The sequence below is a fragment of the Capnocytophaga canis genome (assembly GCF_000827555.1).
Classification (GTDB): Bacteria; Bacteroidota; Bacteroidia; order Flavobacteriales; family Flavobacteriaceae; genus Capnocytophaga; species Capnocytophaga canis.
Genome location: NZ_CDOI01000155.1, coordinates 1 through 57,671 on the forward strand (window position 1 = coordinate 1; position 57,671 = coordinate 57,671).

Here is a 57,671-nt window from a genome sequence, read left to right on the forward strand (position 1 = left end):
TCCGTTGGGTTTACAATCCAATATTCTTCCACACCCGATTCTTGGTAAAGCTCAAACTTGTTTTTCATTTCTTTTTTCGAATTTCCCGGCGAAAGAATTTCGATAATAAGGTCAGGAGCTCCAATACAGCCACGTTCATCCAATTTGCTTTCATCACAAATTATACATAAATCAGGTTGAACTACCGTGTGAATATTATCACCTTTTTCTTCCTTTTTAGGCAAACGTACATCAAACGGAGCTGAAAACAATTGACATTTCTTTCCTCTGAGAAATTGCCATAGTAATCCACTCAAATTCATAGAAATTTTCTGATGTTTCAAACTGGGTGCAGGTGACATCTTGAAAATCTTTCCTTTGAGAAGCTCCACACGCTCTTCAAATTTCCAAAGAAGGTAGTCAGCATAAGTGTAAACACCATTTTCTACATCTAATTGATTGATATTTAGTACATTTTTCATAATTAAGGATTTCTAGTTAATAAAATTTAAAGCAGAATTACCCCTCGTATCGGTCAATTTCACGCTCGTAAAATTCATATGACTGCTGAATAAGGTTTTCAGCCTCTATTTCAAGTTCCTTAGTGTCTTCTTCATCGAAATCTTCCAACCATTCAACCTCATCGGTTTCTAAATTAAGTACAAAGCGAGGGTATTCGGTATGGATGACGAAAATAGCATCTGGAAAATCACTATTGTCACCTAATAAAAATTTGGGAAAGTTACTCATTTTTCTGTGTTTTAAATTTATTTGTAATTATTTAGAGCAAATATACAACTTTTTTATCTTTTAGTTTATTGCTAATCGCCAAAAATGCTCAATTCTTCCTTATAGATAGGACTCTCTACGTCCAAAAATTTCAAAACGCTGTGGAACACATGGTGTTGTGTAACGTCTTTAAGAGATTTTATAGACTTAGAATCTGCTGATTTCCAGACAATAAAAGGGATTTCATATTGTTCTTTTGGAGCAATACTCATCGGTAACCCATGCATATACAGATTTTTTTCTCCTAAGGATTCGCCATGATCTGAAACGTAGAGCATGGCAGTTTTGTAATCCTCCAATTCTTTCAAATCTCCGATTATTTTGTGCAACATGTAATCCGTGTAAACAATCGTATTGTCATAAGCGTTTATGAGTTCCTCATGAGAGCAATTCCCTAACTCCACGCTATTACATACGGGTTTAAATACCTCAAATTCAGCAGGATATTTTTTATTATATGTAGGTCCATGACTGGTAGAAGTATGTAAAATAATTAATATTTTATCCTTATCACTTTTCGAAATCTGTTCTTTTAACCCTGATAAAAGCACCTCGTCATAATCACAATTTTTCTCTTCACAATTTTGACGTAATGCACTTCCTGTGAAGTACTTATCAATATGAACAGGAGGCTCACCAGAATTGGTCGTTCTCCAAACCACCTCAACACCACTACGATTTAGATAGTTTGGCAAAATTTCATATAAATCTCCTGTATCCTGATGCTCTAAAATGCATTTTACAGCGGCAGTGGTATAAGTTGCACACGAATTAGCCTTAAAATGGAAAACATTTTCTGTTTTTGAAAGCAACGGATTCGTATTTTTTTTGTAACCATAAAGCGAAAAATTTTCACTACGAGCCGACTCCCCAATGACCAACACCATCACCGATTTTTCCTTATTTTTTATCGTGGCATCGGGTAGCAAAATCTCTTGCCTATTTTCTTGTGCTTTGTGAACGTAGTAAAGAATCGTATTCACCGAATATGACCATGGCATAGCCAATCCTCCCAAATATTTTGAATTTTTGTCAATCCAAAGAATATTTTTTGCATTTATGACTACTAAAATTAAAATAACCAATAAAATAGCTCCTAAATTTTTAAAGAATTTTTTTACAGAAGGATATGTAACTCTTGCTTTTAAAATATAAATACTTGGAATAATCCCCAAAACGAGTAGATACAAAACTAACTTCACAGAAAAAAAGCTACTTGATTCTTCGTAATTGGTATTTAATAGATTACCAATCATACTTTCATCAACAATAATACTATATGTATTGATAAAATACACAGCTATTGCACTTAGAATGAAGATGATAGCTAACAAAAACTTACCTATAGTTCGAAGTAAAAACAAAATCAGGTAAAAAGCAAAGAAATTAGCTACTACCATCAGTATAAACAAACTAATAACAAGTAAAATTCCATTAAAACTATGGTAATCAATATTTTGAAAAACAAAACTGAAGAATCCGTAATGGAAGAAAATAAAGTTTAAAATGCTGATAATTAGCACAAAACGATATAAAATAATATTATTTATTATTTTTTTTAACATATGCTTTTATGATAGTGTATAGTGAAACAATTAAACTAGATAAAGAAAGGTAATATACAAAAATATTTTCTTCTAAAATTCTGTAAATCAAAAATATAACGGAACCTAAGAATAGCACCATAAAAATAGGTAAGTATTTTTTATTGGAAATCCATGTCCATGCGTTATATTTTTGGTTAATAAGAATTCCCAAAAAAGCTGATATAGAACCTATTGCACATCCTGAAATCACATCCAGTGGATGATGAGCCCCCACGCCTACACGAGTGAAAGCTAAAATGAGTCCCAAAAAAACAAGTATAACAACATATAAAACCTTTTTAATCAATGATTTAGGTAAAAAAGCAATCAGCAGTACACATAACGTTGTAAAAACGGTTATCGAATGACCTGACGGAAAACTTGAAAATCCGACTGCTTTTTCTCCAACAATCGTAAAGGAATCTATAGGATGTATGGTAGCAGGACGAGGAACATCAAAAAATTCCTTTAAACCCCTTGAAAAAAAGAGCGATAGCAACGAAGCAGACAGCAGATTTTCCCATATCTTCGGAGTATAAAAAAAGAAAACCGAAAGCATACACAACACGATGAAAGCATCTCCAAATTGGGTTAAATTATATTGTAAATAAGGAAATTGCGATAATTTTTTATTCAAATAAAAAAAACATTCTTGTTGAATAAAAACGTATTTTTCAGGTTCTAAAGCGTTGTTTACAAACAAAAAGCAGAAAACACTCGCCATCACTAATAATGGAAAAATTAAGAAATAGGGTTTCACTTTTTCAAAATTAGCTGTTATAGTCTGATTCATTGTTAATTTTTAAATAAATAATATTTTTTAGTTATTCTTTTGGTAATCTAAAAATAATTTACATCTCTTTTTTGTCATATTTTCCATTCGTTAACGGTAAAATCCTTTGAATTAGTACCCTCTACGAAGCATCCCAATGACGTATTTAGACGTGAATTTTTCGACTTTTGCAAATATACATAAAAATATGAAAATCAAAATTCATATCTATCCAAAAAAATAGTTTTTGTTATTAACGGTTTTCTATTTATATTTGTACCCTCGAAAGAGTAAAGATTATGTCTTCAATATCCACATTTTCAAAGTTTTTACCTCAAGAGGAGTGTTTAGCTGTGTCAAATCAACAAGTGTCGCTAAAAATAGGTTTACCTAAGGAGCATACCTTTCAAGAGCGACGTATTTGTTTGGCTCCTGACGATGTTGCCGTTTTGGTAGCAAATGGTCATCAAATCCTAATAGAAACGGGAGCAGGGGAGGAGGCAAATTTTTCTGACCGCGATTATAGCGAAGCAGGAGCTCAGATTGTTTATGACTCTGAACAGGTGTTCTCATGTCCGATTGTTTTAAAGGTTGAACCTCCTACAAAAGCTGAAATTGAGCATTTGAAACCCAAATCTGTACTTCTTTCTGCCTTACAGATAAAAACCCAAGACAAAGACTATTTCACATCTTTAGCTAAGAAACAAATAACTGCGTTGGCATTTGAATACATTCAAGATGATGAATATAATCACCCTGTAGTTCAGTCGATTAGTGAAATTATAGGAGTGGCATCCGTATTAGTAGCATCTGAACTTATCGGAAATACATCTTATGGAGGAGGAGGTATTCTTTTTGGAAATATTACTGGAGTTCCCCCCATTGAAGTCGTTTTCCTTGGAGCTAATGAAGTTACTCAAGCTGCAGTGAAGTCTGCCATTGGATTAGGAGCCAAAGTGAAAGTTTTTGATAATTCTTTGGCTAATTTGCGAAAACTGAAACAGGCCGTAAATGAAAATGTTTTTACCTCAACCTTGCAGCCTAAGGTGTTGAAAAAAGCATTGATGAGATGTAACGTGGTTATCGGTGCGATGCGTGGGGAGAATCGTTCCCCTGTGGTAGTGAATGAAGATATGGTAAAAATTATGAAAAGAGGGGCGGTAATCGTAGATGTGAGTATCGACACCGGAGGATGTGTAGAAACCAGTCGAATTACGACATTTGCAGAACCTACATTCATGGAACATAATGTGATACACTATTGTGTTCCGAATATCGCTTCACGATATGCTCGAACAGCATCCTTTTCGTTGAGTAATATTTTAACTCCTTATCTGTTGAAAATAGGTGAGGAGGGAGGCATTGAAAACGTGTTACATATCGATAAGGGATTGAGAAATGGGCTCTATTTCTACCATGGAGTATTAACAGATAACACGATTTCACAGTGGTTTGGTATCCCTTATAAACCCATAAATCTTTTATTCATATAAAATATGTCAATTTTAAAACGCTTCGGATATTATTCTATTGGACTTGGAATTGGTATCGTTTTCGTAGCTTTCTTCTTCAAGAAAAAAGATACAGAACCTTTTTGCTATTTTCCCAATTGTAGAGTATTGAAAGACATACGTTCAAAAACAATAGAAGTAGATATCCAAACTTCTCTAACAAAGGATGATTTTATGGAATTATTTACCCATGGAGATGTGCTGTTTTCTAAAAGCGACACCAAAGCGACTCCCTGTAAAATATACGTAATTGAAGGAGTAATTGCTGAGAAGGAAATAGAAGTAACTCTGGAAAATTGTTCGGACAAAGTGGTGATAAAAAAAATAAATGATAAATAAATTAAATATGGCAGGAATTTTAGACTTTCTAGGCGAAAATAATTTTCAACAAATTGTAAATGGCGTAAGCAAAGAAACGGGTGTTTCTCCTTCAAAAGCTTCGTCTGTGATTGAAATGGCAACTCCTTTGCTATTGGGAGCAATGCAAAACAAAAGTGATAATGAACAGGCGGCAACAAGTTTGCTCAGTGCTTTAACCAGTGACAAACATAACGGAAATTTATTGAATAACTTAGGAAGTTTGTTTGAAAACAAAGGAGATAATCCCTTAACCAATGAAGGATCAGGTATTTTAGGACATCTTTTAGGTGGTAAAGAATCTACTTTATCCGATGCAATTAGCTCAAAGACAGGAGTTTCTTCATCGAATGTGTTACAAATTTTAAAAATTTTAGCTCCTGTGCTGATGAGTTTTATTGCTAAGAAAATGTCAGAAAACAACGTTTCATCGGCAAGTGGATTGGGAGGTTTACTTTCAACATTAACAGGAAATAGTAGTGGTGGAAATCTATTAACCTCATTGTTAGACGCTAACGGAGATGGAAATATTTTAGATGATGTTGTAGGAAAGTTAGGAAATTCCAGCACTTCATCAAAAAACGGAGGCTTAGGCGATGTTTTAGGTGGATTTTTTGGAGGAAAATAAGAAAATCCAACAAATTAGAATAATAAAAAAGTAGTTTGATTTTGTCTTAATAGAAAACAAAATCAAACTATTTTAGTCCTTGGGACAATCCTAAAAATTATACATTTATTTAATATTACTAAGAATCAATACATTAAATTATGGATGATTTTTATTTTATGCGAAGAGCCTTAGAACAGGCAGAGAAAGCTTTCGATAAGAATGAAATTCCTGTAGGGGCAATCATAACTATTCAAGGACAAATTATAGCCCAAGCTCACAATTTGACTGAATTACTCACAGACGTAACGGCACATGCCGAAATGCAAGCTATCACTGTGGCTTCCAATTACTTAGGGGGTAAATACTTGAAAGATTGTACACTTTATGTGACCTTAGAACCATGTACCATGTGTGCAGGAGCCTTATATTGGAGCCAAATTTCAAAAGTTGTTTTTGGTGCATCCGATCCTAAACGAGGCTTTCAAACAACCGGAGTGAAATTACATCCAAAAACACAAATTATTGGTGGAGTATTAGCCGATGAGTCATCAAAACTATTAGTAGATTTTTTTGAAAAAAGAAGATAATAAATGAAAAAATTATGTCTATATCTATCTCTTTTGCTTGTAGGATTACAAAATGTGACCTCTCAAGTGATTGACTCTTTGGATATGGTACAAATAGATTCATTAAAAACACAAAGAGATGATAAATTCTACAAAGATGCTGGAGAATATCTCAAAAAAAGAAAACTTACACAGAAAATTTACGATTTTTTATTCACAAAGCCCAAGGTAACTACTCCACAAACGGGTAAAGTAACTGATGAAATAAACTTCAAACCATATCAAGGAAAAATTATTCGAAATATTGAAATCATTACCTTAGACCCTTTTGGATATAGCGAAAAAGATTTATCCAAAAAACCAGGAAAAAAATTAGAAATTTATGGTAATTCCTTGCATAATAAAACTAAGCGAGGAACAGTAAAAAAGCAATTGTTGTTTTCAAAAAATGATCGATTGGATTCACTACTGGTACAGGAATCGGAACGTATTTTACGAGATCAGAACTATATTCGTAGAGTGGTGATTCGTCCAATACCAATAACACCTGTATCAGATTCTATTGATATTCAAGTGGTTGCTTTAGATAGTTGGACTATGTTTTTCGATTCAGACTGGACAGACAAACGAGGATGGATACGCGTCAGTGAATACAATCTTTTTGGGATAGGACACCAACTATCGTTGACCTATCGTCAGTACTTCAAGAAATTTAGTGAAAATGGAAAAGGTATTTACTACCGAGCTCGAAATATCGAAAACACACACATTGACGGTATCGCTTCCTATTACCAAGATTTGGAAGAGTATTCGGGGCGTTTGGTACTAGATCGTCCTTTATTTTCGCCTTACGCTCGGTGGACAGGTAGAATAGCTTTTTACGAAAATCGACAAGCAGAACGTATGTTTGTCAATGATTCTTTGTTATATCCTTATATAAAGTATCGAATATATGATACTTATGGAGGCTACGCTATTCCATTGAAAAACAGTGATGATAAAAGTATCCATAGAGCTATTATTTCGGCACGTTACAAGCAAACTAAATTTCTTGAAACTCCAGTAGACTCACTCAATGTAGGAAATTTCTATTCTGACGAAGAGTTATTTTTAAGTAAGTTAAGTTTAAATAGCACCCGTTTTGTACAAGACAGATACATTTTTAGGCATGGTGATATTGAGGATGTTAGCATTGGTCATTCGTTTTTTGGTACTTCGGGGGTATCGAAAAAGAATCTCAATTATTATCCGTATTTAGGAATAGGAGCTTCGTGGGCAAATTATACGGATAAAGGATATTTCTCTATAGATACCGAAGCAGGTGGATTTCTGTCCAATGGTAGAGCTCATCGGGTGGCAATCAAAGGGGAATTAAGCTTTTTTTCAAATTTGTTCACTTTAGGGAATTGGTATTTTCGAGAATTTGCCAAAGCCCAATTTGTGATGGGATTCAATCGTGCTACCCATATTAATGATAAGATAACGATTAACGAAAAAGAAGGAATGAAGGATTTCGATAGTAATATCTATGATGGCACACGTAAGCTATTGTTAGTCTCTCAAACCCAATTGTACAGCCCTTTCCATTGGTATGGTTTCCGAATTAGTCCTTTTTTAAATGTAGAATTAGGGATTATCGGTCGTGAGCATACGTCTTTTTTCAACGTAGGGATGTACCCAAAATTTGCTATAGGTTTTTACATTTCCAATGATTATCTTCTTTTTCATAACTTCCAATTTTCCTTCTGTTACTTCCCTGAGATACCCGGAGTGGGAAATAACATCTACGAAATCACCAATTCAAGAAACGATGATTTTAGACTGCCAAGTTTCGGACATAATGCTCCAGGTACGATACTTTTCAAATAATATTGTTTACAGGAATAGGAGTAATCAGTTAACAATCAACTTCAAAAAGTATATTTTTTTCAATTCAACATCTCGTTAAGTGAGATAAATAACTGTCCATCAGAAATTTGCATTCCTTGTTGAATAAGGTTAAAAATTTCCATGTTCCGTTCGGTGGTGTATGTCTTTTCTCCTGTAAAGAGTTGAACATCATCTGATAACATATTTTTTTTCAACCATAGGAAACCTTCAGGTTCTGTCAAATCAATATTGCCATCCGACACTTGAACTGAAATCATTTTAGCATTAGTATCCTGAAAATGAAAACAATGGATTGATTTTTTATCTATTCGTTCTAAAAAAGATACTTTTTGTAAGCTTTTTTCCCACACCAAATCACTAAAAATATCTATTTCTTCTTCAGCAATATGTTTTTTCTCTTTTTTAAGTTGCTCCCACTCGTCAGCCGTAATTTGTTGAGTAGCCAAAAACACAGCGAAATCGTGGTGCAACGCTTCTAATTGTTCTTTAGTTAATCGAGTGTATTTCATTTATTTATAACTCTTTACATCAATAATTATAACTCCGTAGTTCCATACAAATGCTACCTATAAAATCCCATTTCGTCAATATATTTCCATACTTTAGCATCCAACAGGGGGCGTACATTGCGTTGAGCTTTAATTTCCTCACGAATGAAAGTTGCAGATAGTTCTATAATGGGTGCATCTACATGAATAATATTACCTTGATTTTCAATCTCTTTTGGTACTTCCCCCTCTGAAATACGTGGATAAACATATATAGGATAATTCGCTAAAATGTGTTCATAGTTTTTCCATTTATGGAAACTTTTCAGATTGTCTTCTCCCATAATCAAAGCGAAATTTACGGTAGGGTATTTTTCTTCTAAGTAACTGAGAGTGTGTGTAGTATAATTTGGTACAGGCAAATGAAATTCAATGTCAGAGGGTTGTAGCTTTTCGTAACTTTCCACAGCCCGATGTACCATTTCGAGTCGGTCATAATTATTCAATAATGTCCGTTTTTGCTTAAACGGATTTTGAGGTGTAACTACAAACCAAACCTCGCTCAAATCACTATGCTCAACTAAATGATTAGCAATAATGATATGACCAATGTGTATGGGATTGAATGAACCAAAAAACAAGCCTATTTGTCTTTTTTTCATAAAAATAGCTACTTTCGTGTTTGATAGACACCAAAAATAAATTCAGAATCTACTACTTTGTTGCCTTCTGCGTTGAGAATTACCAAATCGCTAATCGTGATTTGATGATCATAGCGTTCTACTTGATTTGTCATTGTATTCACTATAGGCTTCGTATCTATGGTAATGGAGCCACCTGTCGCTTCAAACTGAGACTGAACCAAAGGGTTTGCGGGAGGATAATTGGCACAGAAATAATTTGTTGAAACGTTTTCAGAAAAACTTCGATAGTATAACTTATAGTTACTCGCTACTTTCCCTTTAGTGTTATTCTCACTGTTTTTTAGTACCCCTTGAGGTAATTCTAAAATCATAGCTTGTTTGCCGTTGTACTTAAACAAAAACGTAGCCGTAGTGTCAGCAGTACAGGATAGCACTTCATTGTTTTCGAAGGAAATAGTTTCTACTTCCAAATCTCCATCGTTACAAGCAAAAATTAAGGAAGAAACAATTCCAAACAAGTATACGTATTTTCTCATTTTATTCTATAATTTAATAATTATGGGATATTCAAATATTTATGCGTTTGTAAAGATACTTTCCATTTTGGATTTTTCATCACAAAATCAACAATCTCAGGAATTACCTTATCGCGACGACTCCATTCGGGTTGGAGATATAAAATACAATCATCCGATACTTTACTTGCCATTTCTTCAGCGAAAATAAAATCATGACTATTGTAGATAATAATCTTTAGTTCATTTGCTTTCTGATAAATTTCAGAAGTTGGCAAACGTAACTTCTTAGGAGACAAGCATATCCAATCCCAAATACCTGTTAATGAGTGGGAACCAGAAGTTTCGATATGGGTTTTCATTCCTTTTTCTTTTAACTTTTGGGTCAGAGGAAACATATTCCACATCAATGGCTCTCCCCCTGTAACTACAATAGTTTTCGAATACTTAAGTGATTGATTTACGATATCTTCTATGTGTGTTGGTGGATGTTTTTCTGCATCCCAACTTTCTTTTACATCACACCAATGACACCCTACGTCACAGCCTCCCACGCGAATGAAATAAGCCGCCGTTCCTTTGTAGAATCCTTCTCCTTGAATTGTGTAAAATGCTTCCATTAGAGGAAGCATTTCTCCTTTATCAACCGCTTTTTGCGTTTCTTTATCTAACATTCTTCTGATTATTGGGGTGCAAAAATACGAATATAATTGAAAAAGAAATTATCTTAGGTTCATTTTACAAATAATTTTCTACGTCTAAAATCCAAGGATCGGCGATTTTCCCTTCATTCTTAATTTCTTCTACTCGCTTGAGTGCTTGTTCATAGGAATCGTATTTTTCTAAATAAACGTAGTTCAAAACTTGTTCTTTGTAGTGGAACGTATCGGCTTTGTATCCATGACTTTGCATTTCTTGAATACGTTTTTTCACGTTCTTTTGATTTAAAAATACTCCTACCACAATATAGTATCCTTTATTAACATCTTCAGCACTGATTTTGGTCACACGTGTGCTACTATGTAAACGCGTTATAGCATCTGGATTATTTTCGATTTCCAAGGCAGTAAAGAACAAATAATACCTGTCCAAACTTTTGGAATAAGTCAAATCCAGCGAAGAGGCATCATTTGGAATCAATTCTTGATTCACATTAGGAATGTCCATTTTGAAAATGTCAAAACCTAAGGTGTTTTGGCTTGCAGGATTTCTTTCCCTTACAAACTCGTCATTCCATGTAATAGCACTGTTGAAGAAATTTCGTTGTGGGCGAATTTTACTCTCTAAAGTCAATGATTTTCCACTTGCAGGGACTGAGACTGTTACCTGATCACCTCCCATACTGAAGTCACCTTCGAGGGTGATTCCCATGATACGAGTTTGAAATGCATCTTTTGCTGGAGTAGTGAATCCACTGAAAGAAAATGTTTTAGGCTCGTTACTGATACTTTCAAATCCATCATAAGTAATGATTTTTTTTATGTTGCTATCCTCATTTTCATAGACTAAAACCAATGCCCAACCTGCAGCAGAGCCTCCTGCAATATGCCCAGTTGCTGCACGTATATTAGCAACCGTATATTCTCCTTCAGATGCAGTATTTGTTAATAAATAACTGATATTCACATAATAAACATAAGGGGAAATTCCTTTTAAAGAGTGTTCTTTAGAACCGTCGTAAATCAACTCTCCTTGCAAATGTACATAATCTTTGCGAGAAGGCGTTTTTATCATCACACTTTGAGAATTTTCGCGAGTACCATCCTTAATCCCGTAGTTGGTGCCTTTGAGAGTTCCTGATGTGTAAGGATAGGTAGCTGTCCAATAAAGTCCTGCGTAAATCACTTTGGCTTTTTGTTTTCCTTCAAACGAAAAACTGGCACTACTGGAAGAAAATGTTGTCGGATCATCATCCACATCAATGTATTGCATATTCAACTCATCATTGAGTTTTGCTCCACGACTGCGATCATCAAAAGGAATATTAGAATTGTTACGACGATCTTCTCGATTGACGATGTTGTTCCCTATGATTTTAATATCTCCTTTAACAAAAGCCTCATAACGGATTTTAAATTCCGTCTTTATACTTTGTGCCTTTATTGAGAAGCATAGAAAACAAAATATAATACAAATTATATACGTAATATGTTTCATTTCGTTGAAATTGTTTTTGAATTGTCTTTTAGGTTAAAAACAAAAGACAGTGTAGAGCAAATATACAATAAAAAAATGAATATATTATCCTTAGTAAACTAATTTTATGTTAAAAAGAATTTTTTGTTTTTATAAGAAATGTATGTATCTTAAAATGAACATTTTAACTTTAAACAATGTTTGAGAATACAGCCTTATGCTAATTCTATTTTCGATAAAAGTTCTATTATCAGAAGTATATGGAAAGAAAAATTTTTTAGGTATTAATCCTATTAGTATTAGAATTTACCATCGAAAATAATTAGAGTAGGAGAGAAGTAATCATTAAAAAAAGTAGAGACGCTATAGGATGCGTCTCTACCAAAATTAAAGGTTTATCCTTCTAATTTCATATCTTTTACGATATTTTTAATTCGCTCATCCAAGGTTTTTTCAGCCTTTTTGAAATTTTCAATACTGTCTAAAGGTGTATTTACGCTAAAATAAAACTTAATTTTAGGCTCTGTTCCACTCGGACGTGCAGCGATTTTCGTTCCTTTTTCTGTGTAGTATATTAATACATTCGATTTTGGAATATCAATATCTTCCACCTCACCCGTTAAAAGATTATGTGCTTTGGAGGTCTGATAGTCTTCTACCATTGTTACCTTTTCATTATAAATTTCTTTCAATGGATTTTGACGCAGATCTTTCATCATCTGGCTAATTTCTTCGGAACCTGAAATGCCTTTTTTCACTAAAGAAATTAAATACTCTTTGTAGAAACCATAATCCACATAGGCTCGTACCAATTCTTTATAGAATGAACTTCCTGAGGCTTTGGCTGTTGCCGCGATTTCACACGCTAATAATGTGGCTGTTACTGCATCTTTATCACGTACAAAATCACCAACCATATATCCAAAACTTTCCTCACCACCACCAACGAAGGTTTGTTCTGGAAAGTCTTTTATCATCTTAGCAATCCATTTGAAACCTGTCAAACCAACTTTGCATTCAACCCCAAATGCAGTAGCAATATCATTCATCATTGGTGTAGAAACAATAGTTGAGCCTATAAACTCATTACCTTTAAATCCTTTTTCTTTATGTTTTTGAAGTAGGAACAAAGTCATCATAACCATTGTTTGATTTCCGTTGAGTAGAGTCATTTTTCCGTCCAAATCACGTACGGCAACTCCTACACGGTCACAGTCAGGATCAGTTCCTATAACGATATCGGCACCTATTTCTTCAGCCTTTTTCAAAGCCATTGTCAAAGCTTCTGGCTCTTCAGGATTGGGTGATTTTACGGTAGGGAAATTCCCGTCAGGAGTAGCTTGTTCCTCAACAATATGCACATTGGTGTATCCGGCTCTTTTCAATACTTCAGGAACCATAGTAATCGAAGTTCCATGCAAGGAAGTGAACACCACTTTAAGATTTTCTTTCTGCGGAGCATTAAAACTTCCATTTTTGATAGAAGCTTCGGCAAAAGCATTATCTAATTCAGAATCAATCCATTGTAATAAATTTTCATTAGCATTGAAATTAATATCTTTAAAATCAATGGTATCGATAGATTTCATAATTTCACCATCTTGCGGAGGAACCAACTGCCCACCATCTTGCCAATAAACCTTGTAACCGTTGTACTCAGGAGGGTTGTGCGAAGCCGTCAAAACGATACCGCATTGACACCCCAGATGACGTACGGCAAACGAAAGCTCAGGAGTTGGGCGTAAGTCCGAAAATAAAAACACTTTAATTCCATTAGCCGTAAACACGTCAGCTACCACCTTCGCTAAGTTTTTTGAATTATTACGACAATCATGAGCTATAGCCACTTTGATTTCACCGTTAGGGAATGATTTTTTAAGGTAGTTACTAAGTCCTTGTGTGTTTTTCCCAAGGGTATATTTATTAATTCGGTTCGTTCCGATACCCATAATACCACGCATTCCTCCCGTTCCAAATTCTAAATTTTTATAGAACGATTCCTTCAATTCATCTAAATTTCCGTCTAAGAGTTCTTGTACTTTTTTACGCGTTTCTGCATCGAAAGCATCTGAAAGCCAAGTTTTTGCTGTTTCAATACTTTTTTCTAACATAAAATGTAAATATTTTTTAAAATGTGATTTTTTTTAGATATTTAAGTCAAGCAAAGGTAATAAATTATTTAGTATATTCCTTAAAAATCAAAATATTTTTTGCATTTACTTTAGAGAATTTTTATAAACAACAGCACAACTTGTATTCAGGAAAGCCCCTATAATCTCTATAATTCACTTGTTCACTCAATGAGATTGTTTATAAATAGAAGATAATTCATTTTTTGAGTTCATTATTTCATTCATTGTTCTTTTCCTTAGATGAAAAATAACCAAAAGTGCGAGCCACACGGGCATTAAAAAATAAGCAGTCGGTTTCCGACAAATTTTCCAAACTTGCTTCCCGCGGTCGATTTGAACAGTGGAAAATTTTCACGCTTTATTCACTGATTTTCTTAATGCCAAATCTCCAATGCCAATAAAAAGCGGTCAAAATGCTGAAAAATCAGTGTTGAATCATTGAAAATATACGCAATTAAGTACTGAGCTTAAAACTTTTTTAATAAAGTTCTCATAAACAGTTGTTTGAGTTATATACTAAAAATATTTTGAAAAAAAAAAGATAAAAAATTTGGAAGTTTAAAAAAAACACGTAATTTTGCACCCGAATTAATAACAACTGCGGCCTCGTAGCTCAACTGAATAGAGCACTTGATTACGGCTCAAGAGGTTTCAGGTTTGAATCCTGACGAGGTCACCGAGCATTTTTGCAGAAAAAAAGAAACACCGTATGAATCAAAATGGTTTATCGGTGTTTTTTGTTTCTATTTCGCACCAAAATACAAAACACAGTTTTATCCACCATTGTCTACTTCCTCTTTGTAGTATGATTCAATTTTTTAGGGAGTCTTTAATGTGTTTACATGTCTTTGCTACATTTTGTGGCACAACAATTGTTGTACTACCATCAGTTGTTCCTTTGACTAAGGTGTAACTATTTTATTTATAGTATTATATATTATTTTTGAATCATATTTTTTTGTCGGAAGAACATAAATTCACGACAAAATGACATATTATATACCATTTATGAAAATGAAATTAAGCAATTTTGACAGTTTTTCATCTGAAACCATCGATACAGATGCAGAGTTTATTCCTCTATTAACAGCTGAAGATGAAGAAGAAATACAAAAGGAATCCTTACCTACCGTTTTACCGATTCTTCCGTTGCGAAATATGGTGCTGTTTCCCGGGGTAGTGATTCCCATCACAGCAGGGCGTGATGCTTCGGTGCGATTGATAAACGATGCTAACGAAGGGTCAAAAACTATTGGAGTTGTGGCTCAAATTGATGAAAATGTCGAAATACCTACGGGAAAAGATATTTATCATTTGGGAACTGTAGCACGTATTCTGAAAGTACTCAAAATGCCCGATGGGAATATTACCATTATCATCCAAGGAAAGAAACGCTTTGAAATTGATACTATTTTGGAGGAAAAACCATATATCACAGCCACTATCAAAGAGGTAGAGGAAACACGTCCTCCAAAAAATGATAAGGAATTTGGCGTAGTTATTGAGTCTATTAAGGATTTGGCTACGCGAATCATACGTGAAAATCCAAATTTACCTTCTGAAGCTACGTTTGCCATAAAAAACATAGAAAGTGGGGCATTTTTAGTGAATTTCGTGTCATCTAACATGAACGCTCTCGTAAAAGAGAAACAAGAAATATTAGAGACAAACGATTTGAAAGATCGTGCGTTGTGTGCGTTAAAATACTTAGATTTGGAACTGCAAAAACTTACACTTCGTAATGATATTCAGTCCAGAGTACGTTTTGATATTGACAAGCAACAACGTGAATATTTCCTACATCAGCAAATAAAAACTATCCAAGAGGAGTTGGGAGGCGTTTCCTATGAAGAGGAAATTGAGGAGATGAAAAAAGTAGCCAAAACTAAAAAATGGGATGATAAAATCAAGGAACATTTTGAGAAAGAATTGGGAAAACTACAACGGATGAACCCTCAAGTAGCCGAGTATTCAGTACAAAGAAACTATTTGGATACGTTATTGGAACTGCCTTGGAATGAGTTCTCAAAGGATAATTTTGATTTGAAACGGGCTCAAAAAGTACTTGACCAAGACCATTACGGTTTAGAAGAAGTTAAGCGACGCATTATTGAGCATTTGGCTGTGTTGAAACTTCGCAACGATATGAAATCACCTATTTTGTGTTTTTATGGGCCTCCTGGCGTAGGGAAAACCTCTTTAGGGAAATCAATAGCTAAAGCGTTGAATCGTGAATATGTCCGTATGTCGTTAGGAGGGTTACGTGACGAAGCTGAAATTCGTGGACATCGCAAAACGTACATTGGTGCAATGCCTGGGAGAATTCTCCAGTTATTGAAAAAAGCTAAAACCTCTAACCCTGTATTTGTATTGGACGAAATCGACAAGTTGAGTCATTCGCACAATGGGGATCCTTCTTCTGCTATGTTAGAAGTTCTTGATCCTGAGCAAAATAGTGAATTTTATGACAATTTTTTAGAAGTAGGATATGATCTGTCCAAGGTCATGTTCATAGCTACAGCTAATGAACTTTCAACCATCCAACCAGCACTTCGTGATCGTATGGAAATCATTAATGTAACGGGATATACCATTGAAGAAAAGGTTGAAATTGCTAAGAAATATTTATTACCCAAGCAACTGGAAGAACATGGACTTAAAAGTCGTGACCTTTCTTTGGGTAAAAAGGAAATTGAACGTGTTGTTGAAGGATATACACGCGAATCCGGAGTACGTGGTTTGGAAAAACAAATAGCTAAGTTGGTGCGTTTTTGTGCCAAGTCGGTTGCCATGGAAGAGCCATATGAGTCAAAATTATCATTGGAGGAAATAACCAAAATCTTAGGCCCTGCTAGAATGGAACGCGACCGTTATGAAGATAATGATATAGCAGGGGTTGTTACTGGTTTAGCATGGACAAGCGTTGGAGGTGATATTTTGTTCATTGAATCGGCATTGTCTAAAGGGAAAGGAACACTTAATATCACGGGGAACTTAGGCACAGTCATGAAGGAATCGGCAACCATTGCATTGGAATATATCAAGGCTAATGCCGAACGATTTGGTATTGAACCGACATTATTTTCCGACAACAATATTCATATTCACGTTCCTGAAGGAGCAACTCCGAAAGATGGTCCCAGTGCAGGAATCACCATGCTGACCTCGTTGATGTCGCTTTTCACTCAGAAACGAGTAAAAAAACATCTGGCGATGACGGGAGAAATTACCCTACGAGGTAAGGTGCTTCCAGTAGGAGGAATCAAAGAAAAGATTTTGGCAGGAAAGAGAGCAGGTATCAAAGAAATCATACTCTGCAAAGAAAATGAAAAAGATGTATTGGAAATTCGTGAGGATTATCTGAAAGGACTCACTTTTCATTATGTAACTGAAATGGAAGAAGTTATTAAAATAGCAATTACCAATCAGGATGTGAAAAATAAGAAACAATTTTAGCAATACACAAAAACGCCATTACCAAAACGGTAATGGCGTTTTTAGCTTTATGAAGTAAATTAATATTCTCGATATTTTTTAGAAAAGAGTCCTCCTTTTTAATACTCTTTATTTAACAAATCAGGACGTCTATTTTTGGTGTGTTCATAGGCTTTTTCTTCCCGCCACTGTTCAATTTCAGGGAAATTTCCACTCATCAACACCTCTGGGACATCCCAACCTTTGTAAGAAGCGGGACGCGTATAAACAGGTGGTGCAAGTAAATTATCTTGGAAAGAATCTGTTAAAGCAGAAGTTTCATCGTTCAGTACCCCTGGAATCAGGCGGATGATAGCGTCACACAGAACGGCAGCACCCAATTCTCCTCCCGAAAGTACATAATCTCCGATAGAAATTTCTTTCGTAATAAATTGATCTCTAACACGTTGATCAACTCCTTTATAGTGTCCACAAAGAATAATGATATTTTCATAAAGTGATAACCGATTTGCTATCTTTTGATTTAGTGTTTCACCATCAGGAGTCATATAAATGATCTCATCGTACGAACGTTCAGCTTTCAAGGCCGATATGCATTTGTCGATAGGCTCAATCATAAGTACCATTCCAGCTCCGCCACCAAATTGGTAGTCATCTACTTGTTTATAACTCCCTGTGCTATAATCTCTTAAATTATGGAAATAGACCTCAACAAGTCCTTTTTTTACAGCACGTTGCATGATCGAAGCATTAAATGGACTTTCTATCAATTCAGGAATAACTGAAATAATATCAATACGCATTTTATCTGTGTTTGTTAATTTCGTCCTGTAACTGACGACGTACTTTTTGCTCTCTTTCGATTGCCGATTTTCTGTAATTTTCGTATTCCTCTTGTAAATCGTTTAAATCTTGCATTGATTTTTTGGCTATGACATTGCTATTGGAGTAGCGGTAGATATAAAAAACAAGCATAGCTATCAACAATAAAACGATGCTCCACATAATCAGTGAATATGTAGATTTTGGTAGTAAAATACCCAGAAGACTAACACTATCTTTTTCATTACGTGTCTCTTCAAGTGTATTTTCCAATGAAAGAATATTGTTATTCAATTTCTTTATTTCATTTTCGTGGGCATCGACAACCTGCTGTTGAGCTTTAATTTTTGATTTTACGCTTTCCAAACTATCCATCACGTTGCGTTGATAAACAGTTAGGCTACCTTTGTCGATAACTTTATAATTTTGCCACGAATTAGACTGAGAAATTAGATTTTCAAATTGGCTGTTAAGCGTATTCTCTTTTTTCTGATTTTTTGTGTTTTGGATACGCGTACCTTCCTGTGCATTAACAATTGGACAAGTAAAAAGTATTGTGAATGCTCCAATTAATAATTGTTTTTTCATTTTTTGTAACTATTCCTTTTTAGGAAACAAATATAGATAGATAATTGCACAAAATAAAAAAATATTCAAAAAAATATAATTTTTACCATAAAATAATTTTTATATGGGCGAGTTAGATAAATGTTCTCAGATTTATTTTATTGAAAATAAATGTATTAATGTTTTTTTTACTTCTGTAGTTTTATAAAATCAAAAATAATAACATGTTTTGCTTCAAAAAAATATTTATAAGTAACTTAAAATTAATAGGATATAAAATATTTTCAAAAAAAATAAAAAAAATAAGCTATAAAATTTGCAGGAATAAAAAAAAGTCGTACTTTTGCAACCGCATAAGTGAGATAACAAGTGCAATTGGAGAGATGGCAGAGCGGTCGAATGCGGCGGTCTTGAAAACCGTTGAGGGTAACACCTCCGGGGGTTCGAATCCCTCTCTCTCCGCAGTAAAGGGTGTAAATCGAGTAACTACTTGGTTTACACTTTTTTTATGTTTTTCAAGTTTTTTTTCTCTTAAATATTAATTTTCTTTGTAACATTTAATCTAAATACGAAAAAAAACGCGTGAAGTCGTTTTATGTGCAAAATTACGACAGACATTTTTTTGTTTGCTATGAACTTTAGAAAAATAGATGTAAATTTGTCAGCGATTGTAATTTAAAAGAAATGGTAACAAGCGATTTTATAATCCATGATAGGGAATCAATCCCTTTCGAGGATATTTTTCTGTCCGATGAAAATAAAACGGCATTGCAACAACTTATCAAAGAACACGAACATATTGCCGAATTAATGAAATATGGCCTACAAGCTGATAACAAAATTTTATTTTATGGAGCTTCTGGTTGTGGAAAAACAACCACCGCAAAATCAATCGCTAATCGGTTGGGAAAATCTATTTTCATATTGAATTTGAGTAATTTAGTAAATTCTCGTATCGGAGAAACTTCAAAAAATTTAAAAGCAGTTTTTGATAAAGCTCAGCGCGAAAAGGCTGTTTTATTTTTAGATGAATTTGACCAAATCGGTAAAACTCGTACTGACGACGAACGAGATGTGGGTGAAATGCGTCGTTTAGTGAATACGATTATCCAATTATTTGATTATTTTCCAAAAGAAGGTGTGTTAATTTGTGCTACTAACCATATTGATTTTATTGATTTTGCTCTTCTACGGCGTTTTCAATTGAAATTAGATTATGAAATGCCGTCAAGAGAGCGTTTAGATGCCTATTATGATAAAATTTTAGCTGATTTTCCCGAAAAATTTACAAATATCGACCGGAAATATGATATTTCCTACGCTGAAGTAAAGGATTATATTCATACACAAATGAAAAAAGCAATTATTTATTCATTAGAAAATTCGTATTGATTTTCTTAAAATGACCTTAGTCTATCCGTGCTTTTTGGCATAATTATTGCACAATATGAAATGACTTTGTTAAAAATATAATATTAAAATAATTGATTAAAATTTAAACCGTATGAAGAATTATGCAAGTATTGTATCGGCTGCTTTTTTAGGCGGTATACTATCGTTAGGGGGGTATAAATTGTTTCTTGACAAAACAGATTCCGTTGCACAACCCGTGATAACTGAAAAACCAAATTTTGTACAAACCAATAACCATGTTGGCGGAACTCGTTTTGAATTGAATGAAAACAGTTTTGTTGAGGCAGCAAATAAAACTGTCAATAGTGTGGTACACATCAAAAATGTAGCTACTAAACAAGGTGGAGGAAATTCCGTTTTTGATTTATTTTATGGTGGAGGAAGCCAAACTCAAGTTGGAACAGGCTCAGGAGTAATTATCACTCCCGATGGGTATATCGTGACCAACAACCATGTCATAGCTGATGCTACTACTTTGGAAGTTACCCTCAACAACAACAAAACTTACACGGCTAAGTTGATAGGCACTGATGTTTCATCAGATATAGCATTGCTTAAAATTGAGGCCGAAGAACAACTGCCTTTTTTAACCTTTGCTGATTCTGATAACACTCAAATAGGGGAGTGGGTGTTAGCTGTAGGGAATCCTTTTAATTTGAACTCAACCGTAACAGCAGGGATTATCAGTGCTAAAGCACGTAATATTAGTGAACGAAGTAATGATAAAGTAGAATCGTTTATTCAAACTGATGCTGTTGTAAATCGAGGTAACAGCGGAGGTGCTTTGGTAAATCTAAAAGGTGATTTAATAGGCATAAATACAGCTATTACTTCAACAACAGGTACTTATATGGGATATTCGTTTGCTGTTCCGAGTAATATAGCCAAAAAGGTGATTGAAGATTTGATTGAATACGGCAACGTACAACGCGGTGTATTGGGGGTTCGAGGAACCGAATTAAACTCTATCAATGCAGAAAGATTAGGCATAAAACAAACCGAAGGTTTCTATGTGGATTCAGTAGATGAGGAATCAGGAGCAGGGGCTGCAGGTATTAAAAAAGGAGATATAATCAAGCAAATTGATAATGTTCGTATTCACAAGTACTCCGACTTGAGTGGTTATATTGCTTCTAAGCGTCCAGGTGATCAGCTTAAAGTGATATACGACCGAGAAGGAAAAGAACGTAATACGACAGTTAACTTAAAGAAAAATACTACTTATGTGGTTAACACTTTGGGCTTGGAGGTTAAAAACCTTTCGGAAGTTGACCAAAAGAAATTTAAAACCAAAACAGGAGTTAAAGTTACGGGAGCTTCCCAATTTTATGAATACAACAATGTTTCGGTGGTAGGAAAGGTGTTAGTTGCAGTAAATTCAAAACCTATTAAAGATATTGATGAATTGAAAAATATCGTAGCAAGTCTTTCATCAAGAAACCGAAATTCATTGGAGTTAATCAATGAAAAAGGAGAAAGAGAACGACTTTTCTTCTAAAAAGAATAATCTTTTTTATGAGACTATCCAAAGGGATTGAAGTTTTTATCGGTATCCCATAAAACAATTTTCTTGGATAGTCTCATTTATTTTCAAATTGTACTCCAACCTGTAACTCAGAATTTTTTATTGAAGCCTATTGTAGTCGGTGAAAAATAAAAATTAGGGGAGCCGTTGCTTTTCTTTAATATATATTCTAAAAAGTAAGAAATGAATATCAAACTAATTACAATAGGGAAAACTGATAATTCAAATTTGCAACAACTTATTTCAGATTATGAAAAACGATTGTTGCACTACATAAATTTTGAATTGGTAACCATTCCCGACCTTAAGAATAGTAAATCGTTGAGTGAAGAACAGCAAAAAACGAAAGAAGGAGAGTTGATTTTGAAGCAAATAGAGCTTTCGCACGAACTAATCCTTTTAGATGAAAGAGGAAAAGAATATACTTCTGTTGGTTTTTCAGAATACATTCAAAAAAAACTGAATACAGGCATCAAACAGCTTACGTTTGTGATTGGAGGACCTTATGGATTTTCTCAAGAGGTGTATGCACGAGCCAATGGAATGCTTTCTTTGTCGAAATTGACGTTTTCGCATCAGATGATTCGATTATTTTTTGTTGAGCAAGTTTATCGAGCATTTACTATTCTCAAGAATGAACCTTATCATCATAGATAGTCGCCTTTTTCGATAAATTGGAATGATAACTTGGATAGAGGTTAATTGTTTGATTTTAAAGCAAAAATTAAACACACAAAACAGAATTCCTCACATAGTCTCTCTCTGTTAAAAAAGTCGGATAAAGATGCATTTAAAGTGAGTGAATTCGTTTTGTGTGTTTTTCTTAAAAATTATTTCTTAGAGGACAAATTTTTGAATGATTTCGTCTATTTTTTCTTTGGTTTTGTAATTTTCTTCGTCGAAAAGATACTCAAAAAGGGTTTTTCCGTCTACTTTTGTTTCAAAACGTAGTGTTGCGTTTTTAGCATATATTTCATTCCATTTTGCTCGTACTAATCCCCATTTTTCGTTGTGTTTTTTCCAAAAATCTTTAGCAGCTTTACATTTTTCATCATCTACTTTCTTGTAGGTATTATATCCTTTCTCTTGGGCAATTACTAAATCATCTTTTCCATCACGTCGGAGAATTTTATCATTGTCTTGTTCATGTAACCAACCATAATTGGTGATTTCATGTCGATTTCTTCGGAACATCACATTGTAATCGCTTCTCACTTCTTCTTCGCGACGAGGTAGAGGAGAAACAACCTCACTTTCCCAAAAACTTTTTCCGTCAACGTGTACCCATGTAGCTGTTTGTTCGTAACGAGGACTATCGTCTACTTGGAACACTTTTTGTGTCCATTGACCTTTTACGTCACTTTTCGGTTTTTGTGAGAAAAGCCACTGATCCCCAAGTTCATAGGTGTAAAAATTTCTGTTTTGATATTCCCAATCTTGTCTCCAATGTTTGATGATACGTTCGTTACCTTTCTTTCCAACAATTAATAAATGCTGTAATACAATTTTATCCTTTTTGTCTTCAACAGCTTCTACCCATTCCAATGCTTTTGAACGGCTGGGCTTTGATGGAACATAGGTGGAATCAGCTCCATATCGAAAAGTTTCAGCATATCGAAAAGTTACCTCATAGCAACCACACATGTTTTTTATGGCAGCAATGTCTTTTTTGTTTTGTGCATATCCATTGATAAATAGACTGAGTGTTAAAATTAAAATGTTTACTTTTTTCATTTTATTTATGTTTAGATTAATTCTCGGCAAAGATATAAAAGTTTATTAAGAATTAAAATAAATAAAGATATTTTTAATTTTCTAAAAGAAGCATCTCAAATCTACTAAGGTTTCGGATAATCTTCTTTGATTGTGTTATTTAGCAATTAAATTAATTCCTTTTGTGTAATAACAATAGTCCGAAAAAAGTTAAAATTCCATTAACAGCAATGCTTACAAAACCGAAATCAAACTTGAAATGATTTTTTAAGTAAATACTTAAAGCATAAGTAAGTAGGGGAGAGGCTATACATACCAGCCATACCCATTTGTCATGGATTTTCATATTTGTAAACATTCCGAAGATAAACAAGCCTAATAAAGGTCCATAGGTGTATCCAGCAATGTTGAAAATCAGAGAGATAACGTCGCCCTTACTTTGAGAAAATATCATTATGATACAAAAAATAACAATCGAAAAACCGAACAAAGCTAAATTTTTGTAACGTTTTTTCTGTTGAGATGTTTTTTTCGACATATCCAAAAAATCATACGTAAAGGATGTCGTCAATGCCGTTAATGCTGAATCAATACTTGAGAAAGATGCTGCAATGATGCCCAATAAAAAACACATTCCTGCGACAATACCCAAATAATTTAAAGCCAGATTAGGGAACAAATTGTCGGTATTTAATACCAAACCCTTAGGGTCAATTTCCAATATAATTCCCATGTTTTCAGCATAGATATACAATAAAACTCCTAAGCATAAAAACAAAATTTGTGTACCTGCCAACACAAGACTATAAGTGAGCATATTTTTCTGAGCATCCCAAATATTTCTGCAAGTTAGTGTTTTTTGCATCATATTTTGATCTAATCCAATCATAGCCACCGATACAAAAAAACCTGCAATAAACTGTTTGAAAAAATTATTCCCAGATTTAGTGTCCCAATTGAAAAAGTCAAAATATTTATGGTTGTAAATCTGCTGTGCAGTTTCAGAAAAAGACATATCTAGCGTATCCGAGATTCCTATTCCAATGGCTACAATACTTATAATCAGGAAAAAAGTTTGTAATGTGTCTGTCCAAACGATAGTTTTTATCCCCGATTTAAAGGTATAAAGCCAAACAAAAACAATGATGATAATTACTGTTAAGTAAAAAGGAATACCAATTCTGTCAAAAAATGCTAATTGGAGTATTTTAGTAGCCAACATCAATCGTAATGCAGCACCAAACGATTGTGAAACCAAGAAAATAAGCGACCCCGATTTGTAAGATACTTTACCAAAACGTTCTTTCAAATAACCGTAAATAGACACCAATTGCAAGCGGTAGTACAAGGGAGTTAGTACAAATGCGATGAACATATATCCTACTACATTTCCCATCACAAATTGAGAAAAATACAGATGATTATTAGCCACAGATCCAGGCAATGATACAAAGGTAACTCCCGATAAAGCACTACCTACCATTCCGAAAGCCACTAAAAACCAAGCGGATTTGCGATCACCCGTAAAAAAGGTTTCATCACCTGTTTTGCGTGATGTGAAATAAGAGATAGAGATCAGTATACCGAAATACAGTAGAATTACAAATAGAATCAATTGTACGTTCATATAAAAAAATCATTTTTGAAGAAAAAGAGGATAAAAATGAGTTATGTTCATCTTTATCCTCAGCAAAAGTACATTTTTTTAGAAAACTAAAAAATTATTTTTTTTCAGCTACAATCGCTACTGCGTTTAGATTATTTTCATACGTGCGGAATACTTTTCGCATCGCTCGAATGCGTTTCCGTGCATCGGGATTGGTAAGAATATTAAATCCTATTTTTAGAGTTCTGAAAAAACCTTCATCTTGGATCATACGTTTTTTTTCAAGTAGATGCATTGGATTTGTTTCCACTTTTATTGTTTTAAAACCTTCGCTTTCAATTATTTCACTCCATTCAATCACTGTCAAAGGTCGTGCATTAACCCTTATAACTTGAGCGAGTTCCCGTTGAATGGTAGCTTTGGCCTCAGGGTCAATATCATTGGGTGTCAATCCAAGCTCATGAACGGCATATAGCCCTCCTGGTTTTAAAATGCGATGTGCCTCACGGATGATTTCCCTTTTGCGGTGATCGGCTTGCATCGTCAGCATAGCTTCACCATACACCTTATTGGCTACTTGCTCAGGTAATTCGGTTTCGGCAGCGTTTTTGTTGATGATTTGCACATTTTTTCTCGCAAATTTTTTCCGTAACTTTTCAGCGGCTTCTTGATCAAGTTCTATACCTATGTAATTTTCCGGATTTTTTGCCAATGTTATTTCCGCAGTTAATCCCAATCCTGGAGCAAATTCCACTACCACATCATCATTGTTAACAACCAAGTTATCAATCATTTTAAGGGTAAGTTCTTTTCCTCCTGGTCGTAATACTTTTTTCCCCATTTTGGCTAAAAGCCAGTGTCCTTGTTGTTTGTTCATTACTTATTAATAGTCGGTTATAATTATTTCTTAGACTTTTCAATCTCTTGAGTTTCATATTTAGAAAGAGACAGACGAACAACACTGTTTTCAAGAGCTTTTAGCTCATGTACGATAGTGGCTTTGAGTGTAATGAAATCACCTTTGTTTAGTTGGTAAATAGTTTCTCCTACTTCGAAATTAATTTTTCCTTCAAGAACCTGTACTACGATGGCACGAGGAGCTTTGTGGCGTTTCATTATTTGCCCCTCTTTGAAGGTTATCCGAACTTCTTTAGTGAACTCAGTTTCTAAAATAACCTCCACATTAGGTTTGTCGTCCTTGTAGGTGACGTCTTTCAACATTGAAGCTGTCATCACATCAGTAATGACATTTTCTTCTTTTTCAATAATTTGTTTCATCTGAGCTTGTAAACCAAGCGGTAATAAAACGAGCAATAATGGATATTTTTGCATAATATATTTTATTTAGTCTTAATAGTTTAACACTGCAAATATAGTCAAAATAAATTAATAAAAGAATTTTTAGTCTTTTATTTTTTCAAATTAATTTTGTCTGTATATTTTATAGTGTTGAAAATCAGTATTTTTAATAAAGAGTGTTTTAATGAATGAATAAATTGTATTCGTAAATTTTTAAAACATCACAAAATTGGATAGCTTTGCCAAAAAAATAGAACAATGAGTGAAGTGACAATATCCATACAACCAACCAGTAATCCGGAAATTATTAAACTGGAAGCATCAAAAATTTTGGTCAAAGGTAGCTACGAATTTAATAACATTGATGAGGCTAAAAATTCACCTTTAGCACAACAGCTTTTCTATCTGCCTTTTATCAAAACAGTATATATTTCCAGTAATTTTATTGCTTTGAAACGCTATCCGATTGTAGAATGGGCGGATGTTCAAGAAGAGTTGGCTGAACAGATTTCGGTATATATAAATTCCGGTAATGAGTTGATTACTACAGAACAGCCACTAAAAAAATTACCTATAACGGTTTATGCAGAGAGTACACCCAACCCCACGGTAATGAAGTTTGTGGTTAATAAACAAATTGTACCTGTGGTTTTGGAATACAAGAATGTAACGCAAACACAAAATGCGCCATTAGCAAAGGCATTGTTTGATTTTCCTTTTGTTAAAGAAGTTTTTTTTGATGAAAATTACATTTCAATAACCAAGGATGAATCGGTAAAATGGTTTGAAATCACTATGGAATTACGCGAGTTTATTCGTACCTACTTGGCAGATGGAAATAAAGTTGTTTTAGATAAAGAGACTAAAAAAGAACAAGTTACGAATGAAAAACAAATAGAAAAATCACCATTAGTAACAGACATTACTTCGCAAAAAATCGTAGCCTTATTGGATGAATATGTAAAACCTGCCGTAGCATCCGATGGGGGAAACATTCAATTTGTGTCGTACAATAAAGAAACTCATCAGGTCGAGGTGATTTTACAAGGAGCCTGTAGCGGTTGTCCATCTTCAACAATGACTTTAAAAAATGGCATTGAGAATTTGTTGCAAGATCAATTGCAAAACTCTGAAATTCGAGTGATAGCCATTAACGGATAAAACCTTTCAAAATCATCATAAATTGAATATCAATCGTAAAATAAAAAGCTTAAATACGGCAGAGCAGATAGCTATTGTCAACATTTTGTTATTCATTGTTGGATATTCGGTAGTTTCTTTAGGTTTAATTTCGCAAGAACAACTCAATCAATGGGTAGGTATGCCTCAAAAGTGGGATGTTTTTCTAACAAAACCTTGGACTATTTTTACGTATGCCTTCTTCCATGCACGTTGGCAACATCTGTTTTGGAATATGCTTTTTTTGTATTTGGTAGGGCAAATATTTTTTAATTTATTCAATAATAAGCAATTTCTAAAGGTTTATCTTTCGGGAATATTTTTCGGAGGAATCTGTTTTTTATCAGTATATTTTTTGCCTTCTGTTTTTTTTGAAAATACCATCCTTTTAGGTGCGTCGGGAGCTATTATAGCAATGCTCTTTTTTGTTTGTGTTATGGCTCCTACCTATGTGGTCAATGTTTTTTTCTCCATTCGTATGCGTTTGTGGTATGTCGCGTTGCTTTTATTAGCTTTTGACATAATTCAATTTGCTTCCGATCCTGGAGGAAAAATTGTTCACATAGGTGGAGCTTTTATAGGATGTTTTTTAGCTTTATTAGGTAAATATCCATTGCAACTGAAACGAAACAATTATGAAAAATTAACAAAAAAACAAATTTCCTCAAAAGCTATAAAGCCCTCAGAATCACGATCGAAATTGAGTGAATCTCAAAAGATAAAACAACATAAGGTTAATGTTATCTTAGAGAAAATTAGCTCCAGTGGCTATACAAGTTTAACTGAGGAAGAGAAAAAATTTCTATTTGAAGCCAGTAAGGAAATGAATCTTTAAGATTTCATTTTCTGCTGTATTGCAGCTAAAATCCTTTGAGGACAGCGTACTGGTCGCCACGTGTTTACATCTACGAAAACTAAAGTAGTATTTGCTGTAGATATTACCTCGCCTTTTTCGTTAATTATCTGATAATCAAATGTTATTTTTGAGCTTGGGAGTTCTTTTAGTTGAGTTCTGATGGTAATGAGTTCGTCGTAAAATGCTGGTTTTTTGTAGTCTATATGCAAAGAAACCACAGGTAACATCACGCCTTCTTTTTCCATTTCTTTGTACGAAATTCCCAGTGAGCGCAACCATTCCACCCGCCCAAGTTCTAAGTATTGAGGATAATTACCATAGTAAATAACTCCCATTTGGTCAGTTTCACCATAGCGGGTTCTAAGTACATAATCGAAGTACAAATTTTCCATAGAATTGAAAAGTATATAATTAACAAGTATTAACATTTAACTCTTGCGAAAAAAAAATGAGAAAAACAATAGTAAAATGATTTTTTTTATTCATTTTTTATTCACAACTTTGCTGTCTCAATTCACAGAGATACTACTACATCTGTTTTTGAAGTTCCAAATATAACCTTTTTTATTTAATAATGAAAGATTTAGCCGAAAAAGCGTGGGGGAGATGTCTTGATTTCATCAGAGACAATATTGAAGAGCAACCATTTAACACTTGGTTCGCTCCGATTGTGCCTATTAGTTTGGAAAATAATTCTTTAAAAATAGGTGTTCCTACTAAATTTTTCTATGAGTACTTAGAGCAAAATTATATTTCTCTTTTGAAGTCTGCCATGACTTTTTCTCTTGGAGAAAAAGCCCGTTTGACTTATGTAATCAACTCTCTAACCAGAGAACAATTGCCAAGTACTAACCGTCCAGAATTAGCAAGGCAATCACTTACTTTACCTATCCAAAATAAAGATCCTGAACTTCGAAATCCGTTTGTAATTCCGGGTATTCGCGAAATTACTATAGACCCACAGCTCAATTTGAACCAAAATTTTGATAATTTTGTTGAGGGAAATTCGAACCGATTGGCACGTTCAGCTGGGATGGCAGTAGCCAATAAGCCTGGAGGAACGGCGTTTAATCCACTGTTTATTTTTGGTGGAGTAGGGTTGGGAAAAACACATTTAGCACACGCTATTGGGGTGGATATCAAGGAAAAACATCCTAAAAAGAAAGTGCTTTATGTGTCAGCAGAAAAATTTACGCAACAGTTCGTAAACGCTACCATGTCAAAAGATAAGGACAAAACATCACTTAATGATTTCATTCATTTCTATCAACTCATTGATGTGTTGATTGTCGATGATGTTCAGTTTTTATCATCTAAATTAAAGACACAAGATGCGTTTTTCCACATATTCAATCATTTACAACAAAACAATAAGCAAATTATTTTGACATCGGACAAAGCTCCAGTTGACATGCAGGACATTGAACAACGTTTATTGTCGCGTTTCAAATGGGGGCTGTCTGCTGAGTTACAAACTCCAGACTATGAGACTCGCTATAAAATTTTAAAAAATAAATTCTACACGGACGGTGCAGAAGTAGAAGATGAAATTATTTCATATCTAGCTGAAAATGTTAGAACTAATGTGCGAGAATTGGAAGGTGTAAGTAATTCACTTATTGCTCAAGCAGCCTTTAATCGCAAGGAATTTTCGATTGAATTAGCACAAAGCATCATCGAACGCTCCATACGAAATCACCGAAAGGAAATTACCATCGACCACATACAACAAATCGTTTCCGATTATTTTAATGTGGGTTTGGAGGAATTGCAATCAAAAACTCGTAAACGAAACGTAGTACAAGCACGTCAGTTGGCGATGTTTTTCGCAAAAAAATATACAAAAAATTCATTGACAGCTATCGGTTCACAAATTGGGCAACGTGACCATGCAACCGTATTGCATGCTTGTAAAACGGTTGAAAATCTAACGGAAACAGACCGTGAATTCAAGCGATATGTTGAAGAATTAACCTCAAAATTTTCAAACTAATTCATTGATATTGAATTAGTTTTTTCTTTTTATATATTATTATCCTAAGGAAATGAAAACAAGAATATTAATGGTATGCTTAGGCAACATTTGTCGTTCTCCGTTGGCGGAGGGAGTTTTACGAGCTAAGTTGGATCCTGCAAAATTTGAAGTGGATTCGGCAGGAACATCAAACTACCATGTTGGGGATGCTCCTGATTCTCGTTCGATAGAAGTAGCTCGAAAAAATGGTATTGACATTGCAAATCTCAAAGGACGACAATTCAAAAAAACAGATTTTGAAGACTTTGACTATATTTTTGTAATGGATAGAAGTAATTATACAAATGTGTGTAACATAGCTGAAAATGAGAAATATAAAGAAAAAGTGTCATTTTTATTAGATGTGTTAGACTCCATGAAAAAGAAAGAAGTCCCTGATCCTTACTATGGAGATAAAAATGGATTTAGAACCGTTTTTACGATGATTGACGAGGCTTGTGAGGTGATTGCTGAAAAGTTAAATTCAAAGCATCCGTAATGAGTAACTTAGGAAACGTTTATCTCATTCCTAATTTGTTGGGAGATAGCTTAATAGGTAATGTATTACCTCCGATGATAACAAATATAGTTAAGGAGTTGACTCATTTTATTGTAGAAAATGAAAAATCGGCTCGTAAATTTATCAAACAAATTGCACCTGAGAAGCCACAGCAGGAATTGGTGCTGTTTACCATTGATAAGCATACCTTCGAAAATGATATTTATTCTTTTATAAATCCTTGTATGTCAGGTTTTTCTGTTGGTGTTATTTCCGAAGCTGGTTGCCCAGGTATTGCTGATCCTGGTGCTGAGATTGTGAAATTAGCACACCAAAAGAACATACGAGTGATTCCTTTGGTAGGTCCATCATCGATTTTATTAGCCATGATGTCAAGCGGTTTGAATGGGCAAAATTTTGCATTTAATGGTTATCTGCCCATAGAAAAATCTGAACGAAGACGAACAATCAAGGCATTGGAACGAAAAGTTAAGGAATATAAACAAACACAAATTTTTATTGAAACTCCTTATCGGAATGATAAAATGTTATCCGATTTGGTAGAAACTTTGCAAAATGATACGATGTTGTGCATAGCAACTGAAATCACATTACCGACCGAATATATCAAAACACAGACCGTCACGCAATGGAAAAAGATGAATATTTCTTTGCAAAAACGTCCGACAATCTTCATCATAGGAAGTTAGAAATTGTTTGAATCTTAATAAATTCGTTATTATGTAGTGATTAAATATACATTAGTTTTCATTTTTATTTATATATTTGCCATATCAAAATACGGATTTATTTTTTTTTTGCGGATAATCAATTCAAATTTTTAATAATCAACACATTATAAATATGTTTCACAAAGAAGGTTTTAAAATTATTTTAGGAACATTTATAGTAACTGCAGGAATCGCTTTACTGGCACATTATTTCGTAGATATTTTTTGGTTACAGAAACTCATTCAAGGTATTGCACTTATTTTTTTGATTTTGGTATTACAATTTTTTAGAAATCCAAAGCGAAATACGCAAAGAAATGAAAGTCACATCATCGCTCCCGTTGATGGAAAAGTGGTAGTTATTGAAAAAGTATTCGAAAAAGAATATTTCAAAGATGAACGTTTACAAGTATCAATTTTTATGTCGCCAATAAATGTGCATGTAACTCGCTATGCTATAGGCGGAGAGGTTGTGTTTAGCAAATACCATCCTGGAAAATATTTAGTTGCTTGGCATCCGAAGGCATCCGAAGAAAACGAAAGAACAACCGTTGTTGTTGAAAATCATACTTTTGGGAAAATATTATATCGTCAAATTGCAGGAGCTTTGGCGAAGCGTATTGTAAACTATGCTAAAGAGGGCGATATAGCTATTCAAGGAGCTGATGCTGGATTTATTAAATTCGGTTCACGTGTGGATTTATATCTACCGTTAGATACTCAAATCAATGTCCAATTGGGACAAACAGTTAAAGGCGGTATTGATATTGTGGCAAAAAAAGATTAATTTTAATAACATATTTATATTTAAAATATAAACATAAAGTAAAGAATATCAATTATTTATGGGAAGAGCATTTGAATTCAGAAAAGCTAGAAAATTTAAGCGTTGGGCAGCAATGGCAAAAACTTTCACACGCATAGGTAAGGACATCGTAATGGCTGTGAAAGAAGGAGGGCCTCATCCTGAGTCTAACTCTCGGTTAAGAGCCGTAATCCAGAATGCCAAAGCAGCAAATATGCCGAAAGAAAACGTGGAACGTGCCATCAAAAAAGCCTCTGAAAAAGATACTGCAAACTATAAAGAAGTTATTTTTGAGGGGTACGCACCTCATGGAATCGCTATTCTAATTGAAACTGCCACAGATAATAATAACCGAACAGTGGCAAACATCCGAAGTTATTTCAATAAATGTAATGGAGCTTTAGGAACATCTGGCTCTGTAGAGTTTATGTTTGACCATACTTGTAATTTCCGAATCAATGCTGAAGGCTTAGATGTAGAAGAACTTGAACTTGAGATGATTGATTTCGGAGCTGAGGAAGTTTTTCAAGATGAAGAAGGGATTCATATTTATGCTCCTTTTGAGAGTTTCGGGGCTATTCAAAAAGAGTTGGAAGGACGTGGTATTGAGATTCTATCCTCAGGTTTTGAACGTATTCCGCAGGTAACCAAAGAGCTCACTCCTGAAGAACAAGCTGATGTGGAAAAACTTCTTGAAAAAATCGAAGAAGATGAAGACGTTCAAAATGTTTACCACACTATGAAAGAAGCAGAATCATAATCTCCGCATAATAGAAAATAGTAAAAAGACTGTATGGAAAGATTTCATACAGTCTTATTTTTGTATAAATCTTTATCTTAGAAGTTGAATAGATTATAATGTGAATATTTCCTGATTCTTCTCATTATCAATAGTTATAAATTTTACTTATGATAATATAAAAAATATCGCAAAAGCTATTGCTTTTTGCATGTTTTATAATTATACTTTTGCATCATAAACAGTAAAAACTAATAAAGATGAACAATAAACTGACAACTACAACGGGAGCTCCCGTAGCCAATAATCAAGATACAATGACTGCGGGTAAGAGAGGTCCTGCTCTTTTGCAAGACATCTGGTTTTTAGAAAAATTGGCTCATTTTGACCGCCAAGTAATTCCTGAGCGTGTAATGCACGCCAAAGGTTCAGGAGCTTACGGAACTTTTAGAGTAACTCACGACATTACCAAGTACACAAAAGCATCTATTTTTGCTGAAATCGGGAAAGAAACACCAATGTTCGTACGTTTTTCTACCGTTGCTGGAGAGCGTGGAGCAGCTGATGCTGAACGTGATATCCGTGGTTTTGCAATGAAATTCTATACTGACCAAGGAAACTGGGATTTGGTAGGGAATAACACACCTGTATTCTTCTTCCGTGACCCTTTGAAATTCCCTGACTTAAATCACGCCGTAAAACGTGACCCACGTACCAATATGCGTTCTGCTGACAATAACTGGGATTTCTGGACGCTTCTTCCTGAGGCTCTTCACCAAGTAACTATCGTTATGAGTGACCGTGGTATTCCAAAATCGTACAGAACAATGCACGGATTTGGTAGTCACACGTTTTCTTTCATCAATAAAGAGGGTGTACGTCATTGGGTGAAATTCCACTTGATTTCACAACAAGGCATCGAAAACCTAACCGATGAAGAAGCTGCTAAATTGGTGGGAATGGACAGAGAGTCACATCAAAAAGATTTGTACGAAGCCATCGAAAATGGAAACTTTCCGAAATGGAAAATGTTTGTACAAATTATGACCGAAGAACAAGCTCGTAATTTGGATTACAACCCATTCGATTTGACCAAAGTTTGGTACAAGAAAGATTTCCCTTTAATCCCTGTTGGAGAGTTTGAACTTAACAGAAATCCTGAAAATTACTTTGCCGAAGTAGAGCAATCTGCTTTCAGTCCTGCCAATGTGGTTCCTGGAATTGGTTTCTCTCCTGATAGAATGTTGCAAGGTCGCTTGTTCTCTTACGGAGACTCACATCGCTATCGTTTGGGAGTGAATCATAACCAAATTCCAGTAAACGCTCCTAAATGTCCTGTACACGGATATCACAGAGATGGAGCTATGCGAGTAGACGGAAATTATGGTTCTACAAAACATTACGAGCCGAATAGCTTTGGTGTGTGGCAAGAGCAAAAAGAGTTCCAAGAACCTGCATTGAGAATTGATGGAGATGCGTACAATTACGATTTCCGTGAAGATGACGATGATTACTTCACACAACCACGCAAATTATTCCAATTGATGAATGATGAGCAGAAAAAAGCCTTATTTGAAAATACGGCAAGAGCCATCGGCCCTGCTCAAAAATTCATTCAAATAAGACACATCCGAAATTGCTATCACGCTGACCCAGCTTACGCAAAAGGAGTGGCTGATGCACTTGGTCTTACAATGGAAGAAGTATTGAAATACGAACATCCAGCATTGAATTTAGGTCCTGTGGCTCATAAGAAAATGGAATGCCCTTTCGGACACAAATAAAATTAAGAAAGTAAAGAAAGAAGGAGATTGTCCAAAAAAGGCAGTCTCCTTTTCTTATTTATTATTATACCGACAATTTTAGGTAATGTACTGAAAAATAGTTGGTGTTTTTTTTACAAATTAATTATTATATTACGCTTGTTAGTCCGAAGAGGAAAAAACTCTGGTGGAGATCAACTTTTCAGCAATAGGATTAATGTGTAAAACGATAGTTTTAGAAGCTTTCCGAAAAGGGGAGCTTTTTCTGCCTAAACCTATGGTAGACTATGTTTCAAAAGCTTTCACCAACTATTTTTCAGTATTATGCTATAATTGAAAATATTGTTATGACCATTAGTTTTTCAATGTTTCATCTAACCATCTGAAAAAATTACGTTGCCAAAAGATTCCATTCTGAGGTCGTAAAACCCAGTGAGTTTCGTCGGGAAAATACAGTAATTCACTTTTGATTCCTAATAGTTGAGCTGCCGTAAAGGCTTGAAAACCTTGCTCTTTTGGAACTCTATAATCTTTACCTCCATGGATAATCAAAATAGGAGTGTCCCAATTGGCTACTTTTTCAATAGGATTAAATTCGGTATAAGATTTTTGTACTTTTGGATTGTCTTTTTCCCAATATGCTCCGCCTAATTCGTTATTAGTAAAGAAAATTTCTTCGGTAGTACCGTACATACTTTGTAAATTAAATACTCCACAATGAGCGATAAACGATTTGAAACGTTTGTTATGAATACCTGCCAAATAGAATACCGAATATCCACCATAGCTTGCTCCAATAGCTCCTAAGCGATTGTTATCCACATATTTTTCTTTAGCAACATCGTCGATTGCTGAAAGGTAATCACGCATCACTTGTCCACCCCAATCACCACTGATTTGAGCATTCCACTCTACGCCATGTCCAGGCATTCCACGGCGATTTGGTGCTACGACAATGTACCCCTGAGATGCCATCAATTGAAAGTTCCAACGAAAACTATAGAACTGACTAAGAGCTGATTGTGGTCCTCCTTGGCAGTAAAGTAAAGTTGGGTATTTTTTATTTGGGTCAAAATTAGGAGGATAGATTACCCATGTAAGCATGTCTTTACCATCAGTAGTTTTTACAATGCGTTCTTTCACCTCACATTTGGCAATTTGTTTGTAAGCATCGTCGTTTACGTGGGTCAATTGATTAACTTCTAAGAAATTTTTTATATTTTTTTTCTTTTTATTCACTTGTAAATCAATAGTATATATCTCTGCAGCACGATTCATGTCGGTACGAGTAACTACCAATAAGTTAGCTGACTGACCTACGATTCCTGTGATGTCGAACATGCCTTTGGTGAGTTGTTTAGGCATCGGATGCTTCTCAAACGGATTGATTTCAAATAATTGTGTAGTCCCTTTTACTACAGCTGTAAAATATATTTTTTTGCCATCATTACTCCATATGTAATCTGCTACCGTATTGTCCCAGTGAGCTGTGATGTTACGTTTTTGTCCATTTTCAAGAATGACCAAATCATTTTTGTCAGCTTCGTTGCCTTCGTTTTTCATACTCAACCAAGCTAAAACATCCTTTGAGCTGTATAATGGATGTGTGTCATACCCCATCATCCCTTCGCTCAAGTTTTTTGTTTTTTGTGTAGCAAGATCATATTCGTAAATATCTGTGTTAGTGCTTACTACATAGTCTGTACCTACTTTAGCCTTAGTTACATAAAGTACTTTCTTTCCATCGTTGCTCCAAATGTAGTCACTCGTTCCTCCAAAAGGTTCTTGCGGACAATAGTAGGGTAGCCCTTCCATAATGTCGACTTGTTTTCCATCAGTCATATTCTCAATGAAAACATGGTTGTATGCCCCGTCCATCCATTTGTCCCAATGACGATGATCTAAACTTTTATAATTCTGTCCAGTTGATTTGTCTAAATCATTATAAAAATCGGAAGCAAATACTTTATTGATTTTTACGGGTTTATGAACTAACTTTTTGTCTTTAGTTGCATTAAATTTCGTAGTTTCACGTTTGAGTTCCTCCTCTGAAATAGGAATCGGAACACCTCCTTTGACCGACAATTTGAACAATTCACGACGAAACGAATTTTCCTTAACATTAGGGTATGCAACACTAAAAAGCACAAAACTTTTGTCTTGAGTTAATCCCATCGTTCCCACACGTCCTAATTCCCATAGTTTTTCAGGTGTTAGCGGTTGTTGTGCATCCATAGTATTAGCTATAAGCCCTGCAACAAGCATAATTAATCTTTTTTTCATTTGATTTTTCTATTTTTCTTTAAAACTTACACAAATTAGATTCTAAAAATATTGAAATTTTACCACAAATAAATCATTCTTAAAGTTTTTGATACATATTTTACTATTTAAAATGATATTTCCCCAAAAAGTGATCTAAATATCAATTTTCTCTCTTTAAGAATATATTTTTTATGCTATTACAAGTTAAAATCAAAGGAAATATTCTATTCTTAAACAGAATGTTCAATCAATTTTATTCCAAAGCAATATTATGTTTGCAAATCTATGAAAAAAAGCAATGTTGTCAAATGAAAAACAGTATTTTCAGTTGATTTATCTCTCTTTTATTCTTATTTTTGCACGACAAAAAAAGTAAATAAGCATGAAAAACGTAATCGTCACAGGCACAAGTAGAGGAATCGGCTTAGAGATAGCCAAACAAATGGCAGATCAAGGGCATCAGGTGTTGGCATTATCTCGAAATACACTTCCTTTGCTGAAATTGAATCATAAAAACATTCATTTTTTTCCTTTTGATATTACATTGGAGGAAGATTTAGAAAAAGTGGTTGATTTTGTTCGAGAGGAATGGGGAAAAGTAGATATTTTAATCAATAATGCTGGAAAATTAATCAAAAAACCTTTCGAAGAGCTTACTACTACTGATTTTATGGAGGTGTATAAAGTAAATGTTTTTGGTGTGGCGATGCTCATCCAAAAGATAATTCCTTTTATGGTGAAAAAAGCTCATATTGTGAATATCAGTAGCATGGGAGGAGTACAAGGAAGTATGAAATTTGCAGAACTATCAGCCTATTCCTCATCGAAAGGAGCTTTAATAACCTTATCCGAACTTTTAGCAGAGGAATATAAGGAAAAAGAAATCATTTTCAACGTATTAGCATTGGGAGCAGTGCAAACAGAAATGTTAGCAGAGGCCTTTCCTAATTATAAAGCAAACGTTACAGCCGAAGAGATGGCAGTTTATATCAGTGAATTTGCTTTACAGGGATATACGTTTTTTAATGGAAAAATAATACAAGTTTCTAATTCTACGCCTTAAAAAAAATATTTTATTATAAACAATTATATTTCAACTCAATAAAGACTCAACTTAATTAAAATTATATGATGATGAAAACAAAAATTCTTTTTTTAGCATGTCTGTTGCTATCCGTAACGCAAATGAGTGCTAATGACTCACTCCTGAATCCAATACCCAAGAAAATGATTTTTACAGGAAAGAAAATTTCTACTAAAAAATCCATTCCTTTCCGAATTATTCTCAGTGAAAAAGACGATAAAACGTTTAAAAAACATGCTCATAAAGCACCCAATAAGAAAGAAGGTTACTACCTGCGTATTGAGAAAAATAAAGTGTACATCGTAGGGAATGACCCACGAGGAGTCTACTATGGTCTCCGTACCTTTCAACAGCTTAGTAAAAACTCGGAGATTCCTTTGGGAGAAATTATTGACTATCCTGATTTGGAATATCGTGGGGTAGTTGAAGGATTCTATGGAACTCCTTGGAGTCACGAAAAACGATTGCGCCAAATAGAATTTTACGGTGAGAATAAACTTAACACCTATATCTATGGCCCGAAGGACGATCCATATCACAGCTCACCCAACTGGCGAAAACCTTATCCTACAAAAGAAGCTGAACAATTGCAAGAGCTGGTACAGGAAGCTAATAAAAACTACGTGGATTTCGTATGGGCTATACACCCAGGTAAGGACATCCAATGGAATGATACTGACCGCCAACATCTTTTGCGTAAATTTGAGGATATGTATCAGTTAGGTGTACGAGCTTTTGCAGTTTTTTTTGATGATATTTCAGGTGAAGGTACAAATCCACAGAAACAAGCCGAATTGTTAAACTTTTTACATACCGAGTTTGTAGAAAAGAAAAAAGACGTTAATCCTTTAATAATGTGTCCTACTGAATATAACAAAGGTTGGTCAAATCCTGAGAAAAGATATTTAGAAACTTTAGGAGAAGTACTACATCCATCTATTCACATAATGTGGACAGGTAACACAGTCGTTGCAGATATCGACAAAGCCACCATGGAATGGATAAATGCTAAAATAAAACGTAAAGCCTACATTTGGTGGAATTTTCCTGTGTCAGACTATGTGCGAAATCACATGCTTTTAGGAGCTGCCTATGGAAATACGAATGATATCAAAGACGATATGTCAGGTTTTGTATCCAATCCGATGGAACATCCTGAGGCTTCGATGATTGCAATTTATGGCGTAGCTGATTACACCTGGAACGTAGCAACCTACGATTCTGAACGAGCTTGGCATAAAGCTATGGCAAGATTAATGCCTCAAAACAAAAAAGCTTTACTTACGTTTGCTAAGCATAGTTCCGATTTAGGAGTTAACGGACATCAGTATAGAAGAGTAGAATCTGTTGAATTTGCTCCATTTGCTAAACAATTTTTACAAAATCTAACAAAGGAACAAAATCCACAATTAAAACGTGTACAAAAAGAGTTTGACAATATCATTTCGGCAGCAAAACAATTATTAAATACAAAAGAAAATCCTCTTTTAATAGAAGAACTACGCCCATGGTTACTACAACTGGAGGTTGTGGGACAACAAGGAAAACAAGCTATAGAATTATATGAAGCTTTACATCAAAAAGATCATACAAAATTCAAGGCAGGATATGTAAAATTACAAAAATTACAGAAACAACAATTTGACATTGATCAAACTTATAATCAGAATCCATACCAACCTGGGGTGCGTGTGGCGACTTTGGTTGTAGAGCCTTTGATTGCTGAAATATTGAAATATTCAGTAGGAAAATATAATCAAGAAACTGGGGAACAACTGGCTTTGACTTTAAATTTCAATCCAAATAAACTCATAACTAATATTCAACAGATAGAATATCAACCATTACTTCAAAAGGGTGGGGGAGTACGCATTTCTCCAGCATTGGAGTATATTTCAGTGAAAAAAGATGATTTTTTAGGTATTGAACTAGAAAAAGTAGCTTCAGTTAAAACTATTTCAGTAGATCTTGGAGATGCTAAGCATTTTGAGAAAGGAAGAATACAGATTTCTACTAATGGAATTGATTGGAAAGATATTTCAGGAAGCCTCCGCAATAGTCGTTGGAATAGTTCAGAAAATGTCCACAATGTGAAATACGTTCGTTTTATTAATAACGCTGATACTCCTTTTCAAATCCGGTTAAAACATTTTGAAATTGTAACAGAGTAATTATTATAGTTTATGAGCAAAATAAAAAGAAGTTGCCCTGAAATTCAAAATTTACGAATCGGGTAGCTTCTTTTTTCTTTCAGATATTTTCGGAAAATCTATAAACTTCTCCATGTCAATAGAATATTTTTCATTTTTACTACAAACAGACTCAAAATTTAGGATAAAATCTGAAAACCATATTTTCTGTACAAAAAAGTTAAATTGCAATTATATAAAGTTTTTAGGGGTAACAAGCGATTTTTTTACTTTTTATTGAAGAAAGTTTTAAAATTTTCAAAAGAGCGATTTTTCTAAAGTAATTGCGTCACAGAAACTCATATATTCTCCTTGGCTAAAGAAAATAACCGAATAAGAAAAAAAACTGAAAGGCGTTTTGAGGTATATACAGAAAGGTCAGATTAGAGAGAAAATCTATTTTAGAAAAACTTTTTTACATTTTATTTTACTCATCAATAAAGCAATATTATGAAATAAAAATCAACTTATTTTGAAAAAAGTTAAATAACTTCTTACATAATCTAAAAATAGTTACTTTCTTTATCTTTCTAAAAATTTCGTTTTTTGCTAATTCATATAAAAACACTTATCTTTTTTTTGGATAATTCAATTTTAGTACATACTTTTACGCTCATTTTTATTATAAATATAAAAAATATGAGTAACGAAACAGAAAAGAAAAGAACAGGAATGTATGAAAACGTGATGCACGAGTTCAACAAAGCCGCTGATAAAATGAATTTGGATCCTGGGGTTCGCAAGATTTTAGCTTCTACCCAAAATGAAATCGTAGTTCACTTTCCTGTGAAGATGGACGATGGTTCTATAGAAGTTTTTACAGGTTATCGCGTACAGCACAATAATGCATTGGGGCCTTACAAAGGAGGGTTGCGCTATCATCCAACCGTGGATATTGATGCAGCTAAGGCTCTGGCAACTTGGATGACTTGGAAATCTGCAATTGCTGGACTTCCGTACGGAGGTGGAAAAGGAGGGATTCAGATTGACCCTTCAAAATATTCAAAAGGTGAGTTAGAGCGTATTACACGTCGTTTTACTTATGCTTTAGGTGATAATATTGGTCCTGATTATGATATTCCAGCTCCAGACGTAAATACTAATGCTCAGATAATGGCTTGGATTTCAGATACCTATGCCTCAGCAAAATCACCTGCAAATCGATCTGTAAATCTACACGTGGTTACAGGAAAACCTGTAGTTTCAGGTGGTTTAGCAGGAAGAGATCGTGCTACTGGATTTGGAGTTGTAACGGCTATTAAAAAGTGGGCTAAGAAAAACAACGTTGATTTGAATGGCAAGACCTATATTGTTCAAGGTTTTGGTAACGTAGGATATTGGGCGGCTCATTTCTTGCATAAAGAAGGTGCTAAATTGATTGCAGTACAAGACCATACAGGTTCTATTGCTAACGCAAATGGTATTGATCCCGAGGAATTGTCGGCATACGCAAAAACTAACAAAGGAGGCGTTGGAGGTTTCGAAAAAGCTCAAAAAATTGAGAATGCCGAGTTCTGGAAAACACCTTGTGATATTTTGATTCCTGCAGCATTAGGAAATCAAATCACAGTAGATAATGCCAATGAAATCAAAGCTACGCTTATTGCTGAGGGAGCCAATGGACCAACAGATGCTGCAGCTGAAGAAATTATTTTGAAAAAGGGTATCCACATAATTCCTGACATCCTTTGTAATAGTGGAGGAGTTATTGGTTCTTACTTTGAGTGGTTACAAAACAAACGGGCTGAGATTTGGAAAATCGAAGAAGTTTTGGAAAAACTTAACGATAAAATTGAAACAGCATTTGACAACGTAGTTTCTTGTGCAGAAAGATATAAAACCGACTACAGAACGGCAGCCTATATAGTAGCATTAGAAAAATTAGAACAGGTGTACAAAGAAAGAGGTGTATTCCCATAGTAGTGCTATCAAATTTGTATTTTTTAGAAAACCTACAAACTGTTGTATTATCAGATAAATGTTTTGAATATCTGCTATAAACAAGCCCCGAAATTCGGCAAAAAGCTGAAAATCGGGGTTTTGTTTTAAAAACTGAATTCTAATGTAAATATTTTCCTGTTTCTACCCTTAAAAACTATTGTGAGAATTTAAGAGTGAGCTGCCTTTATTTCATTATCTCTCTTTCTGATTGGGCATGTGTCTCAGGGGTTATTTTATTAAAAAACTCTTTTTCAGACATTACTTTTCCAAAAAGTTTTTGTTTCCAATCTTTCAGATTCCAGCCATATTTTTTTGAAAACATGTAGAAACAAAGTAAAATAAAAACTCCCAAAAACAATAACTGATAATAAGCTCCATCCGTTGGGTCAGCCGTATTAACAAACAGAGCAGGGAGCCTAAAAACTCCCCAATTGGTAGTTACTAATAATCCCGTAATGAGGTTATTAGCTATATGGAATCCTAATGCCAACTCCAATCCCTCATCAAATAAGGTTATCATACCTAAAAATAATCCTATTCCTATATAGTAGAAAATAAATCCATAACCTAATTTTTCAATTTCTGGATTTGCGCTGTGCATTAGTCCGAACAAAATAGAAGTTACCAATAGCGGTATCCAGCGGTTTTTAACAGCAATACCTATCCCTTGCATCAAATACCCTCTGAAAAAATACTCTTCAAAACCAGCTTGAATAGGAATTAATAAAACCGATAATAACAATAGTATAAAAAATTTATCTGCTTGAAAATTCCACACATAATCCTGTGGGTTCATCCAATAATCAATAAAAGTAGTCAATACCAAGATACCGCCCCAAAGAGTAAAAGCAAAGAAAAATCGCTTCCAATCCACACGAGGCCGTGAGGTATGAAATGCGCGTAAAGGTTGCCTATGAACGTAGCGTACCCAAACTAATAATGCTACTAAAAACAACACAAAACCTGACATCAAATCTTCGGCAAAGTAACGCAACTCGCCTTTTTTCTCAATTTGATTTTGCATCAACGTTTGATAGTCAAAAAAAAGCAATACTAAAAAATTCAGTCCCATAAACCCAAGGAAACCTAAGGAATAAATGAGATAAAGCCATTTAGGGCTTTTTCCGTGGTAAGCATTTTCTATATACATAATTCATTAGAAATAAAAATTGACTTATTTAAAGTTTTATTGTCATTAAATAAGTCAATTTGTTTGATAAATAAATTTAAGATTAGAACTTATACGTGATTCCTAATTTTCCTCCCGAAACAGTGCCTCCTCCTAATTCAAGGTTTACACCAAAATTGTTGGTAAAGAAATAACGTCCTCCCAATTGAAGTGCAAATCCAAATCCTGATGTGTAGTGATGATTGAAGCCCTCCACTTTGTAATTATTTGTCCAAGAATAATATCCCAAACTTCCTCCTGCATATAAATCAAATTGTGAAGGTAATTGGAACAAACGATTAAAATGATAATTAACATTACCAACCACACCTACATTGGTATACTTAACATTTCTATCTGCAACCCCGTAGTTGGTTGAGCGATAGGAAATCTCACCTCCTACAGTCCAATCTTCTGCAACTCCATAATCAACCCCTAAATAAACAGGAGTCCCCCAACTTGAAAGCCCAAATCCCGCGTTCAGTTGTAAGTTGCCAACTCCTAAATCGTTCTGTGCAGAAGCAACTGTAAACGAGGCTAATAGCCCCAAAAGTAAAAACATTTTTTTCATATTAGTTGTTATTTTTTAAAAAAAGTTAATTGGGCAAAGGTAATGTTTTTTTGTTATAATCCAAATTTCAAAGTTTTTTTCGCCGATAAAACGCATGAAATAGTACTTTTAGAGCTATTGTATGTTTTTGTGTGGTTTGGAACTTAATTTACGGGAGCTTTATGTTTTTTACTAACGTTTCAAGATTAAAAAATGGTTCAAATAAACGAATTATGAGGTTATAAATTTCGTTTTTTTTATGTAAGCTGTTAATTATAAAATGTTTAATAGTAAAGAATAACCTTATTTTTTCTTTTAGACGAAAAGAGCTTATCTTTGCACAAATTTTTAGTTTTAGATTACAAATGAGAATCATTTCAGGAAAAAACAAAGGCAAACGATTGGTGGCTCCGCAAAAACTCCCCGTTCGTCCAACTACTGACTTTGCTAAAGAAGCTTTGTTCAACATACTCAATAATTTATATTATTTTAATGAAATATCTGTGTTGGATTTGTTTTCAGGAACAGGAAATATCAGCTACGAATTTGCCAGTAGAGGATGTGAACACCTTATTTCGGTGGACAGTCACAGCGGTTGTATACAGTTTATTAATAAAATAAGTGATGAATTAAAATTTGGTATAAATGCTATAAAATCAGACGTTTACACTTTTTTGCAAAAAACAACTCAAACTTTTGACGTAATTTTTGCCGATCCTCCGTATGATTTTCAACAAGATAAGTTTAACGAAATTATACAGCTTGTTTTTAACAAAAATCTCTTAAATGAAAATGGGATTCTCATCATCGAACACTCCAAACACGTAGAATTGGAAACCTTACCCAATTTTTCATATGACAAAAAATATGGTGGTAGTGTGTTCAGTTTTTTTGAGAACACCGAAGAAGATACGAACTAATCTTATTTATTGTTTCAAAAAAAATCATATCTTTGCACTTTAACTATAAAACAAACAATGGACAAAATTCAATTAAACACAATAGAAGAAGCTATTGAAGACATAAAAAAAGGGAAAGTCATCATCGTTGTGGATGATGAAAATCGTGAAAATGAAGGAGATTTTATCGCAGCAGCTGAAAAAGCAACACCGGAGATGATTAATTTTATGGTCACTCATGGACGTGGATTGGTATGTGCTCCACTTACCGAAAAACGTTGTGAGGAATTGGATCTACCAATGATGGTACAAAATAACACCGTACTCCACCAAACTCAATTTACTGTATCGGTCGATTTAAAAGGACATGGTTGTACCACAGGTATTTCAACACACGACAGAGCCAAAACAATTTTGTCACTCGTCAATCCTGAAACAAGACCATTTGATTTGGGACGACCAGGACATATTTTCCCACTTCGAGCTAAGGAAGGAGGCGTACTTCGCAGAACGGGACACACGGAAGCTGCTATTGATTTGGCTCGGTTAGCAGGAATGCAACCTGCTGGGATTTTGGTAGAAATCCTCAATGAGGATGGAACGATGGCACGATTGCCTCAATTGGCAGAAGTAGCTAAAAAATTTGATTTGAAACTCATTTCTATTGAAGATTTGATAGCGTATCGTATGCGAAAAGATACCTTAATTGTGAAAAAAGAGGATTTTCACCTCCAAACACCTTATGGTGAATTTCGTTTACGTGCTTACGAACAAACAACAAACAAACAAATTCATTTAGCATTTACCAAAGGTACTTGGGAATCGGATGAAGCTATTTTGACTCGAGTACACGCCTCATTCATTAGTAATGATATTTTGGAAGTACTAGCTTCTGAAAAAGAGAATCCCTTAGAACGAATTTTCAAGAAAATCAACGAAGAAGGGAAAGGTGCAGTGATTGTTATCAACAAAGAAGGTTATTCACAGAATTTACTGAAACGTATCACTGAAATTAAAGAAAAACAGAGTGGTAGCTATGCTCCTGTAACATCTGCAGATACTAAAGACATTGGTATGGGATCACAAATTCTGCACGATTTAAATATTCGTAAACTTCGTTTATTGACAAATTCAAAACAATCTCATTATGTTGGAATGTCAGGATATGGACTTGAAATAGTTGAACAGATATCCTATTAGTCATAAGCATGAAGTTTCACTTGTAGCATAGGTTTCTCAACAGTTCAATCATGAGAAGGAAAAGATCGTGTGATTAGAATCATATCTGATAATCATTTATTTAAGATTTTTTCATTTATACATATTATTATCAATGCTTCTTAAGATAATAAAGAGACCTTCTTTTTTAGGAAGGTCTTTTTTATGGTATTTTCATTTTTAGATTTTTAAAATAAGGAAATAATTCAGTGAAATTAGAATATCGCTAAAATTGTTATCGGAGTTTTTTTGCTTCAGCACGGTTTGTTTTTCTTAGATGAAAAAACGTTTTACGATAATATTTTTCAAAAAAAAAATAGAAACTGCTTGTAATTTCTTAAAAAATTGTATTTTCGTGGCTTGAATAAAAAAGGAAACAACATGAATCCCAAAAAAATAGTCATATTCATACTAGGAGTGCTTATGACACTCTTTGTGATTACTTTTTTTAGTGAACGCTATTTGACGTTACAAGGGTCTGTAAAAGAAGGAATTGTGTTAGGAAATACAATGATTAAATATCCCACGTCAGATATTTTAATTCGCAACAATCGTAGTGATAATAGCAAAGCCAAGGATATTATTGAGAGCGTTGTTTCTGTTGAAGATACAGAAGTCCTTGCGGTGAAAACCAAAACTACGAGTGATTTGACTACTCCGAAAAAAGAGAAGCCAGAACTCATTACTAATGTTGAAGGCAAGATGTATTATCCTGATAATGTCACTGATTTTATTACACTACTACGCGAAAAATTAAATAAATCCAGCTGTCGGATTATACATTATGGTGATTCACAGATTGAAGGTGATCGTATTACTAAATACGTTCGCAATCGATTTCAAAATGCTTTTGGTGGAGGAGGGCCGGGTTTTATTCCAATTAAGGTTGTTTACTCACAAACCAGTGTAAACATAAGTACGAGTGAAAATTGGTTGCGCTTTGCCTCGTTTGACCGAAATCGAAAATCAAAAGTACCCCACGAAAAATATGGTTTGTTTGCTACTTTTTCAAGATTTACAAGTTATGATGCAGACACCACCAGCGTCAAAAAAGCACACTTTGTGGTCAAACCTTTTGGAAATGTGTACAAACGCTTACAAACTTACACTAAGTTTGGTTTACATTACGGAAACAATACCCACGAAGTTAAGATTACTGTCTATGAAAATGGGAAACTGTTGAAGGAGGATTTTCTCAAAACAGATGGAAAATATCATAATTTTCAACTGAATTTTGCGAATACTCCAAAGGAAATCAGAGTGGAGTTAGAAGGCAAGTTTAGTCCTGATTTTTATGGAATTACTTTGGATAGGGATACAGGTGTTAGTATGGACAATGTCGCTATGCGTGGCGAAGCTGGACGTGTGTTTACTCGATTGAACCGAGAGAATTTCGAACAAATGTCAGCCGACCGAAAAGCGGATATATTCATCTTTCAATATGGAGGAAACACTATTCCATATATTCGTAAAGATAAACAGGTTACGGACTATGCACACTCTCTTATTCAAAATATAAAATGGGTGAAACGCAGTAATCCGGATGCTATTTTTATAGTTATAGGGCCCAGTGATATGTCTACTTCCGAAAATGGGAAAATGGTGACTTATCCGTTTTTACCAAAGTTGAATGAGGAAATGAAGAAAAAGTGCTTAGAAAATGGCGTTGCCTTTTGGAGTATTTACGAGGCTATGGGAGGTGAAAACTCAATGCCGATTTGGGTATCAGAAAATTTGGCATCGTCCGACTATGTACATTTGAAACCTAAGGGAACGCAACGCATCTCTGAATTATTCTTCAACTCTTTGTATGAGAATATTTTAGCAATTGAATAGATTTTAGTATGGATTTTATTCAAAATATATTTACATTTGATGAAAATCATCCGTTAAATTTTGTCCGAATTGATTTTTGGATATTTTTTGCTATTGTCTATGCTATTTTCACTGTGATTTACCGCCGAAGGCGAATGAGAAATCTGTTTTTGCTCTTCGCAAGTATGTATTTCTACTTCAAAGCCAGTGGTTTATTTGTTCTGTTGTTGGTTTTTAGTACCATAACTGATTTTTATTTAGGAAATTATATCTATCAGCAGAAAGAAGAACGCAAACGAAAAATAGCTGTTACCATCAGTATAATCTTGAATTTATTCGTTTTATCTTACTTCAAGTATGCATATTTCTTAACCGATACTCATAATACACTTTTCAATACTCAATATGAGGTGTTTAACTATCTGGCATATTGGGCAAATGGCTTTGATTCAGAGGGTTACTTCCGTGTCAGTACCATTATTTTGCCTGTCGGAATTTCGTTTTATACCTTTCAGACAATTAGTTATACCGTTGATATTTACCGAAAGAAAATAGCTCCGTTAAAATACATTCTTGATTTTGGCTTGTATGTCAGTTTTTTTCCACAATTAGTAGCTGGGCCAATCGTGAGAGCTGAAAATTTTGTACCTCAAATTACAAAGAAAACAGTTATCACCAATGAAGCGTTCAACAGAGGGATTTATTTGATTCTCAAAGGTCTTGTTAAAAAAATGATTTTTGCCGATTTCATAGCTTTGCATTTTTTGGATCAGGTTTTTGACAATCCAACCATGTATTCAGGCTTTACGAATATAATGGCAATTATAGGTTATTCTCTCCAAATTTATGGTGACTTTTCGGGTTATACGGACATAGCCATAGGAGTAGCATTGCTTATGGGTTTCCAGCTTCCGGTAAACTTTAATTCGCCTTACAAGGCTATTAACTGTGGAGATTTCTGGAAACGTTGGCACATTTCATTGTCCACATGGTTGCGTGATTATTTGTATATTCCTTTAGGAGGAAACCGAAAAAGTTCCGTAGGAACGTTTATCATCTCCTTAATTTTCATTGTGGGAGTGGTGGTTGCCATGAATAGCTTTTGGTTTTCAATCATTATGGGAGTCTTGCTTATAGGAGGCTCCTTATTGTCCTTTTACAGTAAGAGTTTTGAACGACACGTAATTACAAACATCAACATAATGCTCACAATGCTCATCGGGGGGTTGTGGCACGGAGCTTCGTGGAAGTACGTAATTTGGGGAGGTTTGAATGGATTGGGTGTAGTGGCATACAAATATTGGAGAAAGGTAAGTCCGTACGAGCAATCTACCCATTGGTTAGCAACTGTTTGGAAAATAGGATTTACTTTTGCTTTTATTACTTTCACACGGGTTTTCTTTCGTGGGAAGGATATGCAATCTATTGGAGAATGGTTTAGCCAAGTAGCTAATGATATGCAATGGGGAATGGCTTTTGACGTACTGTGGCATTATAAATCCGTGTTTACGGTTATGCTTATAGGCTATATAGTTCATTGGTTACCAAATCGTTGGAAGGATGAAATAGAGCATATTTTTTCTGAGAGTCATATCGTTGTGAAAGCTGGGATTGCTGTTGTAACAGTGATTATGTGTTATCAGGCATACTCTTCGGATTTTCAGCCTTTTATCTATTTTCAGTTTTAGCATTCTAATTTGGTTTTTGACGAAAAAAGGGGTTATTTGAATTGGAATTTTATTCAATTTAAATGTTTTTATGTAAATAATGGAATAGAAAACAAGGTGTGCTAAAACAGCGTTTAGATAAGAAAAGTATATGTACATCTTGAAATACTCATAATTCTTTAAAATTTTAAAAATCTCTCAATACACAATGATGGACAAAGACTATCAAATATTTGGCATTCGTGCCGTGATTGAAGCTATTACAGCAGGAAAAACCGTTGATAAGGTTTTCGTACAGAAGGGTTTAAAAGGTAGTTTGTTTCAAGAGTTGCAAGTTTTATTGCAGAAGGAACAGATTATGATTTCGTATGTTCCCGTAGAAAAACTAAATCGTTTGACGAAAAAAAATCACCAAGGAGTGGTAGCTAATGTGTCACCTGTGGAATATCACGATTTTGAGAATTTAGTTATTAATACCATTGAAAGTGGAGTAACACCATTATTTTTGATATTAGACCATCTGTCTGATGTCCGTAATTTTGGAGCTATTATCCGAACTGCTGAATGTACAGGGGTTTCAGGGATTATCATTCCTAAGAGAGGAAGCGTTTCTGTTACGGCGGATACGGTCAAAACTTCTGCAGGAGCAGTATTCAAAGTGCCTATATGTAAGGTTGATAACCTCCGTGATGCGATTTATTACCTACAAGGAAGTGGTATTAAAACAGTTGTAGCTACTGAGAAAACAGATCAGCAAATCTATGATGTCACAATGACCGAGCCTTTAGCAATCATTATGGGAGCAGAAGATGTAGGAGTATCACCAGCATTGTTAAAATTGTCAGATGAAAAGGCAAAACTTCCCATGTTGGGCGATATAAGTTCGTTGAATGTATCAGTGGCTTGTGGAGTATTTTTGTATGAAGTGGTACGACAACGATTGACAAAATAGAGGATTATGGTAAAAATTGGCAATATAGAGTTAGGCGAATTTCCGTTGTTGTTAGCTCCAATGGAGGATGTTAGTGATCCACCATTCCGTAGGTTATGTAAAATTCACGGAGCAGATATGCTTTACAGCGAATTCATTTCTTCTGAAGGATTGATTCGTGATGCGATTAAAAGCAGACAAAAATTGGATATTTTTGACTATGAGCGTCCCGTAGGTATTCAAATTTTTGGAGGTGACGAAGAGGCGATGGCTCTTTCTGCTAAAATTGTAGAAGCTGTTGAACCCGATGTGTTGGATATCAACTTCGGTTGCCCTGTGAAAAAAGTTGTTTCAAAAGGAGCAGGAGCAGGGGTTTTGAAGGATATTGACCTGATGGTACGTCTTACAAAAGCGGTTGTTAATAGTACAAAATTGCCTGTGACGGTGAAAACTCGTTTGGGGTGGGATGAAGCCTCTATCAACATAGATGAAGTTGTGGAACGATTGCAAGATGTTGGAGTTCAGGCAATTTCAATTCATGCTCGTACACGTTCACAACTCTACAAAGGACACTCCGATTGGACTCATATTGCTCGAATTAAAGAAAATCCACGAGTAAAGATTCCTATTTTTGGAAATGGAGATATCGACAGCCCCGAAAAAGCACTCGAGTACCGCCAAAAATTTGGAGTTGATGGCATCATGATAGGTCGTGCAGCAATCGGTTATCCTTGGATTTTCAATGAGATAAAGCATTATTTTAGTACAGGCGAAAATTTGTCAGCTCCTACTATTATTGATCGAGTACAAGCTGTAAAGAAACATCTTACATGGGCATCCGAATGGAAAGGTGAGCGACAAGGCGTATTAGAAATGAGACGCCATTATGCTAATTACTTCCGTGGAATTCCTAATTTCAAAGAATACCGTCAAAAGATGGTAACTTTGGATTCTCTTTCGGAGATTTTGGCTGTATTGGAGGAAGTTGCAGAAAAAATGGGATAGCGTTAGAAAATGCTATTTTGGATTAACAACTACGCTGCTAGGTACTAAAACGGTGTAATCTCCATTGTTCCGAATCACATCCCGAACTATAGATGATGAAATGTAGGACGTGCTTGAAGCTGTAAGTAGAAAAACGGTTTCGATTTTCGATAACTTACGATTAGTATGAGCTATAGCTTTTTCAAATTCAAAGTCAGCTGGATTTCTCAGCCCTCGCAAAATGAACGAAGCTCCAATTTCTTTACAATAATCTACCGTAAGTCCTTGATAAGTAGTTACTTTAACCTTAGGTTTGTCAGCAAAGGCTTTTTCGATAAAGGTTTTACGTTCCTCTATTGAGAACATATAATTTTTATCGTTATTCACTCCAATAGCAACGACAATCTCATCAAATAGATCCAACGCACGGCAAACAATGTCGTAATGCCCTAAGGTGATCGGGTCAAATGATCCAGGGAATAATGCTCTTTTCATATTCTTCTATATGTTATGGTTTTATGTCTTTTTTGGGGTACGAAGGAAAAATATTGTTCTGTTAATCAATTACTTAATGCAGAATTAATCTCTGAATCTAATAAGTCTGAAAAATTTAATCCTTTGTGAGCTACCTGCTGTGGGAAAATACTTTGTGGTGATAGTCCAGGGTTGGTGTTTATTTCAATAAAATGAGGAATATTATCCATGATAATATAATCAATCCGAGAGAACCCTTTCATATTCAGAATATCATATATTTTTATAGTCAGTCCATCAATGCGTTCTATAAGTTCATCACTCAGTAAAGCAGGGGTAATTTCCTTTGATTTTCCAAGATATTTCGCCTCATAATCAAAGAAATCATTTTCAGAGATAATTTCGGTATGTCCCATAACGGTGGTTTTTCCATTTAGACGCATAACACCTACAGATATTTCGCGTCCACTAAGAAAAGATTCAATCAAGATTTCATCATCTACCTGAAAAGCATTGAGTAAAGCCTCTTCAAATTCAGCGGAGGTACGCACTTTGGAAACCCCTAAACTGCTCCCTGATCGATTTGCTTTTACAAATAAAGGTAGTCCTAATTCCTTAGAAATCAGATTGAAATCTAATTTATCTTTTTTCGATGCATAGATTGATTTTGCTTTCGGGATGTTGAATTTAGCCAAAACGGAGAGAGTATCGCGTTTGTTGAATGTCAATGCCGATTGATAAAAATCGCAACCTGTGTAGGGAATTCCTATCAGTTTCCAATAGGCTTGGAGCTGTCCATCTTCGCCAGGAGTACCATGGATTGTATTGACGACAAGGTCAAAGGTTATTTTTTCACCGTCCTTAGTAGCCGAAAAATCTCCCTTGTTGATAGAAAATGATTTGCCTCCCGATTTGTCTATCAAAAACCAACCTTCGTTGAGAATATGTACCTCAAAAACTTCGTATTTTTCCTTATCCAAATTCTGTAAAATCAGTTGCCCACTTTTGAGAGAAACACCGCATTCCCCTGAGTATCCTCCCATTACTACTGCAATTTTCTTTTTCATTGATTCGAAATATTTTCAGCCAAAGATATAGGTTTTTGTTGAAATAGCGAACTCATAAGAACATTTTTTTCGTGGTTGATAAAAATAGTTTCTGTATCTTTGTCCCTTGTTAAAAAAATAGAGATTGTGATATTCCATAAACTTTCGAACTACACAAAAGAATTTAAACAGAATTTAATCATTGCTTACCCTGTTATATTAGGGATGTTAGGGCACGTTTTTGTTGGATTTATCGACAATGTAATGGTCGGTAAAGTGGGCGTTACAGAGTTGGCTGCAGTGGCATTGGGAAATAGTGCTATTTTCATTGCTATGTCTTTTGGGATAGGTTTCTCGACAGCACTTACGCCCTTAGTTGCGAAAGCTGATGGGGAAGGTGATAAAGAGGAAGTAAAATCGACTCTAAAACACGGTATTTTACTCAATAGTGTTTTGTGTTTTTTCCTATTTTTACTCTTGTTTTTCGCTGAACCTTTGATGTATTTAACAGGACAACCTGAGAATGTGGTTAAACTTGCTGTTCCTTACACTTTTTTGGTGGCTTTTTCTCTTATTCCACTTGGATTTTTTATGGCATACAAGCAATTTGCTGATGGTCTGTCCCTGACTAAATATGCCATGTATGTCACTCTTATAGGTAATATTATTAATATAATTTTCAATTATATATTCATTTATGGAAAACTTGGGATGCCTGCTTTAGGAGTTATAGGAGCAGGAGTTGGGACACTTGTTTCACGATTTTTAATGCCCATATTACTTTGGTGGATGTTAAAAAAGATAAAACAGACAAAAGAGTATGTTGTTGGTTTACAGTGGAATACGTTTGATAGAAAAAATATAAAGAAAATAATCAATATAGGGATTCCTTCTGGGTTACAAATGATTTTTGAGGTAGGCATTTTTACGGCTGCTATTTGGATGAGTGGTATCTTGGGAGAGAAAGAGCTTTCAGCCAATCAAATAGCGTTAAATTTAGCATCAATGACTTTTATGGTTGCTAACGGTTTGGGAGTAACGGCCATGATACGTGTCGGAAATCAATTAGGCACTAAGGATTTTTTTAATTTACGTCGCATAGGTTTATCCGTATTCGTATTGGTACTGTTCACTCAATCCTTTTTTGCATTATTGTTAACTGTTTTTAGAACTTGGTTGCCGACCTTATATTTAGAGATGGATAATTTAGAAAAATTAACGGAGAATGCTTTCGTTATCGGTGAGGCGGCTAAGCTCTTGCTGATTGCAGCTATTTTTCAAATTTCTGACGGATTACAAGTGACCGCTTTGGGGGCATTGCGAGGACTACAAGATGTTAAAGTGCCTATGTATATTACTTTTGTTGCCTACTGGATATTGAGTTTTCCTGTATGCTACTACTTAGGACTGAAGACTGAGTTAGGTACCATGGGGATTTGGATAGGTTTACTTTTCGGACTAACTGTTGCTGCTGTATGGCTACTATGGAGATTTAATATTATTTCTAAACGAATGATTCAGAGAACCTCACCAAAAGATCAAAAATAACTATGGCACAACACAATGATTTTGGAAAGGAAGCCGAGCAAATAGCGGTTGATTTTCTCATCGAAAACGGACACACCATTTTGGCTCAGAATTTCATTTATGCTCACGCTGAAATAGATGTTATATCTCTGAAAAACAATATTTTACATATAACAGAGGTTAAAGCCAGAACCTCCGTTGCCTATGGAGAACCAGAGAGTTTTGTCAACAAATCGAAAATTAACTTAGTGGTTAAAGCAGCAAATCAGTATGTTTTAAAAAACGATTTGGATACGGAAGTGCAATTTGATATCATTTCAATAGTAAAGAACCAAACTGGATGCAGTATCAATTATATCGAAGATGCTTTCTATCCATTTTAAATTACTTTTATTCAGTGACTTACATTCCTGTTCTGATAGCTTCCACAGGGTTCAACTGCGAGGCATTCAACGCGGGAATGATTCCTGAAATCAGTCCGACAAGAAACGACACCCCCAAACCAATAATTACATTTTGAACTGATAACACAAAAGTGAGTTCATCGGTTAGTTGAGAAGCGAGAATCGTTCCAAGCCATACAAAAAGCAATCCTAAAAAACCTCCAATCAATGCTAAAAGTACAGCTTCAAACAAAAACTGAAACAGAATGAAATGCTTTTTAGCTCCCAACGATTTTTGTATCCCGATAAGGCTTGTTCTTTCTCGAACGCTTACAAACATTATATTAGCAATTCCGAAACCACCCACCAAAATCGAAAATCCACCAACAATCCACCCTACCAAATTCATCATGCCTATAGTTTGGTCAATCATATCTGTAAAAGAGGACATTTTATTCAGAAAAAAATTATTGATTTCTTCGGGTTTCAAGCCCCTGTATTTTCTAAAACGCTGTACAAGAATATCTTCAAATTCTTGCATATTAACTCCTTTTTTAGGTTTTATGGCAATTCCGCTGGGAACCCCTTGTGTGCCTGTGTTCATAAAACTTCTAACAAAAGTAGAAAGCAAAAATACTTTTTCGTCATTATCACTCACTGAGCCGTATTTTTTCAAAACGCCAATAACCACCATCTTTTTGCTTAAATAACGAACTTCTTTTCCTATAGGATCTTCGTTTTCAAAAAGTTGTTGGGCTATCTGGTGTCCCAAAACGATAACCGGAGCTCCTACTCTTGATTCGGATTCAGTCATCAATCGTCCTTTCTCAACTTTAATATCCTCAATTTCTGATATTTCCGAAGTATCTGCTCTTGCAGGAACATTTTCAATGGTTTTTCCTTCGTATTTTATGGAAGAACTTACTCCAAAAATTGCATAAGACATGGCTTCCACATTGGGAATATCTTTTTTTAAAAACTCATACTCCTGATATGTAACCTGTGGAAAATTAAGCCGTTGCCAACGAGGAACATCTGTAGGGCCAAATGAAAACTTCGATACATACATAGAGTTTTTATCCAATCCTGCAAGATTTTCTTGAATGTTTCGATTTAATGAATCCACTGCTGAAAGTACTAAAATAATCAGAAATATTCCAACACTAACACCTAATAAAGATAAAAAAGTACGTAGCTTATTATCTCGTAATGACTTGGTTGCAAAACGGAAACTTTCTTTTAGTAGCTGTAGGTATATAAACATAATTTTTTGATAGAGATGCTTTATTATCTTGTGTAAAAATACTATTTTTGCACCCAAATATAAGACATTTTTTTTAATGAAACCCACAAAACAAGCTAAATCTGCTTTGATTTCTGTTTTCGACAAAACAGGATTAGAACCTATTATTCATAAAATGAATAGTTTAGGGATAACTATGTATTCAACTGGTGGTACAGAATCTTTCATCAGAAATTTAGGCGTAGAGGTGATTCCCGTGGAAACAGTAACGGATTACCCTTCGATTTTTGGAGGAAGAGTAAAAACACTACATCCTAAGATTTTTGGCGGTATTCTTAATCGTCAGGATAATGACAGTGATGTTGCTGAGATGATTCAGTATGCAATTCCTCAAATAGATATTGTTATTGTAGATTTGTATCCATTTGAAAAAACCGTTGCTAGTGGTGCAATTGAAAGTGATATTATTGAAAAGATAGATATTGGAGGTATTTCTCTGATTCGTGCGGCAGCTAAAAATTTTAAAGACGTATTATGTGTAGCTTCGGTGGAGCATTATCCTGACTTATTCGATATTTTACTAAACTCACACGGAGCCACCACCTTGGAGCAACGCAAAAATTTTGCAGCAAAGGCTTTCCAGGTATCTTCTCATTACGACACAGCTATTTTCAATTATTTCAACCAAACAGAAGAAATTCCTGTACTTAAAATCAGTGAAAATCAAGGGCAGGTACTTCGCTACGGCGAAAACCCACATCAGAAAGGATTTTTCTATGGTGATTTTGATGCTTTATTCGAAAAGTTACATGGTAAAGAATTGTCTTACAATAATTTATTAGATGTAGATGCAGCTGTGAATCTGATTTTGGAATTCAAACATGAGGATCCTACTTTTGCTATTTTGAAGCATAACAATGCTTGTGGTGTTGCTACTCGTAAAAGCATTCAAGAGGCATATGCGGCTGCTTTGGCAGGTGACCCAGTGTCGGCGTTTGGAGGCATATTGATTTCAAACACCAAAATAGATTCTGCAACAGCAAATGACATGAATTCGTTGTTTTTTGAGGTAATCATTGCTCCTTCTTATAGCGATGATGCTTTGGAAATTTTGGAACAGAAAAAAAATCGTATTATATTAGTGCAGAAAGATATAACACTGCCAGAAACTTCTGTTCGCTCGTGTTTGAACGGCTATTTGGTACAAGATAAGGACCTTAGTACAGATAGTTTGGCTGATGTGAAATACGCAACTGAACAGAGGCCAACAGATGGAGCGTTGGAAGATTTGTTCTTCGCTTCAAAAATATGTAAGCATACCAAATCAAATACCATTGTTTTGGCAA

The 57,671-nt window shown here is 34.7% G+C and carries 52 protein-coding genes and 2 tRNA genes (1 of these 54 running past the window's edge); 31 read left to right on the forward strand and 23 right to left on the reverse strand.

Annotation, left to right across the window (positions count from 1 at the left end; translation table 11 throughout):
• From CCAND38_RS07010 to CCAND38_RS07025, 4 genes are all read right to left on the reverse strand, one after another.
• Positions 1-461, reverse strand: a 461-nt coding sequence (locus CCAND38_RS07010) for a Uma2 family endonuclease (RefSeq protein WP_042344549.1), incomplete at its 3' end; no start/stop codon positions are given.
• A gap of 37 nt (positions 462-498) precedes the next feature.
• Positions 499-729 (reverse strand): DUF8828 family protein, encoded by a 231-nt coding sequence (locus CCAND38_RS07015; RefSeq protein ID WP_042007003.1) that lies wholly within the window; start codon positions 727-729, stop codon positions 499-501.
• A gap of 71 nt (positions 730-800) precedes the next feature.
• Complete coding sequence (eptA, locus tag CCAND38_RS07020) at positions 801-2,333, reverse strand: phosphoethanolamine--lipid A transferase EptA (protein ID WP_042344551.1); 1,533 nt, start codon at positions 2,331-2,333, stop codon at positions 801-803.
• On the reverse strand, positions 2,311-3,147 hold the full coding sequence (locus CCAND38_RS07025) for a phosphatase PAP2 family protein (RefSeq protein WP_042344553.1): 837 nt from the start codon (positions 3,145-3,147) through the stop codon (positions 2,311-2,313). Before CCAND38_RS07025 ends, eptA begins: the two co-directional genes overlap by 23 nt.
• A gap of 287 nt (positions 3,148-3,434) precedes the next feature.
• Between CCAND38_RS07025 and CCAND38_RS07030 the strand changes: the two genes are divergently transcribed.
• From CCAND38_RS07030 to CCAND38_RS07050, 5 genes are all read left to right on the forward strand, one after another.
• Positions 3,435-4,619, forward strand: a complete 1,185-nt coding sequence (locus CCAND38_RS07030; protein WP_042344587.1) for an alanine dehydrogenase — start codon at positions 3,435-3,437, stop codon at positions 4,617-4,619.
• 3 nt (positions 4,620-4,622) lie between these two features.
• Positions 4,623-4,976 (forward strand): hypothetical protein, encoded by a 354-nt coding sequence (locus CCAND38_RS07035; RefSeq protein ID WP_042006996.1) that lies wholly within the window; start codon positions 4,623-4,625, stop codon positions 4,974-4,976.
• Positions 4,977-4,983: 7 nt separating this feature from the next.
• Entirely contained in the window at positions 4,984-5,622 is a 639-nt protein-coding gene (locus CCAND38_RS07040) for a DUF937 domain-containing protein (RefSeq protein WP_042344589.1), read from the forward strand.
• A gap of 140 nt (positions 5,623-5,762) precedes the next feature.
• Positions 5,763-6,191 carry a nucleoside deaminase gene (locus CCAND38_RS07045; protein ID WP_042344554.1) on the forward strand — a complete coding sequence of 143 codons (429 nt, stop codon included), beginning with the start codon at positions 5,763-5,765 and terminating at the stop codon, positions 6,189-6,191.
• 3 nt (positions 6,192-6,194) lie between these two features.
• A complete protein-coding gene (locus CCAND38_RS07050; RefSeq protein ID WP_042344555.1) occupies positions 6,195-8,039 on the forward strand; it encodes a BamA/TamA family outer membrane protein in 1,845 nt (614 codons plus the stop codon).
• Positions 8,040-8,098: 59 nt separating this feature from the next.
• Here the strand turns inward: CCAND38_RS07050 and CCAND38_RS07055 are convergent, their stop codons facing one another.
• The 6 genes from CCAND38_RS07055 to CCAND38_RS07080 form a co-directional block, all read right to left on the reverse strand.
• Complete coding sequence (locus CCAND38_RS07055; protein ID WP_042006989.1) at positions 8,099-8,569, reverse strand: DUF6495 family protein; 471 nt, start codon at positions 8,567-8,569, stop codon at positions 8,099-8,101.
• A gap of 53 nt (positions 8,570-8,622) precedes the next feature.
• Complete coding sequence (gene nadD, locus CCAND38_RS07060; RefSeq protein WP_042344556.1) at positions 8,623-9,210, reverse strand: nicotinate (nicotinamide) nucleotide adenylyltransferase; 588 nt, start codon at positions 9,208-9,210, stop codon at positions 8,623-8,625.
• Between the two features lie 8 nt (positions 9,211-9,218).
• A complete protein-coding gene (locus CCAND38_RS07065; RefSeq protein ID WP_042006985.1) occupies positions 9,219-9,728 on the reverse strand; it encodes a hypothetical protein in 510 nt (169 codons plus the stop codon).
• Positions 9,729-9,748: 20 nt separating this feature from the next.
• Positions 9,749-10,381: a 7-carboxy-7-deazaguanine synthase QueE gene (locus tag CCAND38_RS07070; RefSeq protein ID WP_042006983.1), complete on the reverse strand. Its 633-nt coding sequence runs from the start codon at positions 10,379-10,381 to the stop codon at positions 9,749-9,751.
• Between the two features lie 64 nt (positions 10,382-10,445).
• Entirely contained in the window at positions 10,446-11,864 is a 1,419-nt protein-coding gene (locus CCAND38_RS07075) for an SPOR domain-containing protein (protein ID WP_042344558.1), read from the reverse strand.
• Between the two features lie 374 nt (positions 11,865-12,238).
• Complete coding sequence (locus tag CCAND38_RS07080) at positions 12,239-13,954, reverse strand: phospho-sugar mutase (protein ID WP_042006979.1); 1,716 nt, start codon at positions 13,952-13,954, stop codon at positions 12,239-12,241.
• A 623-nt stretch (positions 13,955-14,577) separates the two neighbouring features.
• On the opposite strand from CCAND38_RS07080, the gene CCAND38_RS07085 reads away from it, so the two are divergent.
• A tRNA-Arg gene (locus CCAND38_RS07085) sits at positions 14,578-14,651 on the forward strand.
• 338 nt (positions 14,652-14,989) lie between these two features.
• A complete protein-coding gene (gene lon / locus CCAND38_RS07090; RefSeq protein WP_042007016.1) occupies positions 14,990-17,431 on the forward strand; it encodes an endopeptidase La in 2,442 nt (813 codons plus the stop codon).
• A 98-nt stretch (positions 17,432-17,529) separates the two neighbouring features.
• Here the strand turns inward: lon and trmD are convergent, their stop codons facing one another.
• Both trmD and CCAND38_RS07100 read right to left on the reverse strand, forming a co-directional pair.
• A complete protein-coding gene (trmD, locus tag CCAND38_RS07095; protein ID WP_042006977.1) occupies positions 17,530-18,213 on the reverse strand; it encodes a tRNA (guanosine(37)-N1)-methyltransferase TrmD in 684 nt (227 codons plus the stop codon).
• Position 18,214: 1 nt separating this feature from the next.
• Positions 18,215-18,820, reverse strand: a complete 606-nt coding sequence (locus CCAND38_RS07100; protein ID WP_042006975.1) for a hypothetical protein — start codon at positions 18,818-18,820, stop codon at positions 18,215-18,217.
• A 356-nt stretch (positions 18,821-19,176) separates the two neighbouring features.
• On the opposite strand from CCAND38_RS07100, the gene CCAND38_RS07105 reads away from it, so the two are divergent.
• The 4 genes from CCAND38_RS07105 to rlmH all read left to right on the forward strand — a co-directional run bounded on the left by CCAND38_RS07105 (position 19,177) and on the right by rlmH (position 22,394).
• A tRNA-Ser gene (locus CCAND38_RS07105) sits at positions 19,177-19,261 on the forward strand.
• Between the two features lie 222 nt (positions 19,262-19,483).
• Positions 19,484-20,191: an AAA family ATPase gene (locus CCAND38_RS07110; RefSeq protein ID WP_042006973.1), complete on the forward strand. Its 708-nt coding sequence runs from the start codon at positions 19,484-19,486 to the stop codon at positions 20,189-20,191.
• A gap of 112 nt (positions 20,192-20,303) precedes the next feature.
• Entirely contained in the window at positions 20,304-21,710 is a 1,407-nt protein-coding gene (locus CCAND38_RS07115) for a S1C family serine protease (RefSeq protein ID WP_042344559.1), read from the forward strand.
• Between the two features lie 210 nt (positions 21,711-21,920).
• Entirely contained in the window at positions 21,921-22,394 is a 474-nt protein-coding gene (rlmH, locus tag CCAND38_RS07120) for a 23S rRNA (pseudouridine(1915)-N(3))-methyltransferase RlmH (protein ID WP_042344560.1), read from the forward strand.
• 180 nt (positions 22,395-22,574) lie between these two features.
• On the opposite strand, the gene CCAND38_RS07125 is transcribed toward rlmH, so the two are convergent.
• The 4 genes from CCAND38_RS07125 to CCAND38_RS07140 all read right to left on the reverse strand — a co-directional run bounded on the left by CCAND38_RS07125 (position 22,575) and on the right by CCAND38_RS07140 (position 26,388).
• On the reverse strand, positions 22,575-23,471 hold the full coding sequence (locus tag CCAND38_RS07125; RefSeq protein WP_042344561.1) for a DUF6607 family protein: 897 nt from the start codon (positions 23,469-23,471) through the stop codon (positions 22,575-22,577).
• Positions 23,472-23,622: 151 nt separating this feature from the next.
• Positions 23,623-25,077 carry a sodium:solute symporter gene (locus tag CCAND38_RS07130; RefSeq protein ID WP_042344562.1) on the reverse strand — a complete coding sequence of 485 codons (1,455 nt, stop codon included), beginning with the start codon at positions 25,075-25,077 and terminating at the stop codon, positions 23,623-23,625.
• A 94-nt stretch (positions 25,078-25,171) separates the two neighbouring features.
• On the reverse strand, positions 25,172-25,933 hold the full coding sequence (locus CCAND38_RS07135; RefSeq protein WP_042344563.1) for a class I SAM-dependent methyltransferase: 762 nt from the start codon (positions 25,931-25,933) through the stop codon (positions 25,172-25,174).
• 23 nt (positions 25,934-25,956) lie between these two features.
• Complete coding sequence (locus CCAND38_RS07140) at positions 25,957-26,388, reverse strand: cupin domain-containing protein (RefSeq protein ID WP_231550009.1); 432 nt, start codon at positions 26,386-26,388, stop codon at positions 25,957-25,959.
• A 225-nt stretch (positions 26,389-26,613) separates the two neighbouring features.
• Between CCAND38_RS07140 and CCAND38_RS07145 the strand changes: the two genes are divergently transcribed.
• Together CCAND38_RS07145 and CCAND38_RS07150 are read left to right on the forward strand one after the other, a co-directional pair.
• Complete coding sequence (locus CCAND38_RS07145) at positions 26,614-27,516, forward strand: NifU family protein (protein ID WP_042006965.1); 903 nt, start codon at positions 26,614-26,616, stop codon at positions 27,514-27,516.
• Positions 27,517-27,538: 22 nt separating this feature from the next.
• The gene (locus CCAND38_RS07150; protein WP_052458180.1) at positions 27,539-28,369 is read left to right on the forward strand and encodes a rhomboid family intramembrane serine protease; all 831 of its coding nucleotides are present in this window, start codon (positions 27,539-27,541) and stop codon (positions 28,367-28,369) included.
• Here CCAND38_RS07150 and CCAND38_RS07155 read toward each other — a convergent pair.
• A complete protein-coding gene (locus CCAND38_RS07155) occupies positions 28,366-28,782 on the reverse strand; it encodes an acyl-CoA thioesterase (protein ID WP_042006964.1) in 417 nt (138 codons plus the stop codon). The genes CCAND38_RS07150 and CCAND38_RS07155 overlap by 4 nt on opposite strands.
• A 182-nt stretch (positions 28,783-28,964) precedes the next feature.
• On the opposite strand from CCAND38_RS07155, the gene dnaA reads away from it, so the two are divergent.
• From dnaA to CCAND38_RS07185, 6 genes are all read left to right on the forward strand, one after another.
• Positions 28,965-30,383: a chromosomal replication initiator protein DnaA gene (dnaA, locus tag CCAND38_RS07160; protein ID WP_042006962.1), complete on the forward strand. Its 1,419-nt coding sequence runs from the start codon at positions 28,965-28,967 to the stop codon at positions 30,381-30,383.
• Between the two features lie 52 nt (positions 30,384-30,435).
• On the forward strand, positions 30,436-30,903 hold the full coding sequence (locus tag CCAND38_RS07165) for a low molecular weight protein-tyrosine-phosphatase (RefSeq protein WP_042344564.1): 468 nt from the start codon (positions 30,436-30,438) through the stop codon (positions 30,901-30,903).
• Positions 30,903-31,613, forward strand: a complete 711-nt coding sequence (locus tag CCAND38_RS07170) for an SAM-dependent methyltransferase (RefSeq protein WP_042344565.1) — start codon at positions 30,903-30,905, stop codon at positions 31,611-31,613. The genes CCAND38_RS07165 and CCAND38_RS07170 overlap by 1 nt, the downstream gene beginning before the upstream one ends.
• Before the next feature lie 154 nt (positions 31,614-31,767).
• Entirely contained in the window at positions 31,768-32,421 is a 654-nt protein-coding gene (locus CCAND38_RS07175; protein ID WP_042344566.1) for a phosphatidylserine decarboxylase family protein, read from the forward strand.
• Between the two features lie 58 nt (positions 32,422-32,479).
• Positions 32,480-33,199 carry a YebC/PmpR family DNA-binding transcriptional regulator gene (locus CCAND38_RS07180; RefSeq protein ID WP_042344567.1) on the forward strand — a complete coding sequence of 240 codons (720 nt, stop codon included), beginning with the start codon at positions 32,480-32,482 and terminating at the stop codon, positions 33,197-33,199.
• 239 nt (positions 33,200-33,438) lie between these two features.
• Positions 33,439-34,962, forward strand: a complete 1,524-nt coding sequence (locus CCAND38_RS07185) for a catalase (protein WP_042344569.1) — start codon at positions 33,439-33,441, stop codon at positions 34,960-34,962.
• Between the two features lie 333 nt (positions 34,963-35,295).
• Here CCAND38_RS07185 and CCAND38_RS07190 read toward each other — a convergent pair whose 3' ends face one another.
• The gene (locus tag CCAND38_RS07190; protein WP_042344570.1) at positions 35,296-37,224 is read right to left on the reverse strand and encodes a S9 family peptidase; all 1,929 of its coding nucleotides are present in this window, start codon (positions 37,222-37,224) and stop codon (positions 35,296-35,298) included.
• Positions 37,225-37,588: 364 nt separating this feature from the next.
• Between CCAND38_RS07190 and CCAND38_RS07195 the strand changes: the two genes are divergently transcribed.
• From CCAND38_RS07195 to CCAND38_RS07205, 3 genes are all read left to right on the forward strand, one after another.
• Complete coding sequence (locus CCAND38_RS07195) at positions 37,589-38,269, forward strand: SDR family NAD(P)-dependent oxidoreductase (protein WP_042344571.1); 681 nt, start codon at positions 37,589-37,591, stop codon at positions 38,267-38,269.
• Positions 38,270-38,340: 71 nt separating this feature from the next.
• Positions 38,341-40,461 (forward strand): beta-N-acetylglucosaminidase, encoded by a 2,121-nt coding sequence (locus CCAND38_RS07200; protein WP_042344592.1) that lies wholly within the window; start codon positions 38,341-38,343, stop codon positions 40,459-40,461.
• A gap of 657 nt (positions 40,462-41,118) precedes the next feature.
• Positions 41,119-42,399 (forward strand): Glu/Leu/Phe/Val family dehydrogenase, encoded by a 1,281-nt coding sequence (locus CCAND38_RS07205; protein ID WP_042344594.1) that lies wholly within the window; start codon positions 41,119-41,121, stop codon positions 42,397-42,399.
• 205 nt (positions 42,400-42,604) lie between these two features.
• On the opposite strand, the gene CCAND38_RS07210 is transcribed toward CCAND38_RS07205, so the two are convergent.
• The gene (locus CCAND38_RS07210) at positions 42,605-43,570 is read right to left on the reverse strand and encodes a CPBP family intramembrane glutamic endopeptidase (RefSeq protein WP_042344573.1); all 966 of its coding nucleotides are present in this window, start codon (positions 43,568-43,570) and stop codon (positions 42,605-42,607) included.
• A gap of 82 nt (positions 43,571-43,652) precedes the next feature.
• Positions 43,653-44,159, reverse strand: a complete 507-nt coding sequence (locus CCAND38_RS07215; protein ID WP_042005518.1) for a putative outer membrane beta-barrel protein — start codon at positions 44,157-44,159, stop codon at positions 43,653-43,655.
• A 323-nt stretch (positions 44,160-44,482) separates the two neighbouring features.
• Between CCAND38_RS07215 and rsmD the strand changes: the two genes are divergently transcribed.
• From rsmD to dusB, 6 genes are all read left to right on the forward strand, one after another.
• Positions 44,483-45,058 (forward strand): 16S rRNA (guanine(966)-N(2))-methyltransferase RsmD, encoded by a 576-nt coding sequence (gene rsmD / locus CCAND38_RS07225; RefSeq protein ID WP_262482005.1) that lies wholly within the window; start codon positions 44,483-44,485, stop codon positions 45,056-45,058.
• A 57-nt stretch (positions 45,059-45,115) separates the two neighbouring features.
• Positions 45,116-46,237, forward strand: a complete 1,122-nt coding sequence (ribB, locus tag CCAND38_RS07230) for a 3,4-dihydroxy-2-butanone-4-phosphate synthase (protein ID WP_042344576.1) — start codon at positions 45,116-45,118, stop codon at positions 46,235-46,237.
• Positions 46,238-46,636: 399 nt separating this feature from the next.
• A complete protein-coding gene (locus CCAND38_RS07235; RefSeq protein WP_042005538.1) occupies positions 46,637-48,091 on the forward strand; it encodes an SGNH/GDSL hydrolase family protein in 1,455 nt (484 codons plus the stop codon).
• An 8-nt stretch (positions 48,092-48,099) separates the two neighbouring features.
• Positions 48,100-49,758 carry an MBOAT family O-acyltransferase gene (locus CCAND38_RS07240; protein WP_042344577.1) on the forward strand — a complete coding sequence of 553 codons (1,659 nt, stop codon included), beginning with the start codon at positions 48,100-48,102 and terminating at the stop codon, positions 49,756-49,758.
• A gap of 190 nt (positions 49,759-49,948) precedes the next feature.
• On the forward strand, positions 49,949-50,689 hold the full coding sequence (gene rlmB / locus CCAND38_RS07245) for a 23S rRNA (guanosine(2251)-2'-O)-methyltransferase RlmB (RefSeq protein ID WP_172916783.1): 741 nt from the start codon (positions 49,949-49,951) through the stop codon (positions 50,687-50,689).
• Between the two features lie 6 nt (positions 50,690-50,695).
• Complete coding sequence (gene dusB, locus CCAND38_RS07250; protein ID WP_042344578.1) at positions 50,696-51,673, forward strand: tRNA dihydrouridine synthase DusB; 978 nt, start codon at positions 50,696-50,698, stop codon at positions 51,671-51,673.
• Between the two features lie 12 nt (positions 51,674-51,685).
• Here dusB and coaD read toward each other — a convergent pair whose 3' ends face one another.
• Both coaD and CCAND38_RS07260 read right to left on the reverse strand, forming a co-directional pair.
• The gene (coaD, locus tag CCAND38_RS07255; RefSeq protein ID WP_042005529.1) at positions 51,686-52,147 is read right to left on the reverse strand and encodes a pantetheine-phosphate adenylyltransferase; all 462 of its coding nucleotides are present in this window, start codon (positions 52,145-52,147) and stop codon (positions 51,686-51,688) included.
• A gap of 65 nt (positions 52,148-52,212) precedes the next feature.
• Positions 52,213-53,193: a D-alanine--D-alanine ligase gene (locus CCAND38_RS07260; protein ID WP_042344580.1), complete on the reverse strand. Its 981-nt coding sequence runs from the start codon at positions 53,191-53,193 to the stop codon at positions 52,213-52,215.
• Between the two features lie 126 nt (positions 53,194-53,319).
• Here CCAND38_RS07260 and CCAND38_RS07265 point away from each other — a divergent pair, with 126 nt between their 5' ends.
• A complete protein-coding gene (locus CCAND38_RS07265) occupies positions 53,320-54,720 on the forward strand; it encodes an MATE family efflux transporter (RefSeq protein WP_042344595.1) in 1,401 nt (466 codons plus the stop codon).
• A 2-nt stretch (positions 54,721-54,722) separates the two neighbouring features.
• Positions 54,723-55,082: a YraN family protein gene (locus tag CCAND38_RS07270; protein ID WP_042344581.1), complete on the forward strand. Its 360-nt coding sequence runs from the start codon at positions 54,723-54,725 to the stop codon at positions 55,080-55,082.
• Between the two features lie 19 nt (positions 55,083-55,101).
• Here the strand turns inward: CCAND38_RS07270 and CCAND38_RS07275 are convergent, their stop codons facing one another.
• The gene (locus CCAND38_RS07275; protein WP_042005541.1) at positions 55,102-56,346 is read right to left on the reverse strand and encodes an ABC transporter permease; all 1,245 of its coding nucleotides are present in this window, start codon (positions 56,344-56,346) and stop codon (positions 55,102-55,104) included.
• 76 nt (positions 56,347-56,422) lie between these two features.
• Here CCAND38_RS07275 and purH point away from each other — a divergent pair, with 76 nt between their 5' ends.
• Positions 56,423-57,671, forward strand: the 5' portion of a protein-coding gene (purH, locus tag CCAND38_RS07280; RefSeq protein ID WP_042344583.1) for a bifunctional phosphoribosylaminoimidazolecarboxamide formyltransferase/IMP cyclohydrolase. The gene runs 284 nt beyond the window's last position; the window shows 1,249 of its 1,533 coding nt (coding positions 1-1,249); the start codon lies at positions 56,423-56,425; its stop codon lies beyond the right edge, outside the window.

Coding starts and splice junctions, on each gene's coding strand:
- CCAND38_RS07045 (WP_042344554.1), top strand. CDS start 5,763: ATGGATGATTTTTATTTTATGCGAAGAGCCTTAGAACAGGCAGAGAAA.
- CCAND38_RS07260 (WP_042344580.1), bottom strand. CDS start 53,193: ATGAAAAAGAAAATTGCAGTAGTAATGGGAGGATACTCAGGGGAATGC.
- CCAND38_RS07130 (WP_042344562.1), bottom strand. CDS start 25,077: ATGAACGTACAATTGATTCTATTTGTAATTCTACTGTATTTCGGTATA.
- CCAND38_RS07110 (WP_042006973.1), top strand. CDS start 19,484: ATGGTAACAAGCGATTTTATAATCCATGATAGGGAATCAATCCCTTTC.
- coaD (WP_042005529.1), bottom strand. CDS start 52,147: ATGAAAAGAGCATTATTCCCTGGATCATTTGACCCGATCACCTTAGGG.
- trmD (WP_042006977.1), bottom strand. CDS start 18,213: ATGCGTATTGATATTATTTCAGTTATTCCTGAATTGATAGAAAGTCCA.
- CCAND38_RS07190 (WP_042344570.1), bottom strand. CDS start 37,224: ATGAAAAAAAGATTAATTATGCTTGTTGCAGGGCTTATAGCTAATACT.
- CCAND38_RS07075 (WP_042344558.1), bottom strand. CDS start 11,864: ATGAAACATATTACGTATATAATTTGTATTATATTTTGTTTTCTATGC.
- CCAND38_RS07180 (WP_042344567.1), top strand. CDS start 32,480: ATGGGAAGAGCATTTGAATTCAGAAAAGCTAGAAAATTTAAGCGTTGG.
- CCAND38_RS07210 (WP_042344573.1), bottom strand. CDS start 43,570: ATGTATATAGAAAATGCTTACCACGGAAAAAGCCCTAAATGGCTTTAT.
- CCAND38_RS07015 (WP_042007003.1), bottom strand. CDS start 729: ATGAGTAACTTTCCCAAATTTTTATTAGGTGACAATAGTGATTTTCCA.
- CCAND38_RS07070 (WP_042006983.1), bottom strand. CDS start 10,381: ATGTTAGATAAAGAAACGCAAAAAGCGGTTGATAAAGGAGAAATGCTT.
- CCAND38_RS07125 (WP_042344561.1), bottom strand. CDS start 23,471: ATGAAAAAAGTAAACATTTTAATTTTAACACTCAGTCTATTTATCAAT.
- CCAND38_RS07175 (WP_042344566.1), top strand. CDS start 31,768: ATGTTTCACAAAGAAGGTTTTAAAATTATTTTAGGAACATTTATAGTA.
- CCAND38_RS07100 (WP_042006975.1), bottom strand. CDS start 18,820: ATGAAAAAACAATTATTAATTGGAGCATTCACAATACTTTTTACTTGT.
- CCAND38_RS07145 (WP_042006965.1), top strand. CDS start 26,614: ATGAGTGAAGTGACAATATCCATACAACCAACCAGTAATCCGGAAATT.
- CCAND38_RS07035 (WP_042006996.1), top strand. CDS start 4,623: ATGTCAATTTTAAAACGCTTCGGATATTATTCTATTGGACTTGGAATT.
- CCAND38_RS07275 (WP_042005541.1), bottom strand. CDS start 56,346: ATGTTTATATACCTACAGCTACTAAAAGAAAGTTTCCGTTTTGCAACC.
- CCAND38_RS07140 (WP_231550009.1), bottom strand. CDS start 26,388: ATGCAAAAATATCCATTATTGCTCGTTTTATTACCGCTTGGTTTACAA.
- CCAND38_RS07270 (WP_042344581.1), top strand. CDS start 54,723: ATGGCACAACACAATGATTTTGGAAAGGAAGCCGAGCAAATAGCGGTT.
- nadD (WP_042344556.1), bottom strand. CDS start 9,210: ATGAAAAAAAGACAAATAGGCTTGTTTTTTGGTTCATTCAATCCCATA.
- CCAND38_RS07185 (WP_042344569.1), top strand. CDS start 33,439: ATGAACAATAAACTGACAACTACAACGGGAGCTCCCGTAGCCAATAAT.
- CCAND38_RS07050 (WP_042344555.1), top strand. CDS start 6,195: ATGAAAAAATTATGTCTATATCTATCTCTTTTGCTTGTAGGATTACAA.
- ribB (WP_042344576.1), top strand. CDS start 45,116: ATGGACAAAATTCAATTAAACACAATAGAAGAAGCTATTGAAGACATA.
- rlmB (WP_172916783.1), top strand. CDS start 49,949: ATGGACAAAGACTATCAAATATTTGGCATTCGTGCCGTGATTGAAGCT.
- rlmH (WP_042344560.1), top strand. CDS start 21,921: ATGAATATCAAACTAATTACAATAGGGAAAACTGATAATTCAAATTTG.
- dnaA (WP_042006962.1), top strand. CDS start 28,965: ATGAAAGATTTAGCCGAAAAAGCGTGGGGGAGATGTCTTGATTTCATC.
- eptA (WP_042344551.1), bottom strand. CDS start 2,333: ATGTTAAAAAAAATAATAAATAATATTATTTTATATCGTTTTGTGCTA.
- CCAND38_RS07240 (WP_042344577.1), top strand. CDS start 48,100: ATGGATTTTATTCAAAATATATTTACATTTGATGAAAATCATCCGTTA.
- dusB (WP_042344578.1), top strand. CDS start 50,696: ATGGTAAAAATTGGCAATATAGAGTTAGGCGAATTTCCGTTGTTGTTA.
- CCAND38_RS07215 (WP_042005518.1), bottom strand. CDS start 44,159: ATGAAAAAAATGTTTTTACTTTTGGGGCTATTAGCCTCGTTTACAGTT.
- CCAND38_RS07135 (WP_042344563.1), bottom strand. CDS start 25,933: ATGAACAAACAACAAGGACACTGGCTTTTAGCCAAAATGGGGAAAAAA.
- CCAND38_RS07115 (WP_042344559.1), top strand. CDS start 20,304: ATGAAGAATTATGCAAGTATTGTATCGGCTGCTTTTTTAGGCGGTATA.
- CCAND38_RS07195 (WP_042344571.1), top strand. CDS start 37,589: ATGAAAAACGTAATCGTCACAGGCACAAGTAGAGGAATCGGCTTAGAG.
- CCAND38_RS07205 (WP_042344594.1), top strand. CDS start 41,119: ATGAGTAACGAAACAGAAAAGAAAAGAACAGGAATGTATGAAAACGTG.
- CCAND38_RS07040 (WP_042344589.1), top strand. CDS start 4,984: ATGGCAGGAATTTTAGACTTTCTAGGCGAAAATAATTTTCAACAAATT.
- CCAND38_RS07200 (WP_042344592.1), top strand. CDS start 38,341: ATGAAAACAAAAATTCTTTTTTTAGCATGTCTGTTGCTATCCGTAACG.
- CCAND38_RS07235 (WP_042005538.1), top strand. CDS start 46,637: ATGAATCCCAAAAAAATAGTCATATTCATACTAGGAGTGCTTATGACA.
- CCAND38_RS07165 (WP_042344564.1), top strand. CDS start 30,436: ATGAAAACAAGAATATTAATGGTATGCTTAGGCAACATTTGTCGTTCT.
- CCAND38_RS07055 (WP_042006989.1), bottom strand. CDS start 8,569: ATGAAATACACTCGATTAACTAAAGAACAATTAGAAGCGTTGCACCAC.
- CCAND38_RS07170 (WP_042344565.1), top strand. CDS start 30,903: ATGAGTAACTTAGGAAACGTTTATCTCATTCCTAATTTGTTGGGAGAT.
- lon (WP_042007016.1), top strand. CDS start 14,990: ATGAAATTAAGCAATTTTGACAGTTTTTCATCTGAAACCATCGATACA.
- CCAND38_RS07065 (WP_042006985.1), bottom strand. CDS start 9,728: ATGAGAAAATACGTATACTTGTTTGGAATTGTTTCTTCCTTAATTTTT.
- CCAND38_RS07080 (WP_042006979.1), bottom strand. CDS start 13,954: ATGTTAGAAAAAAGTATTGAAACAGCAAAAACTTGGCTTTCAGATGCT.
- CCAND38_RS07155 (WP_042006964.1), bottom strand. CDS start 28,782: ATGGAAAATTTGTACTTCGATTATGTACTTAGAACCCGCTATGGTGAA.
- CCAND38_RS07025 (WP_042344553.1), bottom strand. CDS start 3,147: ATGAATCAGACTATAACAGCTAATTTTGAAAAAGTGAAACCCTATTTC.